This is a genomic window from Salegentibacter tibetensis (assembly GCF_020164485.1).
Classification (GTDB): domain Bacteria; phylum Bacteroidota; class Bacteroidia; order Flavobacteriales; family Flavobacteriaceae; genus Salegentibacter; species Salegentibacter tibetensis.
The window spans coordinates 1-57671 of sequence record NZ_JAIQZA010000001.1 but is presented as its reverse complement, the minus strand read 5'-3'; the positions used below and the strand labels follow the sequence as shown (position 1 = coordinate 57671).

At 38.5% G+C, this 57671-nt stretch carries 45 protein-coding genes, 2 tRNA genes and 3 pseudogenes (1 of these 50 running past the window's edge); 17 read left to right on the top strand and 33 right to left on the bottom strand.

The features are described 5' to 3' along the window. From polA to LB467_RS00240, 3 genes are all read right to left on the bottom strand, one after another. Window positions 1–1641 carry the 5' portion of a DNA polymerase I gene (polA, locus tag LB467_RS00250; protein ID WP_224472028.1) on the bottom strand. The gene continues 1191 nt to the left of window position 1, outside the view, so only the first 1641 of its 2832 coding nucleotides appear in the window; the start codon lies at window positions 1639–1641; the stop codon falls past the left edge of the window. Window positions 1642–1751: 110 nt separating this feature from the next. Beyond that, the gene (locus LB467_RS00245) at window positions 1752–3065 is read right to left on the bottom strand and encodes a sugar MFS transporter (RefSeq protein WP_224472027.1); all 1314 of its coding nucleotides are present in this window, start codon (window positions 3063–3065) and stop codon (window positions 1752–1754) included. A gap of 149 nt (window positions 3066–3214) precedes the next feature. Next, window positions 3215–4186 (bottom strand): N(4)-(beta-N-acetylglucosaminyl)-L-asparaginase, encoded by a 972-nt coding sequence (locus tag LB467_RS00240; protein WP_224472026.1) that lies wholly within the window; start codon window positions 4184–4186, stop codon window positions 3215–3217. A 203-nt stretch (window positions 4187–4389) separates the two neighbouring features. Here LB467_RS00240 and LB467_RS00235 point away from each other — a divergent pair, with 203 nt between their 5' ends. Beyond that, complete coding sequence (locus LB467_RS00235; RefSeq protein ID WP_224472025.1) at window positions 4390–5616, top strand: metallophosphoesterase; 1227 nt, start codon at window positions 4390–4392, stop codon at window positions 5614–5616. Window positions 5617–5744: 128 nt separating this feature from the next. Continuing rightward, window positions 5745–6041: a thioredoxin family protein gene (locus LB467_RS00230; protein WP_224472024.1), complete on the top strand. Its 297-nt coding sequence runs from the start codon at window positions 5745–5747 to the stop codon at window positions 6039–6041. Here LB467_RS00230 and LB467_RS00225 read toward each other — a convergent pair. After that, a complete protein-coding gene (locus LB467_RS00225; protein WP_224472023.1) occupies window positions 6038–6733 on the bottom strand; it encodes a polysaccharide deacetylase family protein in 696 nt (231 codons plus the stop codon). The genes LB467_RS00230 and LB467_RS00225 overlap by 4 nt on opposite strands. 155 nt (window positions 6734–6888) lie before the next feature. Further along, window positions 6889–10191 (bottom strand): DUF2723 domain-containing protein, encoded by a 3303-nt coding sequence (locus LB467_RS00220; protein ID WP_224472022.1) that lies wholly within the window; start codon window positions 10189–10191, stop codon window positions 6889–6891. Window positions 10192–10538: 347 nt separating this feature from the next. On the opposite strand from LB467_RS00220, the gene LB467_RS00215 reads away from it, so the two are divergent. Continuing rightward, window positions 10539–10611, top strand: a tRNA-Gln gene (locus LB467_RS00215). A gap of 207 nt (window positions 10612–10818) precedes the next feature. Here the strand turns inward: LB467_RS00215 and LB467_RS00210 are convergent. Beyond that, entirely contained in the window at window positions 10819–11577 is a 759-nt protein-coding gene (locus tag LB467_RS00210) for a DUF481 domain-containing protein (RefSeq protein WP_224472021.1), read from the bottom strand. 208 nt (window positions 11578–11785) lie between these two features. On the opposite strand from LB467_RS00210, the gene LB467_RS00205 reads away from it, so the two are divergent. The 4 genes from LB467_RS00205 to LB467_RS00190 all read left to right on the top strand — a co-directional run bounded on the left by LB467_RS00205 (window position 11786) and on the right by LB467_RS00190 (window position 15646). Continuing rightward, window positions 11786–13018, top strand: coding sequence for a PAS domain-containing sensor histidine kinase (locus LB467_RS00205; RefSeq protein ID WP_224472020.1), 1233 nt, complete (start codon window positions 11786–11788; stop codon window positions 13016–13018). A gap of 37 nt (window positions 13019–13055) precedes the next feature. Then, on the top strand, window positions 13056–14087 hold the full coding sequence (locus tag LB467_RS00200; RefSeq protein WP_224472019.1) for a response regulator: 1032 nt from the start codon (window positions 13056–13058) through the stop codon (window positions 14085–14087). A gap of 84 nt (window positions 14088–14171) precedes the next feature. Then, complete coding sequence (locus LB467_RS00195; RefSeq protein WP_224472018.1) at window positions 14172–14915, top strand: universal stress protein; 744 nt, start codon at window positions 14172–14174, stop codon at window positions 14913–14915. Window positions 14916–15079: 164 nt separating this feature from the next. Next, window positions 15080–15646 (top strand): carbonic anhydrase, encoded by a 567-nt coding sequence (locus LB467_RS00190; protein WP_224472017.1) that lies wholly within the window; start codon window positions 15080–15082, stop codon window positions 15644–15646. Window positions 15647–15824: 178 nt separating this feature from the next. On the opposite strand, the gene LB467_RS00185 is transcribed toward LB467_RS00190, so the two are convergent. The 7 genes and pseudogenes from LB467_RS00185 to LB467_RS00155 all read right to left on the bottom strand — a co-directional run bounded on the left by LB467_RS00185 (window position 15825) and on the right by LB467_RS00155 (window position 21666). Next, window positions 15825–16217 (bottom strand): group III truncated hemoglobin, encoded by a 393-nt coding sequence (locus LB467_RS00185; RefSeq protein WP_224472016.1) that lies wholly within the window; start codon window positions 16215–16217, stop codon window positions 15825–15827. Between the two features lie 9 nt (window positions 16218–16226). After that, the gene (locus tag LB467_RS00180; protein WP_224472015.1) at window positions 16227–16508 is read right to left on the bottom strand and encodes a hypothetical protein; all 282 of its coding nucleotides are present in this window, start codon (window positions 16506–16508) and stop codon (window positions 16227–16229) included. Between the two features lie 132 nt (window positions 16509–16640). Continuing rightward, window positions 16641–17915, bottom strand: a pseudogene (locus tag LB467_RS00175) (acetyl-CoA hydrolase/transferase family protein). Between the two features lie 4 nt (window positions 17916–17919). Further along, a complete protein-coding gene (locus LB467_RS00170; RefSeq protein WP_224472014.1) occupies window positions 17920–18498 on the bottom strand; it encodes a YceI family protein in 579 nt (192 codons plus the stop codon). A gap of 130 nt (window positions 18499–18628) precedes the next feature. Continuing rightward, on the bottom strand, window positions 18629–19912 hold the full coding sequence (locus LB467_RS00165) for a hypothetical protein (RefSeq protein WP_224472013.1): 1284 nt from the start codon (window positions 19910–19912) through the stop codon (window positions 18629–18631). Between the two features lie 24 nt (window positions 19913–19936). Beyond that, entirely contained in the window at window positions 19937–20524 is a 588-nt protein-coding gene (locus tag LB467_RS00160) for a YceI family protein (RefSeq protein WP_224472012.1), read from the bottom strand. A 263-nt stretch (window positions 20525–20787) separates the two neighbouring features. Then, complete coding sequence (locus LB467_RS00155) at window positions 20788–21666, bottom strand: cell division protein FtsX (RefSeq protein WP_224472011.1); 879 nt, start codon at window positions 21664–21666, stop codon at window positions 20788–20790. A 255-nt stretch (window positions 21667–21921) separates the two neighbouring features. On the opposite strand from LB467_RS00155, the gene LB467_RS00150 reads away from it, so the two are divergent. Further along, a complete protein-coding gene (locus LB467_RS00150) occupies window positions 21922–22848 on the top strand; it encodes a ketopantoate reductase family protein (RefSeq protein ID WP_224472010.1) in 927 nt (308 codons plus the stop codon). Here LB467_RS00150 and LB467_RS00145 read toward each other — a convergent pair. From LB467_RS00145 to LB467_RS00125, 5 genes are all read right to left on the bottom strand, one after another. Further along, window positions 22845–25259: a glycoside hydrolase family 31 protein gene (locus tag LB467_RS00145; protein ID WP_224472009.1), complete on the bottom strand. Its 2415-nt coding sequence runs from the start codon at window positions 25257–25259 to the stop codon at window positions 22845–22847. The two genes, LB467_RS00150 and LB467_RS00145, sit on opposite strands and share 4 nt — an antisense overlap. A gap of 111 nt (window positions 25260–25370) precedes the next feature. Then, window positions 25371–27281, bottom strand: a complete 1911-nt coding sequence (gene glgB, locus LB467_RS00140; protein WP_224472008.1) for a 1,4-alpha-glucan branching protein GlgB — start codon at window positions 27279–27281, stop codon at window positions 25371–25373. Between the two features lies 1 nt (window position 27282). Then, window positions 27283–28551 carry a glucose-1-phosphate adenylyltransferase gene (locus tag LB467_RS00135; RefSeq protein ID WP_224472007.1) on the bottom strand — a complete coding sequence of 423 codons (1269 nt, stop codon included), beginning with the start codon at window positions 28549–28551 and terminating at the stop codon, window positions 27283–27285. Between the two features lie 2 nt (window positions 28552–28553). Continuing rightward, window positions 28554–29963, bottom strand: coding sequence for a glycogen synthase (locus LB467_RS00130; RefSeq protein WP_224472006.1), 1410 nt, complete (start codon window positions 29961–29963; stop codon window positions 28554–28556). 516 nt (window positions 29964–30479) lie between these two features. Continuing rightward, window positions 30480–30701, bottom strand: coding sequence for a hypothetical protein (locus tag LB467_RS00125; protein ID WP_224472005.1), 222 nt, complete (start codon window positions 30699–30701; stop codon window positions 30480–30482). Between the two features lie 193 nt (window positions 30702–30894). Here LB467_RS00125 and leuS point away from each other — a divergent pair, with 193 nt between their 5' ends. The 3 genes from leuS (at window position 30895) to LB467_RS00110 (ending at window position 34463) form a co-directional block, all read left to right on the top strand. After that, window positions 30895–33753, top strand: coding sequence for a leucine--tRNA ligase (gene leuS / locus LB467_RS00120; protein ID WP_224472004.1), 2859 nt, complete (start codon window positions 30895–30897; stop codon window positions 33751–33753). A 168-nt stretch (window positions 33754–33921) separates the two neighbouring features. Further along, the gene (locus LB467_RS00115) at window positions 33922–34146 is read left to right on the top strand and encodes a DUF2281 domain-containing protein (protein WP_224472003.1); all 225 of its coding nucleotides are present in this window, start codon (window positions 33922–33924) and stop codon (window positions 34144–34146) included. Further along, a complete protein-coding gene (locus LB467_RS00110; RefSeq protein ID WP_224472002.1) occupies window positions 34143–34463 on the top strand; it encodes a type II toxin-antitoxin system PemK/MazF family toxin in 321 nt (106 codons plus the stop codon). The genes LB467_RS00115 and LB467_RS00110 overlap by 4 nt, the downstream gene beginning before the upstream one ends. 54 nt (window positions 34464–34517) lie before the next feature. Here the strand turns inward: LB467_RS00110 and rimM are convergent, their stop codons facing one another. Then, window positions 34518–35045, bottom strand: a complete 528-nt coding sequence (rimM, locus tag LB467_RS00105; RefSeq protein ID WP_224467451.1) for a ribosome maturation factor RimM — start codon at window positions 35043–35045, stop codon at window positions 34518–34520. 13 nt (window positions 35046–35058) lie between these two features. Next, window positions 35059–35637 carry a 30S ribosomal protein S16 gene (locus LB467_RS00100; RefSeq protein ID WP_224472001.1) on the bottom strand — a complete coding sequence of 193 codons (579 nt, stop codon included), beginning with the start codon at window positions 35635–35637 and terminating at the stop codon, window positions 35059–35061. A 389-nt stretch (window positions 35638–36026) separates the two neighbouring features. Between LB467_RS00100 and LB467_RS00095 the strand changes: the two genes are divergently transcribed. From LB467_RS00095 to LB467_RS00075, 5 genes are all read left to right on the top strand, one after another. Beyond that, window positions 36027–36473 (top strand): ferritin-like domain-containing protein, encoded by a 447-nt coding sequence (locus LB467_RS00095; RefSeq protein WP_224472000.1) that lies wholly within the window; start codon window positions 36027–36029, stop codon window positions 36471–36473. A gap of 286 nt (window positions 36474–36759) precedes the next feature. Further along, window positions 36760–41151 carry a DNA polymerase III subunit alpha gene (gene dnaE, locus LB467_RS00090; RefSeq protein ID WP_224471999.1) on the top strand — a complete coding sequence of 1464 codons (4392 nt, stop codon included), beginning with the start codon at window positions 36760–36762 and terminating at the stop codon, window positions 41149–41151. Between the two features lie 441 nt (window positions 41152–41592). Then, window positions 41593–41910, top strand: a complete 318-nt coding sequence (gene trxA, locus LB467_RS00085; RefSeq protein ID WP_075325050.1) for a thioredoxin — start codon at window positions 41593–41595, stop codon at window positions 41908–41910. A gap of 104 nt (window positions 41911–42014) precedes the next feature. After that, complete coding sequence (locus LB467_RS00080; protein ID WP_224471998.1) at window positions 42015–42947, top strand: DUF58 domain-containing protein; 933 nt, start codon at window positions 42015–42017, stop codon at window positions 42945–42947. A gap of 109 nt (window positions 42948–43056) precedes the next feature. After that, window positions 43057–43130, top strand: a tRNA-Asp gene (locus tag LB467_RS00075). A 261-nt stretch (window positions 43131–43391) separates the two neighbouring features. Here the strand turns inward: LB467_RS00075 and LB467_RS00070 are convergent. The 13 genes and pseudogenes from LB467_RS00070 to cphA all read right to left on the bottom strand — a co-directional run bounded on the left by LB467_RS00070 (window position 43392) and on the right by cphA (window position 56799). After that, window positions 43392–44243 carry a hypothetical protein gene (locus LB467_RS00070; RefSeq protein WP_224471997.1) on the bottom strand — a complete coding sequence of 284 codons (852 nt, stop codon included), beginning with the start codon at window positions 44241–44243 and terminating at the stop codon, window positions 43392–43394. Between the two features lie 70 nt (window positions 44244–44313). Beyond that, window positions 44314–45423, bottom strand: coding sequence for a hypothetical protein (locus LB467_RS00065; protein ID WP_224471996.1), 1110 nt, complete (start codon window positions 45421–45423; stop codon window positions 44314–44316). A gap of 92 nt (window positions 45424–45515) precedes the next feature. After that, on the bottom strand, window positions 45516–46199 hold the full coding sequence (locus LB467_RS00060) for a hypothetical protein (RefSeq protein ID WP_224471995.1): 684 nt from the start codon (window positions 46197–46199) through the stop codon (window positions 45516–45518). Beyond that, complete coding sequence (locus LB467_RS00055; RefSeq protein WP_224471994.1) at window positions 46186–46746, bottom strand: RNA polymerase sigma factor; 561 nt, start codon at window positions 46744–46746, stop codon at window positions 46186–46188. Before LB467_RS00055 ends, LB467_RS00060 begins: the two co-directional genes overlap by 14 nt. Window positions 46747–47637: 891 nt before the next feature. Then, window positions 47638–47742 (bottom strand): annotated as a pseudogene (locus LB467_RS19395) (ISAon1 family transposase); the annotation flags it as partial. Window positions 47743–47847: 105 nt separating this feature from the next. Next, complete coding sequence (locus tag LB467_RS00045) at window positions 47848–48279, bottom strand: hypothetical protein (RefSeq protein ID WP_224471993.1); 432 nt, start codon at window positions 48277–48279, stop codon at window positions 47848–47850. 250 nt (window positions 48280–48529) lie between these two features. Continuing rightward, a pseudogene (locus tag LB467_RS19290) lies at window positions 48530–49047 on the bottom strand (DUF72 domain-containing protein). A gap of 57 nt (window positions 49048–49104) precedes the next feature. Next, window positions 49105–49560 carry a hypothetical protein gene (locus tag LB467_RS00035; RefSeq protein WP_224471992.1) on the bottom strand — a complete coding sequence of 152 codons (456 nt, stop codon included), beginning with the start codon at window positions 49558–49560 and terminating at the stop codon, window positions 49105–49107. A gap of 282 nt (window positions 49561–49842) precedes the next feature. Continuing rightward, the gene (locus tag LB467_RS00030) at window positions 49843–50379 is read right to left on the bottom strand and encodes a hypothetical protein (RefSeq protein ID WP_224471991.1); all 537 of its coding nucleotides are present in this window, start codon (window positions 50377–50379) and stop codon (window positions 49843–49845) included. A gap of 34 nt (window positions 50380–50413) precedes the next feature. After that, window positions 50414–51571: a zinc-dependent alcohol dehydrogenase gene (locus LB467_RS00025; protein ID WP_224471990.1), complete on the bottom strand. Its 1158-nt coding sequence runs from the start codon at window positions 51569–51571 to the stop codon at window positions 50414–50416. 468 nt (window positions 51572–52039) lie between these two features. Then, entirely contained in the window at window positions 52040–52954 is a 915-nt protein-coding gene (locus LB467_RS00020) for an isoaspartyl peptidase/L-asparaginase family protein (protein WP_224471989.1), read from the bottom strand. 330 nt (window positions 52955–53284) lie between these two features. Beyond that, on the bottom strand, window positions 53285–54148 hold the full coding sequence (locus LB467_RS00015) for a cyanophycinase (protein WP_224471988.1): 864 nt from the start codon (window positions 54146–54148) through the stop codon (window positions 53285–53287). Further along, window positions 54145–56799 carry a cyanophycin synthetase gene (gene cphA, locus LB467_RS00010; RefSeq protein WP_224471987.1) on the bottom strand — a complete coding sequence of 885 codons (2655 nt, stop codon included), beginning with the start codon at window positions 56797–56799 and terminating at the stop codon, window positions 54145–54147. Before cphA ends, LB467_RS00015 begins: the two co-directional genes overlap by 4 nt. Window positions 56800–57367: 568 nt before the next feature. On the opposite strand from cphA, the gene LB467_RS00005 reads away from it, so the two are divergent. Continuing rightward, on the top strand, window positions 57368–57671 hold a 304-nt coding region (locus tag LB467_RS00005; RefSeq protein ID WP_224471986.1), incomplete at its 3' end, for a DUF4372 domain-containing protein.

Genomic DNA, 57671 nt, shown 5'->3' with positions numbered 1-57671 from the left:
AACCAGCGGAATTTCAATTTCATCAAAAAGCTTTCGGGTTTCGGCTTCTTTTAATTCCTGCTCAAAGAATTTTTTAAGCTGAAGGGTAACATCGGCATCTTCAACCCCATATTCGGTTTGCTCTTCCAGGGGAACATCCCGCATTGATTTTTGATTCTTTCCTTTTTTGCCAATTAATTCTGAAATAGGCTGCGGACTGTAATTTAAATAGGTTTCCGCAAGGATATCCATATTATGTCGCATATCTGGATTTATCAGATAATGTGCGATCATCGTGTCAAAAAGTTTTCCTTTTATTTCAATATTATATTTTGCTAAAACCTTAATGTCATATTTAAGGTTTTGCCCAATTTTTTCAATCTTTTCATCTTCAAAAAATGGTCTTAATTCTTCAATAAGTTCCTGTGCCTTGTCGCGTTCTTCGGGAAAAGGCAGGTAAAAACCTTTGCCGGTTTCCCAGGAAAAAGCGATCCCAACAAGTTTTGCTTCCAGGGCATTTAAGCTGGTCGTTTCAGTATCTATACAAACGCTGCTTTGTTTCATTAAATTCTGAAGAAATAACTGCCTGGCCATTTTTGTATTCAGGCTTTGGTATACGTGAGCGGTATCTTGTAAGGATTTCCTCCCGCCTGTGCTAGCTTCAATTTTTTCTGAATTATCGCTACCAAATAAAGAAAATTGTCCTTCCCCGGCTGTGTTGGAAACTTTTTTGGCTGAAGGAGAATTTGTAACCTGGGTTTGTTGCTGGTCTTCTTCACCCCTAAATAATTTTATAAACTGATCCCTTAGTCTCCTAAATTCGAGTTCATCAAAGATCTCCTGAACCTTATCGGCATCTGGTTGGGAAAGTTCATAATCTTCAGCGTGAAACTTCACATCACAATCGGTAAGAATAGCCGCAAGTTTTTTAGAAAGTATTCCCTGCTCAGCGTGGCTTTCTACCTTTTCTTTCATTTTTCCTTTTAACTGGTCTGTATTAGCCAGTAATTCCTCCATACTTCCAAATTGCTTCAGGAATTTTTTAGCGGTTTTTTCACCTACACCTGGAAGCCCCGGGATATTATCTACGGCATCGCCCATCATCCCAAGAAAATCTATCACCTGCTCTGGTCGCTCCACTCCAAATTTTTTCTGAACTTCTGGAATTCCCCAAATTTCAATACCGTTGCCCATTCTTGCCGGGCGGTACATAAAAATGTTTTCGGTTACCAATTGGGCGAAATCCTTATCTGGAGTTACCATAAAAACCTGGTAATTTTCTTTTTCGGCCTGCTGGGCAAGAGTTCCGATAATATCATCGGCTTCACATCCGGGCAGTACAACCACGGGAATGTGCATTGCGTTTAAAATATCCTGGATAATTGGGATGGCATCTTTTATAGGTTCTGGTGTGGCATCGCGATTTGCTTTGTATTCAGCAAACATCTCTGTTCTTACCTGGCTGCCTTCTTTATCGAAACAAACCGCAAGATGATCTGGTTTTTCGCGTCTTATTACATCAAAAAGGGAATTCATAAAACCCATTATTGCCGAAGTATCAAAGCCTTTAGAATTGATCCTGGGGTTTTTAATGAAAGCGTAGTAACCACGAAATATAAGTGCGTAAGCGTCCAGTAAAAATAAGCGTTTTTGAGCTGCCATGTATTTTGGAATATTATTTTTTTGAATATTCCAAAACTACAAAGATATTATCATACGGGCTTTAGGCGTTCCTAAAAACTTGTTCATTAAAATCTCAGCAATTGAGATGATTAGGTTACTGCTATTTTTCTTCTTTTATTGGTGTAAGCATAATAGAAAATGTAAGCATAGCAGGCCATTACCAGGATTAAGGCAACGTTGAAATTATAAGAATCGGTTAAAAAACCATAAGCCGGCGGAATTATAGCGCCACCAACGATCATAGTACATAGTACTCCAGATCCCTGCGCTTTATCATCACCTAATCCGTCTAAAGCAAGGCTGAAAATTGTAGGGAACATAATGGAGTTGAATAATCCAACTGCGATTATAGTCCACATAGCGGCCAGGCCAACTGAGAAATTTGAGATTAAGATCATCCCGATAGCCCCAATTGCGAAAATACTTAGGATTTTTGCAGGATTAAATATTGAAGTGAGGTAAGAGCCAATAAACCTACCAACCATTGCACCGGTCCAGTAGAAAGTGACAAAGACCCCTACAACGGCCATATCGCTGGAAGCTGAAACACCTGAAGTTAAGATCCATTCTGCGATGGTTCTCATAAAAGAAGTTTCTCTAACCGTGGCGGCAAGATCAAGACTTAAAAAATAGTTTACCATATAACTTCCAAGAGAAACTTCGGCGCCTACATAACAAAACAAGCCAATAGCGCCGAGAATAAGGTTTCTGTTCTTTAGAATTTTTCGATAGTCATTAGAGGCTTCTTTGTCGCCAACTTTCGGAAGTTTTACAAAAAAGAAAACCAGGGCAATTATTCCAATAAAAGCTGCAATTCCTAAAAACGGGGTTTGCACTGCTGCAGCTTCAGCCACTAAATAACTTTCCTGAGCGGGAGTATCCAGGGCTTCAATTTCTACGCTTGTTTTTACTTTATCCTGAAGAATAAAAAGTGCTCCCAAAGCCGGGGCGATAGCGGTTCCGAGGGAATTAAAAGCCTGTGAAAGGTTTAATCTGCTGGAAGCGGTTTTTTCGGGGCCAAGAATGGTTACATAAGGATTGGCCGCCACCTGAAGAATCGTGATTCCCGCAGCGAGCGTAAAATAACCTAACATAAAGATTCCGAAGACGCGATAGGAAGCTGCCGGATAGAATAGGAGGCAGCCCAGTGCCATTGTACCTAAACCAAGAATGATTCCCCGTTTATATCCTATTTTAGATAAAATATATCCTGCGGGAATGGAAAGTAAAAAATAGGCACCAAAAAAGGCAAATTGTACCATTCCTGCCTGAAAATATGAAAGCGTAAAAACCTCCCGAAGTCTCGGGATAAGAGAGTCAACGAGCACGGTGATAAAACCCCACAGGAAGAAAAGTATGGTTACAAATATAAATGCGGTGCGATAGGATTTTTTCTGTTCCATACATAAATAATTGTATATCTCGCTAAGAGACCCAAAAGGCAAAATTGAAATAAAGTGTCACGTCGAGCGCAGTCGAGACGTTTATGTTTGACCCTTCGACTGCGCTCAGGGTGACAAAAACTGTTTTTAGGTTTCTAAACGGATAAGCATTATAAATAATATTGGCTGGGTATATTTGTATTTTTGTTGTCCTTATACTTCACATAGGAATAGCCTTTATGAAGGCAATAGGAACCTATTTCCCCATTTTTGTCCAAAGCTAAGAAAGCCACCTGGAAATCTTTATAATTGGGGTTTTGTTTAACGATTCGATTTACAGTTATTTCACAGGCTTCCTGCGGGCTTTTGCCCTGTCGCATTAATTCAACAATAAGAAAACTTCCTACACTTTTCATAATTGCTTCGCCCATTCCTGTGCCAACGGCGCCGCCTATTTCATTATCCAGAAATAAGCCTGCACCAATAATAGGAGAATCGCCTACGCGTCCGTTCATTTTATAAGATAGGCCTGAAGTTGTACAAGCACCGGCAATATCGCCTTTTTCATCCAGGCAAAGCATTCCTATGGTATCGTGATTTTCGATATTGATAAGAGGTTTGTATTCCTTATTTTTCAGCCATTCTTTATAGGCTTTTGCAGATTCGGGGGTCAGGAGGTTTTCCTGTTCAAAACCATGTTGCCTGGCGAACTGGTCGGCGCCTTCTCCTGCGAGCATCACATGCGGGGTTTCTTCCATAACCTTCCTAGCAACTGAAACTGCGTGGGTGTTATTTTTTAAGTACACTACTGCTCCTGCGTCTCCGTTGGGTGCCATAATACAGGCGTCCAGGGTGACATTTCCTTCTCTGTCTGGTGCGCCTCCCTTTCCCACGGTGGTATTTTTAAGGTTGGCCTCCTCAACCATGACTCCTTGTTCAACTGCATCCAGCGCAGTCGCGCCCTGCTCAAGCATTTCACCGGCCCTGATGCTGGCATTGGGAAAGTTCCAGGTGGCTATACAAATAGGCGTAGTTTTTCCTTCTTTTCTAAAAGTAGCAGCATTTAAATTTAGGGTTCCTGGGAGAAGCCCGGCACCTGCTCCTGCTATTCCGGTAGCTTTAATAAAATTTCTTCGTTTCATTTTAAATTTAATATCTGTTCAAAAATCTTTAAAAATACTTCTTATTACCGGTATAGTCAAATTTTATAGCTCAACAACATCTCTGGCACTATTTAGGAGCGAAAAGTCATAAGTTTTAAGTCTAACACAGGCGTTAAATTAAACCTAAACGAAATTTATAAAGTTATGATTAAAAGTATATTCGCAAAAAATTTAGCTTGCTCATGCGTTGGATTATATTCATAGTTTTTTTTCTTTTCATAGAAATTTATGCCTACCAGGCTTTAAAAACACTAACCCGAAACTATTGGGTGGTGATTGTATATTTTTTAGTCACCGCAGCGGTCCTGGGAAATTTTTTGTATCAGTGGTTAACACCGGTTGAAGGTAGTGTACTTACCGGGGCACGGGGCTATGCTTTTGGGTTTTTGCTCTCGGTAATGCTTTTTAAACTATTTCTAACTTTAATGATGTTCGGGGAAGACATGTTTAGATTAGGAGTAGGAGGCTTTGAAAAATTGTTTTCTTCAGAAGATAGTTTTTCCCTGCCATCGCGTAGAAAATTTTTAAGTCAGTTAGCAATGGGTATTGCAGCTATTCCTCTGGCTTCGGTTTTATACGGAATGTACCAGGGAAAGTACAATTTTAGAGTGCTCAATTATACGCTTTATTTTGAAGATCTGCCCGATGCTTTTGATGGTTACCGTCTCAGCCAGATAAGTGACGTTCACAGTGGGAGTTTCGATAATAAAAACAAGATAAAATATGGTATAGACCTGCTTAATGAGCAGGAAAGCGATATGGTTGTTTTTACGGGGGATCTTGTAAATAATGAAGCTTCAGAAATGGAACCCTGGAAAGAAATGTTTGGGGAAATTAAGGCAAAAGACGGAGTTTACTCCATATTGGGAAATCACGATTACGGAGATTATAAAGATTGGAGTACTTCTGAAGAAAAAAAACAAAACCTGGATACTTTAAAGGAAACCCATGCCAAAATGGGCTGGAAACTTTTGCTTAATGAGCATAAAATTATTGAGCGAAATGGGGAAAGGATCGCTTTAGTAGGTGTTGAGAATTGGGGTGCCGGCGGATTTAAAAAAGAAGGTGATCTCGATAAAGCCGGGAATGGGCTAAGTGAAAAGGATTTTAAAGTATTGCTAAGTCACGATCCTTCATACTGGCAGGAAAAGATAAAGAAAGATAAAAAGAACTATCATTTAACGCTTAGTGGGCATACTCACGGGATGCAGTTTGGCATTGAAATTCCCGGGTGGTTTAAATGGAGCCCCGTACAATACCGTTACGAAAACTGGGCAGGAATATATGAGGAATTTGGACGTTATATTAATGTAAACCGCGGATTTGGCTATTTGGCTTTTCCCGGAAGAGTGGGGATTTGGCCCGAGATAAGTGTGATTGAACTCAAAAAAGGCTCAAAACCGGCATAATCTGCAGAATTTACTATATTTGAGTTAGTGATTTCTCCGGAGAAAATTATGAAGTGAACTTATGTATATCAAGTCTCACTTTAGTAAGTCAGGTTGAGGTATAAAATTGAATTTTAAAGAAAAACTACATGTCAAAATTTGGTGAATTAATAGATCTCAATATTCCGGTGTTGTTGGATTTTTATACCGAATGGAACGAGGATTCAAAGGCTATGAATCCGGTTTTACGCGAAGTTGCCGCTTCTATGGGTAATAAGGCGAAAGTGATTAAAATTGATGTAGATAAAAATTCCCAACTCGCCGAGGCTCTTAGGGTAAAAGCCTTGCCAACCCTTATGATCTATAAATCCGGTGAAATGAAATGGCGTCAAAGTGGCGAACAGGATGCTTCAACGCTGGTAGGTATTCTTAAAGAATATGTTTAAAGTGCCTTAAAGCTGAATCCCTTTTCAGCATAATATTCCAGAACTTTTGGTAATGTATAGTTTAAATTTTTAAAGGCTTTCTGACTATCGTGAAAAACAATGGTGCTTCCTGCTGAAGCATTTTTTATCACGTTTTTAAAACAGTTTTCTTCAGAAATCCGGGAATCAAAATCCCCGCTTAATACATCCCACATTACAATTTTATAATCCAGTTCTATAAGTTCTGAGGCCTGTGAATTTTTGATTTTCCCGTAAGGGGGGCGGAAGAGTTTCAGGTTTGCTTTTGTAATATCTTGATTCTTGATTCTTGATTCTTGCATTTTATCTCTATTCCTCCTGCACTCTTTTCTTATTTCTAAAATTATTTCTTCTGCCTTAAGTACATTCTCAACATACACATCGGTTTTGTTTTTCCAGCCGTTTAAATGATTAAAGGTATGATTCCCTATGCTATGGCTTTCCTTTATTAGTTGCTGAAATGTTTCAGGGTTTTTCCTGATATTATCACCTATACAAAAGAAAGTGGCCTTTGCATCATATTTCTTTAGTTCAGCTAAAACCCAGGGCGTGATTTGGGGAACAGGGCCATCATCAAAAGTTAGGTAAATACTTTTTTCTTCCTCGAGCCGTGTAATTCGGTTTGGGTAGAGTTTTCTTAAGATTGAAGGGTATTTTATAAAAAACCGGTTCATAGGAAATGAGCTATTTCAGCAGAGAGTGGAGTCCAGGTGTTTTTTAAAAGTAGCAGATTCTAGTATTTCTGGAAGATTTTTTGCGACTCCGTTTTGAATAAGAAGTAAACCCGCAAGATTTTAAACCTTGCAGGCATCTTTCTTAGTAAGTTCAATTAGTTTTCTTCTGAAGAATCTATTCTAAGCGAATTGCTGCCCTGATTTAGTTCCGGGTTCACTCCTTCTTCAAGTAGTGTTTCTTGAGGATCTGTCGGAGTTATTTCTTCTTCCTCACCATAAAAATGGCGGAACATTTCCAGGTGTTCATTAAACTCATCGGCTTTTTCCTTGAGGATTTCTTCGTCCTGATGCACTACTAATAAATCTACCAGTGCACGGTAGCGTTCAATATTTGATACAATTTCATTGAAATTGCGATACTGCCGGTCTATATCCCAACTGCTGTAATATTCTAAATATTCCTGGTAATTAGTCGCGATTTTCTCCCAGAGTTCCCTGGCTTTTTCGGGTTCTCCGACTTCATAATAACCGCTAACATAAGGTTCTAACAGTGCGTAATATTTGTAATGCTCTACAGGCATATTTTCCATAGCCAGATCAAGAACTTCTTTAGCACGGGTGGTGTCCTGTTCGTTTAACAGGCTTTCTACAAGTCTGGCCAGGTTGCTCCTGTAGGTAATTGAATTTCTACGCGTTTCGGTATCGTGATAAATATCGTCTGATCCCATATTACCCCAATCCCAGTTCATTACAATATCGTACATCTTGTCGGTATTGATACGACCCATATCGTAAGGGTTTCTGGGATCTACTGGAGTTTTTATAGGCACCAGTTTGTAGGCCACACCTTCAAGCTGAAGATATTCCTTCATCCAAAGGAAATCTTCATCGTTAAAGCTTCCGCCAGAAAAATAAATTGGTCTTTCCCAGTTATTATTACCCAGAAGATCCAGCATCAGTAGTGTATTCTTATAAATAACCTGAGAATCTATGTTGATCACAATTTCATCTACAATTTGATCGGCAAAACGTTCATCTACGATCCCATTTGCTATAACCGTCTCCTTATCTACCGGAATACTGATGTTTTTGGAAGGAAAAGTGCTTATCATCTGGCCGCTTTGCAGCTCAGCTTTGGTTCTTGGATCATTGTTTTGAATATAATTCAACCAGGTTTTTATAGGGAGCGTATCTTTGGTGACTTCTCTCGCAAAAACCGCATCGTTGACGCCGTTGTAATCTTCGTTCTCAAATTGAGACGGAATTGGGTCGCTATCAAAAGCTTTTCGCTTCATCTGGTCTATATACCAGTCGGTTGCAAAAAGGCTTGTATTTACTACCCTTACATCGGTTCGGTAGCGTTCAATTTGCTGCACATACCATAGCGCGAAAGTGTCATTGTCACCAATGGTGAATATAATACCGTTTTTGTCTACAGAATCCAGGTACATTTTTGCCATAGTAAGGGTAGAATCCCTTCCGCTCCGGTCGTGGTCGTCCCAGTTTTCTGAAGCTAAAAGTACCGGAACCGCTAAAATTGAAGCAGCAATTACTATTGGTGCTGCGAGTTTTGGTTTTAGGAATTTTTTGGCCCAGTCAAAGAGGGCGTAAGCTCCGAAGCCAATCCAGATCGCAAATACATAGAAAGATCCAACTAATGCATAATCCCGTTCCCGGGGCTCGAAAGGCCTTTCGTTCAGGTATATTTTCAGGGCGATTCCCGTAAAGAGGAAAAACACGATTAAGACCCAGAAATTATTCTTATCGCGTTTAAAATGAAAAACGAGTCCGATTAAGCCTAGAATTAAAGGCAGAAAATAATAGGTGTTTCGGGCTTTATTATTTTTAACATCGCTTGGGAGATTGTCTTGCGGACCAATATGCATCTCGTCTATAAACTTGATACCGCTAAGCCAGTTTCCGTGCGTATCGGTATATTTTCCCTGATTATCGTCCTGGCGTCCTACAAAATTCCACATAAAATAGCGCCAATACATATATCCAATCTGGTACTCCAATAAATAAGAAATATTAGAAGCGAAAGATGGTTTTTCTATATTTAGATAATCTCCAAATTGCCTTAAAAAGCTGTGATAATCGGTATTATCCAGTTCTCCCTGAGCATACCTGTTTTGAAATTCGTTTACCGCACTTACTAATCTTTCTTCACCCTGGTATTCCTGTTTTATAGTGAAATCCAACGGGCCGGTGAAATCCATATAATTGGCTGCGTGCTGGGAACTCCAAAGCCTAGGTAAGAATCCCTTATGGGAATCGTCCAGGTTTTGTTTTGCATTTTTATAGTCGTTTACAATAATATATTTCCCGGCTTCCTCGTCTTTTTCATATTTAGGTTTAGCATCGGTATAGGGATTGTCTTCATCTAAACCTGCATACACTTCAGAAAACTGAGGGCCGTAAAATAAATGTGTTTCCCCGTATTGTTCCCGGTTATAATAAGCTAATAATTCACGGGCATTATCGGGACTGTTCTCATTTATTACCGTGGGTGCGTTAGATCTTATAGGGAGCATTACCCAGCTTGAAAACCCGATGAGGATAAAAAGAATGCACAGGAATAAAGTATTTAGCTGAAAATAATCTTTCTTTCGGGTGTAGTTTATTCCGAAGTAGAAAGCCGCCACGATCACTAAAAGTGCGATTATTGTACCGGTATTGAATGGTAGCCCCAGCGAATTGGTAAAGAACAATTCAGAAGCAGCAAAGAAAGTAAGCGTGTAGGGCAGAAGTAACTTGAAAATAAACATCAAAACAGCCACCACAACAATATTGGCAACAATAAAATTCTTGACCGTAACCTTTTTATAATTTTTAAAGAAGTATAAAAACCCGATAGCAGGAATGGTAAGCAACCCCATGAAATGAACTCCAAAAGAAAGGCCTACAACCAGCGAAATAAGTATCAGCCAACGATTACCTCTTGGCTTAAACATATCGCGTTCCCAAAGTAAACCTAAATAGAACATAAGCGCCATAAGACAGGCGGCCATTGCGTAAACTTCGGCTTCAACGGCACTAAACCAGAAACTATCGGTGAAAGTAAATGCTAAAGACCCAACCAGGGCGCTACCCAAAACGGCTATTTTATTAGCGGGTTTTAGTTTTTCAACAGGCCCGGCAACCTTTAAAACCAGTATACTTATAGACCAGAACATAAATAAAACTGCAAAAGCACTGGCGGCTCCAGACATGAAGTTAACCATAAGTGCAACTTGCGATTTATCTGGCGCAAAAGTTGAAAAGAATGCTCCAAGCATTTGATACATTGGCGCTCCCGGTGGGTGTCCTACTTCAAGATTTGCGGAAGTTGAAATGTATTCTCCTGCATCCCAAAAACTTGCTGTGGGTTCTAAGGTGAGGGTATAAGTAGTGAGTGCAATTAAAAATACCAGCCATCCTAATATTTTATTCCACTTCCTAAAGCTAAAATCTGTCATTTGCGCGTGATGTTGAGTCTTATGTGGCGAATTTAATAATAAAATTATGAATGCTCGATAATCGAGATTTAAATGCTTCGAGGCTTGCCCGAATCATTCAAGCGGGCTTGCCTTGAAGTCAAGATATTTTTTCATTAATGCCTCTAGGGGCTTAGCCCGAGGTAGTTCAGTAACGGACTTTAAAACAGAATATTTTCTGATAAGACTGAAAATAAAGCTGTTTCAGGACTCTAATTTTAATAGATATTTCGGCGAAAATAGGCTTCAGGAAAAATTGGTTTTATTTTTTACAGAAAAAGTTTGCGCAATAGAAAGTTTGTTTTAAATTTGCATCCGCATTACAGCAATGGCCTATGGTGTAACTGGCAACACGTCTGGTTTTGGTCCAGAAGAGTCTAGGTTCGAGCCCTAGTAGGCCAACTAAAATGTGAAACCGAATTCTGAAAAGAATTCGGTTTTTTTATTATACGGAAGTTTTTACGGCGAGAAGCCTGGAGGCGCTGTCGAGGGAGCCCTAGTAGGCCAATAGAATTAACCGGATTGTGAAAACAGTTCGGTTTTTTGTTTTTAGGATGGTTTTTCAGGCAGGAAGTTATATAAATAAATACTTGTCACTCGTGGCAATCTTTAAAAACTAAATCCTATCCCAACCTGTAACTGCGATGTATATTCCCTGGTGTTTAAAGGAGTCTTACTGTCAAAATAATAATCGTAAATCATAAAGACTTTAAACCATGCCGCGAGGGGAATGTCCAGGCGAAATTGTTCCAGGATCCTGTAATCTTTCAGGTTTTTATAAAGAGGCTGATAATAAACGGTATTGGTTATAGAAAACTTTTTCGATTTTGAAAGATAGGATACAGAAAAATAAGTGCTATTGCGGTGATTGTAATCAGTAGTACCGGCTCTATCACTATATTCTACTTCATACATATAGCTGTTTCCCAGGTAACCCGTGAAATTTTCCCGGTCTACCCAATTCATTCGTAACCCAGCACCTACAAGGTTTCTTTGCTCCACCACCAAAAGTTGGTTGTATTGACCCTGCAAAAAGGCTTCAAAGCTTAACTGTGTGTTGAATTTATAATTAAAGCGTGTATGGAGGAACCAGGAATTTTGCAAATTTCCCTCATCTGCATCGATTAATCGGTAATTTCCTAAAAAGAGATAGGTCTTTTTGAAATCCTTAGATTTTAATTGGGTGGTTAGGGTCCCGTTTAACTGATTTACCGTTAGTCCGTCGTTGTTTGAGTGGTTAAAAGCAAAATCGGCATCTAATACAAATCGGGTAGAATCGGTTTGAAGGCGTTTAGTTTCAATATTCACCAATTGTGCCTGTCCAAGAACAGGAAAGAATAAGAATAAAAAAAGAAATTTTTGAAACATTTCAGCTATTTGCAAGACAAAGATAATAACTAAGGGATATTAGCGAAAAAAGCTGAAAGTTTTAAATCGCTAAGCCTTAGATTTTAACTGGATAATAAAAATCACATTGACTTTCCTCTTATTTAGAAAAGAAAATTAAAATCTTCTTTTCTTATTAATTCGTTCAACACTTCGTAATTTAGTTTCCATAAAACCTAACCAATAAATTGTGGCTTTAGAATTTTTTAGAGAGAACGAACAAATATTTGATACCTTATTCGAGGCGGCTTCAGAAGGCGTTATCGTAGTAGATAGTGAGCAAATAATCGTCACTGGGAATAAGGCTGCATTAGCTATGTTTGGCTATGAAAAAGAAGAGCTTTTGGGGGCGCATTTAAATATTCTTATCCCAATGCGGTACAAAGCCAATCACCATGAACATTTTGATAGGTTTATGGAGCATAGTGAAAAAAGACAAATGGGCCACGGCAGGGATTTGTTTGGTGTAAAAAAGAATGGAACGCAATTTCCGGTAGAGGCAGGTTTAAACCCGTTTAAGGTAGATGGGGAGCGTTTTGTAATGTCTTTGATAGTAGATATTACCGTTAGAAAAGAAAATCAGCGGCGTATTCGAGAGCTCAATGCTGAGCTGGAAGATAAGATCAAAATACGAACCCGGGAACTTAGAAAAACTGTTAATGACTTAGAAAAAGAAATCACAAAGAGAAAGGAAGCTGAAAAGCGCATTAAACTCGCACTAAAACAGGAAAAGGAACTCAATGAGTTAAAAACAAAATTTCTCTCCCTTGTTTCCCACGAATTTAAAACTCCGCTAAGCGGAATCCTTACTTCGGCTATTTTAGCTGAAAAATATACCAAAACCGAACAGCAGGAAAAAAGAACAAAACATCTTACAACCATAAAAAATAAGGTGCATTATTTGAATAATATCCTTAACGATTTCCTTTCGTTGGAAAGATTGGAATCTGGAAATGTAAATTACAAATACACTGCTTTTAGTCTCAATAAGCTGGTTAACGAAGTGATCTACAACGCAAATGTGACTTTAAAATATGGGCAGGAGATTGAATATGACAATGAGATGGAAGATGTAACCCTGTATCAGGATGAAAAGATATTGGAGCTCATTCTTTCAAATTTAATTGGAAACTCCATTAAATACTCACCAGAAGATTCCACGATATTTTTTCGAATATTTCCGAAGGATAAGCAGGTTGTTTTTGAAGTGGAAGATGAAGGAATGGGAATTCCGCAGAAAGATCAAAAACATATTTTTGAACGTTATTTTAGGGCCGAAAATGCCTTGCTAAATCAGGGAACCGGCATCGGGCTTAATATAGTTAAAGTGCATGTGGAAAATATGGGAGGCACTATATTTTTTGAAAGCGTAGAAAATAAAGGCACTAAATTTACCGTAACATTACCTAACCAAAATAGATGACCACCAGGTCTACTTTTGGGGAAATTGAAAATACCTTATGAAAAAAATACTTTTAATTGAAGACGATGTGACCGTTAGAGAGAATACTGCAGAATTGTTGGAACTCTCAAATTATGAAGTAGTAACCGCACCCGACGGAAAAAAGGGAGTAGATAAAGCCAAAGAAGAACTACCCGATATAATTGTTTGCGATATTATGATGCCTGAGCTTGATGGCTATGATGTGCTTAGCAGACTATCGGAAGATCCAGAAACTAAAGGAATTCCTTTTATTTTTCTTTCGGCAAAAACCGAGCACAAAGATGTGAGAAGGGGAATGGATCTTGGCGCCGACGATTATTTAACCAAGCCTTTTGAAGAAGAAGATCTTTTAAGCGCTATTGAAAGCAGGTTGGCAAAAGTAGAAATTTTACAGGCACAGAATAATAATAATGGGGCGGAGGCTGTTCAGAATCTAACGGCTTTTCGCGAAATGATGAGAAGCCGGGAGCAAATGAGTTTTAAAGCCGGGGAAAATATTTATGAAGAAGGAAAATCTTCACTGCATTTTTATATGGTAGAACGCGGGGTGGTAAAAGCTCATAAATTTGATAGTCGCGGCAAAGAAATGATTACTGAATTATACAAAGAAGGTGATTTCTTCGGAAATCTTAGCTTTAATAAAAACACAGCATACGGGGAGTATGCCACGGCATTAGAAGATAGTGTACTTTACGTGGTTTCTAAAGACGATTTACGCGAAATCCTGAAAAATAATAGCAATATTAGTATGGAATTGCTGCAGGAAATGGGCGATCATTTAATGGGAGTGAAAGAGCAGCTTATTGAAATCGCTTATGCGTCGGTAAGAAGAAAAACCGCTCGTACCATTCTACTTTTTGCGCATAAAATAAAGAAAAATCCTCTACATAGCATTAGGATTTCCCGCGCCGATCTTGCCGGAGTTGCCGGTATAGCTTCAGAAACGCTAATAAGAACTCTTTCCGATTTTAAGAAAGAAGGGCTTATAGAGATTGAAGGCAGAAATGTAAAGCTTTTAGACGCCGAAAAACTGGAGCGTATCAGTTAATTTTTAAAGACCTGACGGGAATCATATTTGTGATTGATCTTTCACGCTATTTTTGGCCAAAATTAGTGCTGAAATTTCAAGCCCATGAATGTTTTAATACTTACAGATTTTTCTGCTCAGGCTTATAATGCCGCGAGGTATGCCCTGAATTTAACTTCGGGGTCTTCTAAATTTTATGTTCTTCATGCTTCAACGGCTGAAATGGCACTAATGAAGGAAGCGCTTTTAAAACTGGTAGCTAGACTTCAGAAAGAACTTGCTGCGAAAAATCATACTTTTTCAGCTCTTCCTTTTACCGATAATCTAATAAATGCCACCCGAAAAACTGTTGTTGAAAAAAAGATAGACCTTATTGTAATGGGGGCTTCAGGAAAAAACACTTCCAACTTCCAGGGTTTAGGTGGCAATACCTGTAATGTGGCAAAAAAAGTAAAATGTCCCGTTTTGGTAGTGCCAAATTGCGATTTTAAACAATGGAGAAAATTATACCTTCCTTTAGATTTGCGATTTCCGGTTCATACAGAAGCTTTACAATTGTTACAGAAGTTGCCGGTTACAGAAGATGTAACTTTGGATGTTTGGGAATTTGATTTAAATAATTCGGGTACAAAAATTGAAGATTTCAGGTTGCCTAATTATAAACTCTGCCGGCAAACCCTCAAAAAAGAATCAGATTTTTTAGAAAAATTCTGGCCAGATGCAAATGCTAACGCCAATCTTATTGTGTTTTTTGCCCGTCAACTTCATATTACCGAAAAACTTCTCAACAGGCTCTCGGCTGCCAAAACCAAACAGCAAAGACTCCCGGTGCTTATTCTGCATGGGTAAACTCGTAAAATTTGGTTAAAGTTTTTGCTAACCTATTAAAATCACAGCTTTAAACGATCACATTTTTGCTAAATATGGTAGAAATCCCTATGTTTATAGTTCGATGTAAAAGTCCTTTCCGACTTTTTTTTCAGAAGAAAAATAATAAATTTAAATAGGGAATTATGACTAAAGACGAAGTATTAAATAGACTTAAAGAAGGTAATGGGCGTTTCACTGCCGATAATAAAGAAGGTAAATTACAGGATAAATCTCGTAGAGAAGAATTAACCAAAGGGCAATCGCCTTACGCGATTGTTTTAAGCTGTGCCGATAGCCGCGTAGTACCGGAACTTGCTTTTGATGCAGGACTGGGCGAATTATTTACCGTGCGTGTAGCCGGAAATATCGCAAATAGCTCTTCTATTGCCAGTATGGAATACGCGGTAGCACATTTGGGTACTGAAATTATTGTAGTAATGGGTCACGAAAGCTGTGGTGCTGTTACTGCCGCCATGAGCGGAGGAGATAATGGTTACAATCTTAATCACCTGGTTTCTCATATTGCACCGGCCATCGCTGCTTCAGGCAAGGATGCTCCCGTAAATGATGTAGTAAAGAAAAATGCACAACTAACTGCTGAAGAGCTTAAGACACGCTCTACTATTATTAAAGAAGCTGCCGATAGCGGAAAAGTGAAAATTGTATCTGCTTATTACAATTTAGATTCCGGAAAAGTAGATTTTCTATAACTAGAATTTAATATTTGAGAAAGCCCTAAAAGCTAAGGCCTTTAGGGCTTTTTTTATGTTCAGTTTTTTAAGATTGAATTCAGAAAAGTAGTATTATCGTCATCCTGAACTTGTTTCAGGATATAATTCGATGATAGTTAAATCGAGTATTGTTAAAGAAGACTTTTTCGATGTTTTTTTATTGGTGGTTTTCGCGGGCCTGGAAGATCTTCAAATATAGATGCGAAGACATTTTACGAGCGTTATTTTTAGCCCGATTTGCCATCTCGCCTTCATATAAATCGTCTATGGTTTCAAACCATAAATTCAGCCAGATCCCAAAGTGATATGAGGAAACCTCCTGGTTATTTTCCTGATCTACTTTTACGTGAACCTTTTGAGGATTACCCTTATAGGTTGCTTTAAAAAAGAGGTTGCTCTCCCAGAAATCGGTTAATTTCTCAAAATGAGCATCCCAGTCTTTTATAACCCCATTAAAAAAATGACCAATTTCAGGGTTTTGCCTTACTTTTTTATAAAATCCGGAAACCAGTAAAAAAACATCTTCCCGGGTTTTAATATCATTTTTCATAAAAAGGCTTTAGAAAATATTTATAAGAATAAAGATAGAGGAAATGGCAAGGCTTAACAAGAGTGCATTAAATACAATTTTTGGTTTAAACTGAGCCAAAATTACCGTATTAAACCCCATACAGACCACAACTACAATAAACAGTTGAAACATTTCAACAAAGGTATGCCCGTTCATTAAAATTAGCATCGCGGCTACAGATCCCAAACAACTGGAAGCGATAATCCCAATTGCTGAGTATCCCAAACTCATCTCTTCAAAATCTGCCAGTAAAGTCTTGTAAAGTTTCATGATTTTAGTTTTTAATTCTGAAGTAAAATTAGCGTTCAGGTTACGGTATTTTTATGAGCAAAATCATAAATGCAAAAAAAAAGCCTGAAGAAAAATAAGTTTCTTCAGGCTTTAAAAACAAAGTAAATATCTTTATCTGAAATGACTAAATGAATCTATTTCCAATTGTTCCCGGTGATCGGGATGTGATATAGAAATAAGTTCTTTTGCTCTTTGTTTAAGGTTTTTTCCATACAGGTTCACTACTCCGTATTCTGTAGCGATATAGTGTACGTGGGCCCTGGTAGTGGTTACACCGGCGCCTTCTTTTAAAAAAGGTACAATTTTGGAAATTCCGTTTTTAGTGATAGAAGGCATTGCAATAATTGGTTTGCCGCCTTCAGAAAGGGCTGCACCTCTTATAAAATCCATTTGCCCACCAACTCCCGAAAATTGAAATTTTCCAATAGTATCGGCGCAAACCTGGCCGGTAAGATCAATTTCTATTGCTGAATTTATAGCCGTTACTTTAGGGTTTTTCCTAATTATGGCAGTATCATTGGTATAAGCGGCTTCTTTAAAATGAACGCTGGGATTATCGTCTATAAAATCGTACAATTCAGGTGAGCCTATAGCAAAACAGGTAACCAGTTTACCGGTTTTTATCTCTTTATTTGCTCCGGTTATCACTCCAGATTTAACCAGTGGCAAAATTCCGTCAGAAAACATTTCAGTATGGATACCCAGGTTTTTGTGGTTTTTCAAGTTGTGTAAAACCACGTTGGGAATACCGCCGATACCCATTTGCAAAGTAGCGCCATCTTCAATTAATTCGGCTACGTGTTTTCCAATTTACTGTTCAATCTCGGTAGGTGTTGTAATTGTGGAAGCAAAAATGGGCTCATCTACCTCTATGGCCGCATCAATCTGGCTGCTATGAATTATCCCGTCACCGTGTGTTCTCGGCACCTGGGGATTTATCTGGGCAATTACTTTATTTGCTTTTTGAATAGCCGGTAAGGTAATGTCTATTGAAACTCCAAGGGAGCAATACCCATGTTTGTCGGGTGGGGAAACCTGTATAAAAACTACATCTAAAGGCAAAATATCCCTGCGGAAAAGGTTATGTATTTCACTTAAAAATATTGGAATATAGGTACCCTTATTTGAGTTAACTGCATTTCTAACATTACCGGCTACAAAACATGTGTTTATACTAAAGGCGCTTGCGTACGGCTCTTCGGTGTATTTTGCTTTTCCTTCGGTATGAATTTGAATAATTTCTACCTCAGATAATTCATTATAACGATCACATAAGGCATCAATTAGTGTCACCGGGGTCATTGCAGCACCCTGAATAAAAACACGGTCACCAGATTTTACTTTGGCAACCGCATCTTCTACTGATAGTATTTTTAGTTTTTTCACACTTTTAAGTTTGAATATTTAGATTAAAATTGATCTCAATTTCTTCATCCAATACAATCAAACCGAAAATTTTGCTGGGTGCTTCCAGGTTAAAATCTTTAATATTTAGCTGAAGTTTTCCATCAAAACAAAGTTGTTTATCCCTGGTAATTTCTACCGGAAACTTGTAATCCTTATCAACACCCGCAATATTAAAACTTATGGTAACCATTGGGTTTCCTTCCCGGCTCAGATCTATTTTTTTAAGTTTCAACAGGATTTTTGGATGCTTTTTAGTTTTAAGGAGTTCTTGAAAATCTTTGTTTATTTTTCGGTTTCCACAGTCAAATTTCGAATTTTCCAGTGGTAGCACACTATTTTTAAAATCTAGAATACCTTTTTTTTCTATATAATGCGCTTTAAAGCTTTCGTTTTTAAAATAAAGTGTATTAAAATCACATTCAAAATCGTTGATGTTGGTAGTGCCAGAAATACTCAGGTTACTATCTGGAAGGATAGTAATTTCTTTGGTTTCCAAACCCGCTTGAGCCATGCCTGCATTAGCAAAACAAAAAGCGAAGAGAAATAGAAAGTAAGTTTTCATCCTGATTGAATTATGGAGCATTATTATAAGTGTAAGCAATCGTAATTTGAACTAAAAAATTGCTGAAAACAGGAAATAAAAAGCCCCGGCGAATCTCTAAGAGATAGCATCCGGGGGCATAAAATTCAACTTAAAAACTAATTACTGCCTCAATGTTGAATCCGTTGAAATTTGCGTCGTCGCGGTAGGTTCCCGTAGGGTAGTCGTTATACTGCTGGTTTATATACTCAATTTTTGCAAGAACGTTTTTGGTCATAAACCATCCGCCACCTACGTTAAAACGGTTGACAGAAACATCATCATTGTTTGCAGTGTTATAACGTGTACCTAGGTAGAAATCTTCTGTTGCACCAAAGCGGTAGATAAGCTCACCTGAATAGTGGTTCCAGGTCTCGTCATCAGAACCTGATGCATTTTCATAGATTCCAAAGAACTCAAGTCCGCCTACTTTGATGAAAGGGTTGATCATGAAAGCAGTCAGCTCTTCTCCAAAGTTAGGGTTAAGTCTACCTGCTCTAAAGTCGGTGTCATAACGAACTCCTTCTACATTTCCCTGCATTACGTTGTAGTATCTTGTTCCTGCGCGGTCACCGCTGTAAAGGTACTGAGTACTTCCGCGTGAAGAGTTAGGTCTGAATCCAGAGTGGAAAACAGATCCTGTTAATCTAAATCTGAAATCTTCATTAATTTGCTTGTCAAAACCAATTTTTGCAAGGTATGAAGGATCTCTGTCAGTTGCTAAGGAACTTTGGTTGATAGTACTGTTTGTAAAACCTGCCATGGCTAACCAGGGTCCGTTGAAGTAGTAAACCTCTGCACCAACTTCAGTTGTAAAGCTGTCCATCAAATAGTTACCTACGAATGGGTTGTAAATTGCCTGGGCATTGTCAGATCTTCTGAAGTGGGCATCACCATAGTTGTTTTCCATGTGTCCAATTTTCACCCTCCAGTTATCCATAACACCGGATAAATCTTTGCTGATCCAGTCAAGACCGTCGATTTGAATATAACCGCCTTTTACATATGCTTCAGTGTGGTGTAAAGAAGACAAATAGGTGGTAAGGTGCATCCTCATTCCATCAGCCAAAAGCACATCTAATACAAGGTTGGCGGTAGCAAGGTTGAAATTAGTTCCTAGGTCGTGAAGTGCAGGTGCACCCGAAGCGTTTTCCTGGCTTAATCCTTGTAATTGTATGGTGGAAGCTCCACCCAATCTTACCTGTACACCGTCAAAATTAGTATAAGTATCTTTCGTTGGTTCGAAATCATTGATACCACGCTGGTCTGGTGCTCTAAAGTTAGGAAGGTCTCTATCCCATATAGATTGTTTCTCTATATCTACGTCTTGTGCTTGTGTCTGAAAGCCCATGGCCATCATAAGAGCAATACCGAAATATTTGATTGAATTTTTCATTGTGATAATTTTTAAATTGAATAGTTATTTAGAAAATGTTGATTTGAATTTAATAGTTACGTCTTCTCCTGTGGTAATTGTTCCAAACATAGCAGTAGGAGGATCTACCTTGTAGTGGGTCATGTTGAGGCTTTCTTCGCCATTAATTTCCAATTTGTTTCCATTAAGTTTTGCGGTAAATTCCACTGGGACCTGTTTAGAAACTCCTGAAATCTGTAGTGTAGCAAGGCCAGTTACTTTATAAGAATTGCTATCCCTGGCCTCGATTTTCTTAACCTCATCCAATTTAAACTCTATGTTTTTATGTTGTTTGGTGTTAAGCGCCTTGTAAGTGTTTTTGTCCATTGCACCTTTTCCGCTTTCCAAACTCTCAGCAGGCACTGTAACTTGTAAGCTGGAAATTCCGGTAAGTTTTCCATCTTCGGTGGTAATTGTAGCTCCTCCTTGTTTGGAAGTTGCTTTCATTTCCCAATCGTGGATATTAGAAGTTCCTTCCACAATAATTTCTGAAGAATCATCCATTCTAAAGTTTTGTCCGAACATGCTGCCTGCGGTTAGCAACATAAAAAATACTCCTGTTAGTATTACTTGATATGATTTTAAAACTCTCATGATATTTGGTTTTAAGTTTGGTACAAAGTTGGGGCGGAAATACAGCAGAATCTATGACGGGAGTCAGGTTTGAGAGTATTTGGTAGAAAGAATTTTGAGAGACACGACAAAGGGTTTATAGTGTTTTCAAGGGTTTTCGAAAACTAAAACGTTTGCGTTTTTCAAAAAATAAAAAGGGGTTTTTGCAGAATAAAACTGCAAAATTCAGGAAAGATTATTCTAAAAGATTTTTCTTAAAAAGAAAAAGGAATTCCCCGTTTTTATTAGTAATAAAGCTCGTCAGTTTTAAGGTTTAGGAACCTTGAAGTAGCGAAAAAGGTGCTTAGCCAGGTGATAAGGATCCCCATAACAAAAACGCCTATAAATAACGCAGTGAGTAGTTTTACGTCAGAGGTAAGTGAGAGTTCAGGGAAACTACTGTTGAGGTAATACAGCGCCCCGGCCATACCAATAAGCGCGATTGTGGCACCTATTATACCCAATTTTACGCTTTGCCAGATAAATGGCCTGCGAATAAAACCTTTGGTAGCGCCTACCATTTGCATGGTCTTTATAATAAATCGTTTGGAATATACTGAAAGTCTAATAGAACTGTTTATAAGCAACACCGCGATAAAAGTAAAGACCCCGCTGGCAATAAGCACCCAAAGGCTTATCTTCTTTACGTTTTCGTTTAAAAGTGCGATAAGCGGTTTATCATAAACCACTTCATCAACAAAGTTTTTGGAAGTAAGATCGGAGGCGATTTCATCTACCTGTTCACCAGAGACGAAGTCGGCATTCATATAAACATCTATGGAATTCTGTAAAGGATTATAACCTAAAAACTCCATAAAATCCTCGCCTATTTCTTTGCTGTGCGCTTCGGCTGCTTCTTCTTTTGAAACGTAGGTAGAAGATTTTGTATAATCGGCCATCGCCAGGCTTTTCTTGAGTTGTTCAATTTCAACTTCTTTGGCGGTATCTTTTAAATATACGGTGAGGGCGATTTGCTCTTTAAAATGATCGGCTACTTTTTTGGTATTCAAGACCAGCAATCCCAGCATTCCCAATAAAAAAAGTACTAAAGCAATACTAATCACTACCGAAAAATAAGACGATATCAAACGGCGTCTCTGGTACTTTTCAAAAGATGTGCTCATAGGGCGATCTCAGATTTTTTGTAAAAATAAAAAAGATAAGCTTGCAATATCTTTAAAACGTTTAAAGTTTAAAAAAATTAGCAAAGACAAAATTTTTTTAGCCAGGAATAGAAGGAATAACTATAAATTATCTCTAAAAATCTAATTTCGTCAAGCTGAACTTGTTTCAGCTTCTAACATGTTCACTAACTTAGATGTGATAATAAATTTAGAATTTAGACATATTTTATTTTTGTAATGAAAAACACAAATAATATGAACATTCTAATCTTCGGAATTGGTGGTGTAGGCGGTTATTTTGGCGGCAAACTAGCCCAGGCAGGTTTTGACGTTAGCATGATTGCCCGCGGAAAACACCTGGAAGCGATTAACAAAAACGGACTCGAAGTTGAAAGCATCAACGGGAATTTCAAAGTAAAGCCCAATTTAGCGACCGATAATTTAGCTGAAGTTCCTACCCCAGACCTGGTGATTTTAGGTGTAAAATCCTGGCAAATTCAGGATGTAGCAAAGCAATTGAAGCCTATTATTACAGCTGAAACGATGATTTTACCTTTACAAAACGGTGCTAATAATGTTGAAAAACTACTGGAAATCCTTCCGAAGAAAAATATACTGGCGGGGCTTTGCCATATTGTAAGTTTTGTAGAAAAACCAGGGAATATAAAACACGTTTCCTTTGAACCGCGTATCACATTTGGAGAAGTTGATAATTCAAAATCAGAAAGAATTCAACAATTAAAATCGGTTTTTGAGAAAGCGGGAATTACCAATTTTAATCCCGAAAATATTCAGCTGGAAATCTGGAAGAAGTTTTTGTATATCGCAACTGTTAGCGCCCTTGGCGGATTAACACGGGTTTCTATAGATAAAATAAGGGAAAGCGAATATCTATATGATTTATTGCAAAAAACCGCGCGAGAAATTAAGTTGGTAGCAAATGCAAAGGGAATTTCTTTGGAAGAGGAACATCTGGAAAAGACTTTTGAAATTATCCAAAATCAACCACCGGACACTACTGCATCTACACAACGCGATATTATGGCGGGGCGGCCTTCAGAATTAGAAAATTTCAACGGGTTTATTGTAAAAGAAGCTAAAAAATTAAACATTTCAACACCCGTAAATAAAATGATCTACGAGTGTTTGATGCCTATGGAAAGAGAAGCAAGGAATAGTTAGCTATTCCCGTTTTCTCCATTGAAATCCAATTCTGTAAAGTTTTCATCGATAATCATCGTGAGGCATCCGTTAACTTGTAAATGATCCAAAGATTTCGTTTCATTATCCAATTGGATAGTCTTAACTTCAAATGGTAATCCGTGAATTTTCAATTTGAAATTTTTACAGTCCGAGTCAAAAGAGCCTTCTTTATGCTGTTGAATAATTAGTTGATTTTTCCTTCCTGTAAGCTTAAAACTCCTTAGACAAAAACGGCCTTTCGTATAGTCGTAGCCATCGTGGGCATCTTCAAAAAATTGAGAATTTTCCTTACCTTTTTTGTAATAAATCTCTAAGGTGATTTCTTCTATCTTCTTTTCACCTACATGCTGTTGTATTGGATATTTCGGGATAATGGCGCCTTCTTTAATAAAGACCGGCATACTATCTATATCTGCATTTACCCACATTTCTTTACCTCCTTTCACCAGCTCGTCGGTCCAGTAGTTATACCATTGGCCTTGTGGCACATACATACGTCTTCCTTTGGCGTTCGGCTCTATAACCGGGCAGGCAAGAATGCTGTCGCCAAAAATAAATTCATCTATTCTATAGTGCGTGTTTACGTCTTCCTGGTCAAACATCACCAGCGATTTTATTAAAGGCACGCCTCTTTCGGTATAATCCCAGAATGCGGTATATAGATAAGGCAACAACTGATAGCGCAGTTCAATAAATTTACGTACGATATCGGTAATATCTTCATCAAAAGTCCAGGGTTCCTGGTCGCCGTGATCTCCGGAAGAATGCACCCTAAAAAACGGATGAAAAGTTGCTAACTGAATCCACCTGGTAAAAAGTTCACCGTGGGGTTGTTCGGCAAAACCGCCAATATCACTCCCGGCAAAAGAAAAGCCAGACATTGCGAGACGCTGTACTTGTATATTGGCAATCCATAAATGTTCCCAACTGGCGATATTGTCTCCGGTCCAGGTTGAGGTATATCGTTGAGTTCCCGAATAGGCCGCTCTTGTAATCACAAATGGTCTTTTTGGATGTGAAAATTTCTTTACACCCTGGTAGGTTGCCCTTGCCATTTGCATCCCATAAATATTATGGGCTTTTCTATGGCTGCAGGTGTTACCGTCGTAGTCGTGTCTTACATCGTGGGGGAAAGTTTTATTCGGAACTTCCATCACCGCAGGCTCGTTCATATCGTTCCAAATCCCTTTAACTCCTATATCTTCAATTAGTTCTTTGAATAATCCAGACCACCATTCCCTAACTTTCGGATTGGTATAATCGGGGAAATAACATTCTCCGGGCCAAACTTTTCCTTTTACATAAGGCCCATCTGCTCGTTTACAGAAATAATCGTTTTCAAGCCCTTCTTTATAAACCCAGTAATTTTTATCAATTTTAATTCCCGGATCGATTATCGCCACCGTTTTAAAACCATCCTCTTCAAGTTCCTTTACCATTCGTTTTGGGTCGGGAAAATATTCTTTGTTCCAGGTAAAACACCTGAAACCTTCCATATAATCAATATCCAGGTAAATAGCATCACAAGGAATTTGCAGCTCCCTGAATTTAGAAGTGACTTCTTTTACCTTGCTTTCAGGATAATAGCTCCATTTACATTGATGAAAGCCCAAAGCCCAAAGTGGAGGCAGATCCGGTTTTCCGGTTAGATCGGTGTAATATTCCACAACATCAGTCATTTTCGGGCCGTAGATAAAGTAATAATTCATTTCACCACCTTGTGCCCAAAAACTGGTTACAAAACGCCGTTCCTGCGCAAAATCGAAATAAGATCTAAAGGTATTGTCAAAGAATATTCCGTAGGCCTTCTTATTATGAAGCCCGGTGTAAAATGGAATAGTTTTATAAATAGGATCGGTGTCTTTTCCGTAAGCATAAGAATCGGTTACCCAGTTTTCAATGCGTTTTCCTTTAAGGTTTAAATGTCCCGGTTTGTCACCAAGGCCAAAATAACTTTCGCCATCGTGAGAAACTTTACTCATTTTCACGATATCGCCACCAAATTCGTAGCTATCTTCCCAATGAAAACCCAGTTCGTCTTCGTTGATCAATGTTCCGTCTGCACGATCATAAATCTTTATTAATAATCCTTTTTTGGAGACTTCGCATATAATTTTGGTAGTGGTGATACTGTAACAATCTTCCTTCTCCTCAATATCTAAGTGATTATATCCAGCGCTGGCATATTTGGAGATGGCATAAGAAAAATCTTTGGCGAACCTGCCGGTAGTAGAATATCTAAAACGCAGCAAACCATCCCTAAGGATCGTGATTTGCAAAGCCACATCGTTTTCTGTGGTAAAGTAAAGCGTATCAACATCTTTACTAAAGGAAATTACGTTAGAAGGGAATGCATTTCCCTTTTGTTCTAACTCGGTATTTGTGATCATATTATATAATGGATTACTATGCGATAAAAGAACAGAATAGTTTTCATATTCAAGTTAGAATTCACATAATATTATAAGCGTTTATTAACTATAACGTTGTTGTTCATTTAACTAACCGGAATATTTGAAGGCAAGCATTGCCAAAGGCGGAATATCTATCACTGTTGAATATTCCCTTGAATGCCAGGCTTCTTTGGTAATTTTCTTGCTGGAATTTTCGTAATCTCCTGTTCCGTAGAATTTCTTTTTATTACTATTAAAAACCTCTTTAAGTTTTCCGGCTTTAGATAAGCCAATTCGGTAGTTTTCCCGCGGAATTGGAGTTAGATTACAAACAATTATCAGATTGTCTTTAGGTTGATCTCCTTTTCTGATAAAGCTTATTACCGAATTCTCGGCATCACTGTAATCAATCCATTCAAAACCTTCGGGTACGAATTGTTTTTCATACAAAGCGGGCTCCGATTTATAGAATTCATTTAAAGCTTTTATCAATTCCTTCATTCCTTTGTGAGAGTCGTATTCCAGTAAATGCCAGTCTAAACTCTTTTGAAAATCCCATTCTTCACTTTGCCCAAATTCACATCCCTGAAACAACAATTTTGTTCCGGGATGAGTGAACATATAAGCATAAAGCAAGCGTAAATTAGCAAAGCGCTGCCATTCGTCTCCCGGCATTCTTCCTAAAATAGAATGTTTGCCGTAAACCACTTCATCGTGGGATAACGGAAGCATAAAATTTTCAGTAAAAGCGTAGGTAAGGGAAAAAGTGATATTATTTTGGTGATGTTTTCGGTAAATAGGTTCTTTAGTAAAATACTGAAGCGTATCGTGCATCCAACCCATCATCCATTTCATCCCAAAACCGAGTCCGCCCAAGAAAACAGGTTTTGAAACCCCGCTGTGGGCAGTAGATTCTTCGGCAATGGTTTGTACATCGGGAAATGAAGCATAAACTTCTTTATTAAGTTCTTGCAAAAAGGATATCGCCTCCAAATTTTGATTTCCGCCAAACTGATTTGGCTCCCATTCACCTTCTTCCCGGGAATAATCGAGGTAAAGGATAGAAGCTACGGCATCTACCCGTATCCCATCAATATGGAACTGCTCTAGCCAATATAAAGCATTACTGATTAAAAATGCTCTTACTTCATTTCGGTTATAATTAAAGATCAAACTTTTCCAGTCGGGATGATAGCCTCTTTTTGGATCGGGATGTTCATAAAGATGTGTTCCGTCAAAATAACCGAGTCCGTGGTTGTCCTCCGGAAAGTGTGAAGGTACCCAATCCAGGATTACTCCAATATCATTTTCGTGAAGTTTATCTACCAAATATTTGAATTCATCCGGATAACCAAATCGCGAGGTGGGCGCGAAATACCCTGTAATTTGATACCCCCAACTCGGGTCATACGGATATTCCATGACCGGCATTAATTCTACGTGCGTAAACCCCATTTCTTTTACATAGGAAACCAGATCTGTAGCGAGTTCCCAGTAAGAAAGTGACCGGTTTTCTTCAGTTTTCTTCTTCCAGGAAGATAAATGCACTTCATAAACCGAAAAAGGAGCATTTAAGGAATTATGTTTTTTCCGCTTTTTCAGCCAGGATTTATCTTTCCATTTGTAATCATCTTCCCAAACAACAGAAGCTGTATTGGGCGGATGCTCACAACGTCTTGCATAAGGATCGGCTTTTTCGGTAATGATTTCGTCATGATTACTATGAATTTTATACTTATATAAATTTCCTTTTCCAACATTCGGAATAAAACCTTCCCAGATCCCGCTGCCGTCCCAACGTACATTTAGTTGATGTTCGCCATCCTGCCAGTGATTAAAGTCTCCAATAACCGAAACCTGTTTGGCGCCTGGTGCCCAAACCGAAAAATAAGTTCCTTTAACCTTATCGAGAGTGATTGGGTGGGAACCAAATTTCTCGTACAAACGAAAATGTTTTCCCGACTTAAACAGGTTAATATCAAATTCTGAAAATAAACTGTGCGTTATAACTTTTGTCATATTATCCTATAGTTGTTCCTGGGGGAAGTACTGCATCTTTTTTAAGCACTACAATACCCTCTTTTATTACATAAGCATCGGTTTCGTCATCTTCTAAATGGGGTCCGCCGTTGATAGTGGTGTTGTCTCCAATTCTACAATTTTTATCGATTATGGCGTTGTTAATATTACAATTTTCACCTATTCCGGCAAGATTTCGAATTTTATTTCCTTCAATTTCTTCTAAAGATTCATAAAAATCGCATCCCATCATATAACAGTTTTTTATAACTGAACCTTTTCCGATTCTAGACCTAACACCGATTACCGAAGACTCAATTTCCTTAGCGTGTATAATACAACCTTCAGCAATAACCGCTTTTTTCAGATTAGTTCCTGAAATTTTTGAAGTTGGGAGAATCCTCGCGCGGGTATAAACCCGGTTTTCCATATCATATAGATTGAACTTAGGAATGTCTTCAGTTAAACCAATATTCGCTTCAAAAAAGGATTCTATATTTCCAATGTCGGTCCAGTAACCTTCAAATTGATATCCACAAACTTTTTTCTTTCCTATGGCCTGCGGAATTATTTCTTTACCAAAATCTACCGTATTAGGATCGTCCATCAATTCAACCAGCAATTTGCGGTTAAAGACGTAAATTCCCATAGAACCTAAATATGATCGGCCTTCAGCTTCCATTTCAGGGCTCGTTGGCGAAGTCCAATCTGGTAAAAGTTCAGATTTCGGTTTTTCAATAAAAGAAGTGATGTTATTATCCTTATCGGTTTTCATAATACCGAAACTCGGGGCATCTTTCGCATTAACAGGAACAGTGCCAATAGTAATATCGGCGCAGCTATCTATATGCTGCTGGACCATTTTATTGTAATCCATATGATACAATTGATCTCCCGAAAGGATTAGGAAATAATCGAATTTGTGTTTCTTGAAATGATGCATTCCCTGTCTAACCGCATCTGCGGTGCCCTGATACCAGGTTTTGTTATTTGGGGTTTGTTCTGCCGCCAAAACATCTACAAAAGCCGGACTAAAAAAACTGAAATGATAAGTATTTTTAATATGCTTATTCAACGAAGCCGAATTAAACTGCGTTAACACGTACATCCTTTTAAGGTTTGCATTAATACAGTTGGAGATTGGAATATCTACCAGGCGATATTTACCTGCGATTGGAACTGCAGGCTTAGATCTGCTTTCTGTTAATGGGTGGAGCCTGGTGCCCTGACCGCCTCCAAGAATAATAGATAATACTTTGTCGTTTAACATATTTAGCCGGTTTTAAGTGAGTTATACAAATCGATATATTGTTGAGCCGAAACATTCCAGGAATGGTCAATGCCCATAATATGCTTTCTGGTTTTTTTAAATGAAGGTGGATCCTTATAAAATGCAATAGCTCTGTTTAAAGTTTTAAGAATATCATTTTCTGAAGCTTCCGGGTGAGAAAATCCGAAACCACCATCTTCAATATCTATTACGGTATCTTTTAAACCGCCAATACTTCTCACCACGGGGATTGTGCCATAGCGAAGGGAATACAACTGATTTAGCCCGCAGGGTTCCACCCGGGATGGCATTAACAGGAAATCGGCGCCGGCATAGATGAGGTGCGAGAGTTTTTCATCATAACCAATAAAAGTATTGTAAACGCCTTTATGTTTTTTCTTCAGGCTTTCTAATTCGCTTTCCACTTCTGGATTGCCCGATCCTAAAATAAGGATGCTGCAATCTTTTTTAACCAGGACTTTATCTAAAACTGCCGGTAAAAGATCGGCTCCTTTTTCGTAGACCAATCTACCAATAAAAGCGAATAAAGGTTTTGAAGCTGAAAAACCAAACTCTTTGCAAAGCCATTTTTTGTTGGCTGTTTTCCCGGTTTGAATATTTTTAGCTGAATAATTTTTTGCGATAAACTCATCGGTTTCCGGGTTCCAGACTTTTGAGTCTATTCCATTTAGAATGCCAACGCATTTTTCATTTTCATGGCTCAGTAAACCTTCCAAACCGTTTGCAGCTTCTTGCAATTCCTCCATGTAACTTGGCGAAACCGTGGTTACCTGCCAGGCGCATTTTATTCCCGCCGCTAAGGGATTTATCATTCCATCCCAATCGAGTAAACCGTTATGGGAAATATCAAATGCTGGGAGATAGTGTACTTTATCATGCGAAAACCATCCCTGATATTGCGCGTTATGAATAGTAAGGATTACCGGAATTCGGTTGAGCTTTTTATATTTCATACATTCCTGCGCCATAAAAGGGATTAATCCTGTGTGATGGTCGTGACAATGAATTATGGAAGGTTTTTCTTTTAAGGTGAGAAACCAATCCATTACTGCGATCTGAAAAGCTACAAAGCGCTCGGTATCATCTTCTGAATAAACGAAATCCTTAAATAATAGCTCTGGCATATCCACAAAAATGACTTCAATATCTAGAACGTCTTCTTTTAATTTCAGGATTTTATAAGGATGCGTATCTTCTCCCAAAACCAATTTTGATTCGTAAATACTTTCAAATTTGTGAGCAGCAGTGAATTTATTGTCATAAAGTGGCATCACCACTTTGGCGCTAACTCCGGCCTCATGCTGGTATTTTGGTAAAGAACCTACAACATCCCCCAAACCTCCAACTTTTGCGATTGGGTAACATTCAGCGCTTACGTGTATCACGTTCATATAGAAATTTTAGAAAAAAAATTGAGTTAATCAGGTTGTCTATTAGCGATTTTCAAGGTTTAAATTTTGTAAAGCATCTAAATTTAGACCCCGTTTATCGCCAATTCTCTATAAATTTAGTAAAATAAAGGGATTCCCCATATTAATGAATACGGAAAATAATTTCATATTTGCTTTGGTGAAGAATTAGGGTATAAAAAAATCAGATTACCGGGTTATAAATCTTTGTGTAATTTATTTGGGTGTTGCCGTGTATCGAATACTGTGACTATCTTAATTTCAGTGGAATTAAATCGGTAGAAAACTGTGGTTTGTTTTGTGATTACAGCGCGATGTAATCCGGGTTTTGCGGAGGATTCAGGAAAAATTTCGGGATAAGTTTTAATAATTTCAAGGTCGTGGTCTAATTTTTCAATGAATTCTTTCTTTACTTTTCAGACCAGTTTACACTCAAATAATCAAATAACTTATTAAGTTTCCTCTCAGCAGTTTTGGTGATAATGACCGTTCGAATCACTATCTGTGTTTTTTAATGAATTTTTCATAAGAAGTTGTTTCTTCCCGCGCTATTTCCTTATCAGCCGCTTGAATTTCAGCTTTTTCGTCGCGAGAAAGTTCATCCCAAAAATCCATAGGTTTATTCTTGCTTAAAATTTCCCGAATAGACCTAATTAATTCAGGATCATTAGTCTCCATTAATAATTGGGCAAGCGATATTTTTTCTTCCTGAATATTCATTTATAGCATTTTTAGAAGAATACTAAGATAAGAAATTAGCTTTAAACCAGTATTTTAAAAGAATTTTTTCAGATTTCAAATAAGCTTCTAATCCCTTCTGTCTAAATTCCCATAAGTGGTTTAAAATTGTAAATTTGCAGCCAATAATGTGGAGTCGCTTTGCGCTTAACCTGCAGCTAAGAAAAACAAAACAATGAGTTACAACTTTAACGAAATTGAAGCCAAATGGCAAAAATACTGGGCCGAAAATCAAACTTTTCGCGCCAGCAATTCATCAGATAAGCCTAAATATTACGTACTGGATATGTTCCCATATCCCTCGGGCGCCGGACTTCACGTAGGGCACCCGCTGGGTTATATTGCCAGTGATATTTATGCGCGTTACAAACGTCACTCAGGTTTTAATGTTTTGCACCCACAAGGTTACGATAGTTTTGGGTTGCCGGCAGAGCAATACGCGATTCAAACGGGTCAACATCCGGCGCTTACCACAGCAAAGAATATTAAAAGATATAGGGAGCAACTGGATAAAATCGGTTTTTCTTTCGATTGGAGTAGGGAAGTGCGTACCAGCGATCCCGAATATTATAAATGGACGCAGTGGATCTTTATCCAACTTTTTGAATCCTGGTATGATCTGGAAGCTGAGAAATCTAGAGCTATTTCTGAATTAGAGGAAATTTTTGCTTCGGAAGGGAATTCCCGGGTAAATGCTGCTTGTGATGATGATGTAGAAGAATTTTCAGCAGAAACCTGGAATAATTTTTCTTCGGAAGGAAAACAAAGAATATTACTTAAATACCGACTTACTTATTTAGCCGAAACCGAAGTGAACTGGGTCCCGCAGCTGGGAACAGTTTTAGCCAACGATGAGATTGTAAACGGAGTTTCTGAACGTGGCGGTTATCCTGTGGTTCGTAAAAAAATGACGCAATGGAGTATGCGGATTTCTGCATTTTCAGAGCGTTTGTTGCAAGGCTTGAATCAACTGGATTGGAGCGAAAGCTTAAAGGAAAGTCAGCGTAACTGGATCGGAAAATCTGTTGGCGCGATGGTCCATTTCAATTTATATGGTGAGACCCTGAAAAAAGTTAAGGAGGACGGCAGTCTTTCCGAACATCAGGCAAGAATATCTGCTTTTACTACACGGCCTGATACTATTTTCGGAGTTAGTTTTATGACTTTAGCGCCGGAACATGATTTGGTTAAAAAGATCACCACACCACAGCAAAAAGAAGAAGTTGAAGCTTATATCGCGACTAGTGCAAAGCGCAGTGAGCGTGAGCGTATGGCCGATGTGAAAAGTATTACCGGTGTGTTTACCGGGGCTTATGCTGAACATCCCTTCACTCAAGAACCTATCCCAATTTGGATTGGTGATTACGTACTTGCCGGCTACGGAACCGGGGCAGTAATGGCTGTTCCCTGCGGTGATCAGCGGGATTATGATTTTGCGAAGCATTTTGAAATTCCGATCCCTAATATTTTTGAAAACGTTGATATTTCCCAGGAAGCTTTTGCAGGAAAAGAAGGAACCGTGATAGCGAATTCCGATTTCCTCAGCGGATTAGAATATAAAGAAGCACTTCAAAAAGTGATTTTGGAACTGGAAAAAACCGGTCACGGCTACGGTAAAACTAATTACCGTTTACGGGATGCAGTTTTTAGCAGGCAACGATACTGGGGTGAACCATTCCCGGTGTATTACGTAAACGGAATGCCACAAATGATAGATGCCCGGCATTTGCCTTTGCGACTTCCCGAAGTTGAAAAATACTTACCTACCGAAACCGGAGAACCGCCATTGGGTAACGCAACTACCTGGGCCTGGAACACCAAATCGAACGAGGTAGTAAGCAATGAGGAAATTGACGATAAAACAGTTTTCCCGTTAGAATTGAACACCATGCCTGGTTGGGCCGGGAGTTCCTGGTACCTGTTTAGATATATGGATGCCGGAAACGATGAAGAGTTTGTTTCCAAAGAAGCGCAAAAATACTGGGAAAATGTCGATTTATATATAGGCGGAAGCGAGCACGCTACCGGCCACTTATTATATTCCCGATTCTGGACGAAGTTTTTACACGATCGCGGACAGCTTTCTGTAGAAGAGCCTTTTAAAAAGCTTATTAACCAGGGGATGATCCTGGGGCAGAGTGCTTTTGTTTATAGACTGGAAGGAGAAAATGTTTTTGTCTCTAAAAATTTGATAGGGAAAAATAATGTGCAGCCAATTCACGCTGATGTTTCTTTGGTAAATCATTCTGATGAACTAGATGTCGAAGGCTTTAAAAAATGGCGACCTGAGTTTAAGGATGCCAAATTTTTAACCGAGAAAGATGGAGCGTATATCGTTGGACGCGAAGTCGAAAAAATGTCGAAATCCAAATACAATGTGGTAAACCCCGATGATATTTGTGAGGATTACGGCGCCGATACTTTAAGAATGTACGAGATGTTTCTTGGACCTTTAGAACAGGCGAAACCCTGGAATACCGCAGGAATCACAGGCGTGCATAATTTCCTTAAAAAGCTTTGGAAGCTGTATCACAACGGAGAACAATTTGAGGTTTCCGAAGAAAAGCCTTCAGCCGACTCTTTGAAAACTTTTCATAAGACCATTAAAAAAGTGACTGAAGATATTGAGGAATTTAGTTTTAATACCTCGGTTTCTACTTTTATGATTTGTGTAAATGAGCTATCGGCACAAAAATGTAATAGTCGGAAGATATTAGAGCCCCTGGCGATACTTATCGCTCCATACGCACCGCATATTGCCGAGGAACTGTGGAGTAAGTTGGGATATTCTGAATCTGTAGTTACCGCTGAATATCCGGTTTATGAAGAAAAATATCTGGTGGAAAGTACTAAGAATTATCCTATTTCCTTTAACGGGAAAATGCGATTTACCATGGAGCTTCCTTTGGATATGCCGAAAGAGGAAATCGAAAAAACGGTAATGGAAGATGAACGAACTCAAAAACAATTAAACGGACGAGCACCTAAAAAAGTGATTGTAGTTCCCGGTAAGATTGTGAATATTGTAGGCTAAAAGCGATTTGAAGATTTTTTAATTTGAAGATTTGAAAGAATCCGTTTCCTGGTTTGGGAGCGGATTTTTTGTATTTGAATATTTTGTCACATTGAATTTATTTCAGGGTCTAAGTTGTAAAATATAATTACCGTAAAAATCCTTATATTTATTTGAAATTGTCTCATTATGGAAAAGCAAACGATTTTAAAAAAGACAATGCAGGATATTTCCAGACTTCCAGAATGGAGGATTCAAGAAGTATCAGATTTTGTTGAATTCTTGCTACAAAAAAGTGAAGAAAAGGAGTTGGTTAATGACCTTCAAAACAACGCGGCAAAATCTAAGTCTTTACATTTTTTGGAGGAAGAGGAAGACTTGTATAGTGATGAAGATCTAACTGAAAAATTTTGATCAATAAAGGAGACATTGTACTGGTTTCCTTTCCTTTTACCAATTTGAAAGGTAGCAAACGAAGGCCGGCGGTAATTCTTTATATTGGAGAAATGGATGTTGTTGCAGCTTTTATAACTTCCCGAATCGCTATAATCTCTTCTTTCGAGTTATTAATAAATCCTTCTGAAACTAATAGATTAAAAAAACCTTCCCTAATTAAAACTACAAAAATCTGTACGTTAGATAAGAATTTGATTGTTGGTAAGTTAGGTGAATTAACTGAAATGGAAAAAGAGCACTTAAATACAAAGCTAAAAGAGGCCTTTGCTTTGTAATTTGAGTATTGAAATCTGCCTACTGCCAACTAAAAACCTGCCAACTAGAGTCTGCTACCCAAGATACAACTCCACCAATCCCTCAGGTGTAGTTAAATAAATAGTATTGTTTTCCTTGTCTATTTTTTCTATAAACTCATCGTTCATAGGGATAAGGATTTGCTTTTCGCCTTTCTGAATTTCAAAAAGAGCCTGGGCGGTACTGTCATTTATGGAGGTGATTTTGCCAATATTGCCGTGGGTGGCATCTATTACATCAAAACCTATAATTTCGTGAAAGTAGAACTGGTCGTCGTCCAGATCGGGGAGCATGGTGAGGGGAAGATAAGTATGTGCCCCTATAAGGTCTTCAGCATCCTGCTCGGTTTCAATATCTTCAAATTTAACGCGAAGCAAAGTGCTTTTTTGCAAATTACTTCTTTCAATAAAAAATGGAACCAGGTTCTCATTATATTCAATGAGCACTGATTCCATTTCTGTGTAAGCTTCAGGTTCATCAGTGTCCAGTTTGATGAGCACCTCCCCTTTAAAACTAAATTTAGCAACGATTTTTCCTAAATAGAAACATTCATCTTTAGTCATCGCCGCCTAAGAATTAGTCTTTTTTCTCTTCTGTTTTTGCTTCTTCGGCAGTCTCTTGATCAACTTCCTTTTCCACATTTGCCTCTGGTTCACCTTCTTCGGTTACTGCAGCACCTTCAGCTTCAGCAGCAGCTGCCGCGTCGGCTTCTTTTGCTTCAGCTTCACGCTTAGCGTTCACCTCTTTTTCAGCATCAAGAGCTTTCTTTCTTACTTCTTGTTCTTCTTTAGAAAGGTTATCTTTCTTAGCAGCGATTTTAGCTTCTTTTTCTTCCAACCAGGCTTCGAATTTCTTCTCAGCTTCTTCTTCAGTTAAAGCGCCTTTTTTAACGCCACCAGCAAGGTGTTTTTTAAGCAAAGCTCCTTTGTAAGAAAGAATAGCACGTGCCGTATCTGTTGGCTGTGCTCCATTTTCTAACCATTTTACCGCTCCGTCTACATCTAGCTCGATAGTAGCTGGGTTGGTGTTTGGATTGTAGATTCCTAGTTTGTCTAAGAATTTACCATCTCTTTTTGAGCGCGCATCTGCGGCTACGATCCAGAAAAAAGGTTTTCCTTTTTTACCGTGTCTTTGTAATCTTAATTTTACTGGCATAAAAATTAAATTGTGGGGTTCCCGACCCCGGTTATTAATAAGGCTGCAAAGATACTATATTTTTCTATTTCACAAGGAGTTGGCTGGAAATATATTTAATGCTTTGAACTACGCAAAATCAAGAACCTCGGGGCAAGCCCACGAGGTATGAATTGGAAAACTATTTTATAATTTCGAGCCAAGCCCGCCTGAATGATTCGGGCAGGCCTCGGGGGATTAAACCCTCAATGAGGGATAAAGAAAATTAGGAAGTTTTTTGGTTAAAATCGCAGTCGGCTGTTAAAAGCAGTTAATTAGTGCTAAACCCTGTTAAACAGATTGTTGCTGTGGTTTTTCGGTTTTATATTTACCGGTAGGAAATAAAATTTTTTACTTAAAATATATCAACTATGAAATATTCGGAAAAATTAGGAAAATCGCTTAACGAACTGCTTGAAAAGAATTATGATGCTGAAAAGGGTTATAAAGATGCTGCTGAAAACGTTAAGAATCCTCAATTGAAGGCTTTTTTTTCTGAAAGGGCTCAGGAGCGTTACGATTTTGGCCACGAGCTTAAAACTGAAATCCGCAATTTCGGGGAAAGTCCCGATAAAGGCTCCAGTTTGGCCGGTGATGCTCATCGTACCTGGTTAAATCTTAAGGCAAGCCTTTCTTCTGATAAAGACGAATCAGTATTAGAAGAAGCAATTAGAGGTGAAAAAGCAGCAGTGGAAGAATATGAAGAGGTTATAAAAGACCCGGATGTTCCGCCGTCTACTGCAAACATATTATTAAAGCAAAAAAACAAAATTGCTGCCGCACTTAATAAACTAAAAAGTATGGAGCTGCAGAGTTGATTATAAGACTGGAAAATTAATAGTGTACGAACAGATGTTTGATTGAAGTAGTAGTTTTTAGTGTTCGTATAGGCCTCACAGGTTCCCGGAAACGGTATTTGTGAGGCTTTTTTTATTGCTGAAAAACATAATCGGTTCGTGAAACGCGGAATATGAATCGTTAATAATTCCTGAAAAATTAACTTGAGGCTGCGCTAAATTATATGTAATTTTAGCCTCGAAGCAGGTGTTTTTTCTTCTGAAATAATCGCCTGAAATTCAGCTTAATTCCTAATTTTCGCCGTACATGTACCTAATTTTTGATACTGAAACTACCGGTCTTCCCAAACGCTGGGATGCTCCCTTAACCGATTCTGACAACTGGCCAAGATGTATACAAATTGCCTGGCAGTTACACGACGGGATGGGGAATTTAATCGAAAGTCAGGATTACCTGGTAAAGCCTGAAGGTTTCAATATTCCTTATGATGCCGAGAAAGTCCACGGAATTTCTACCGAGCTAGCTGCAGAAGAAGGTGTTCCTCTTTCTGAAATGCTGGAGAAATTTCAGGAAGCCTTAAATAAAACCAAATTTGTGGTCGGGCAAAACGTAGGTTTTGACCTGAATATTATGGGTGCGGAATTCCATAGGGAAGCGATGGAAAATACGCTGCAGCAGTTGCCGGTTTTAGATACCTGTACTGAAGTTACTGCCAGGATGTGTGAAATTCCCGGTGGACGAGGCGGAAAATTTAAATTACCCACTTTAACTGAACTGCACGAATTTTTATTTGATGAGCCTTTTGGGGAAGCCCACAATGCTACAGCCGATGTGGAAGCAACTACCCGTTGTTTTTTGGAACTTTTAAGACAGCGCGTTTTCACCAAAGAACAGCTGGATGTACCTGCAGATTATTTTGAGAATTTTTCAGAAGCGAATCCACAGCGCATAGAACTGATTGGATTAAAGCATATCAATCTTAAAAAAGCTTCCGAAGAAATAAGAAAAAGGCTTCAGAAGCAACAACCTTCCTCAGAAATCACCACCGAGGAGATCGAGGAAAACCTTGAAAAACTTGATGAGGTTCCTTTTACACATTTGCACAATCACTCGCAATTTTCGGTACTACAATCTACCATCAGCATAAAGGATTTGGTAAATGTTGCTGCAGAAAATGATATGCCTGCGGTAGCGCTTACTGATCATGCGAATATGATGGGCGCTTTTCATTTTGTGAAAGAAATTGGGGATTATAATAAGTCGGTTAAAGAAAAGAACGAAGCGGCGCTTGCCAATAACGAGCCTGCCGAGGCCAGGGAATTAAAAGCTATTGTAGGCTGTGAGTTTTTTGTATGTGAAAATCACGCCGATAAATCCCGAAAAGACAACGGCTACCAGGTGGTGATGTTGGCCAAGAATAAAAAAGGTTATCATAACCTGGCAAAGATGTCTTCTAAAGCCTATACCGATGGGTTTTATTATGTTCCGCGAATTGATAAGGAAATTGTAAAGCAGTACAAAGAAGATATTATTGTGCTTACCGGTAACCTTTATGGAGAAGTGCCAAGCAAAGTTTTAAATGTTGGGGAAAACCAGGCCGAAGAAGCTTTGCTGTGGTGGAAAGAAGAATTTGGTGACGATCTTTATATCGAGATCATGCGCCACGATCAGGAAGACGAAGACCGGGTAAATACTGTTTTAGTGGATTTTGCGAAAAAACATAAGATAAACCTGGTGGCTACCAACAATACTTATTACTGCGCCAAAGAAGATGCCAATGCCCACGATATTTTATTGTGTATAAAGGATGGGGAAAAGCAGGCTACGCCAATTGGTCGCGGCCGGGGTTATCGCTATGGTTTGCCTAACCAGGAATATTATTTTAAGAGTGGGGAAGAGATGAAAAATCTCTTTAAAGACCTGCCTCAGGCCATAAGCAACGTGCAGGAAGTGGTAGATAAAATCGAGCCGTTTGAACTTGCTCGGGATGTTTTACTTCCGGCATTTACCATTCCTGACGAATTTTTAGTTGAAGAAGACAAACATGACGGCGGGAAACGTGGTGAAAATGCTTACCTGAAGCATATCACTTTTGTTGGGGCTAAAAAGCGGTATGGTGAACTTACACCGGATATTGAAGAACGACTTAATTTTGAGCTTTCGGTAATTGAAAATACCGGGTATCCCGGGTATTTCCTTATTGTGGAAGATTTTATTCGCGAAGCCAGGAACCTCGATGTTTCGGTGGGGCCGGGAAGGGGTTCTGCGGCAGGAAGTGCCGTGGCCTATTGTTTGGGAATTACCAATATAGACCCCATTAAGTACGATCTGCTTTTTGAGCGTTTCTTAAATCCCGATCGTGTGAGTATGCCCGATATTGATATCGATTTTGATGATGAAGGTCGAAGCCGGGTTATGGATTACGTGATTAAAAAATACGGTGCCAACCAGGTTGCGCAAATTATTACCTACGGAACCATGGCGGCGAAATCTTCCATTCGGGATACGGCCAGGGTTTTGGATCTTCCGTTAGGTGATGCCGATAGGATTTCAAAATTGATCCCTACCATGTCCAAGCTCGGGAAGATCTTTGGAATGGATGAAAAGGAACTTAAAAAGAAATTCAGGAGTGAAGATCTAGAAAAAGTAAATGAGCTTTTAAATATCGCTGAGGGAGACGACCTGGAAGCACAAACCGTAAATCAGGCACGGGTTTTGGAAGGTTCGGTTAGGAATACCGGGATTCATGCCTGTGGTGTAATTATTACTCCCGGTGATATTACTAATTACGTGCCGGTTTCGGTAGCTAAGGATTCCGATCTTTATGTTACGCAGTTTGACAACTCGGTTGTAGAAAGCGCCGGACTGCTAAAAATGGACTTCCTGGGGTTAAAAACGCTAACCCTAATTAAAGATACGGTTCAGATTGTAAAAGGCAGGCATAATATAGATTTGGTGCCTGATGAATTTCCGTTGGATGATGAAGAAACCTACAAACTTTTCCAGCGTGGGGAAACGGTAGGAATTTTTCAGTATGAATCGCCGGGAATGCAGAAGCATATGAAAGACCTGAAACCTACGGTTTTTGATGATCTTATTGCGATGAACGCCCTATATCGCCCTGGACCTATGGAATATATTCCGAGTTTTATTGCCCGTAAACACGGGAGCGAGGAAATAGCCTATGATTTACCCGAAATGGAGGAATACCTCCAGGAGACTTATGGGATTACGGTTTACCAGGAGCAGGTGATGTTACTTTCGCAAAAGCTGGCCGGCTTTAGTAAAGGTGAAGCCGATGTTTTGCGTAAAGCGATGGGTAAAAAAATCTTTGCTTTACTGGAGCAACTCAAGCCTAAATTTTTAGATGGGGGAGAGGCTAAAGGGCATCCGCGTGATGTTTTGGAGAAGATTTGGAAAGACTGGGAAGCTTTTGCGGCCTATGCTTTTAACAAATCCCACTCTACCTGTTACGCCTGGATCGCATACCAGACCGCTTATCTAAAAGCGCATTATCCTGCGGAATATATGGCGGCGGTACTTTCCAATAATATGAACGACATTAAGCAGGTTACTTTCTTTATGGAAGAATGTAAACGAATGAAGCTTGATGTACTTGGCCCGGATGTAAACGAATCTTTTTATAAATTTTCGGTAAATAAAGATTACGCGGTACGCTTTGGAATGGGTGCTATAAAAGGAGTAGGATCTGGTGCGGTAGCAACTATTGTGGAAAATAGAAAAACCGAAGCCGGACATTATAAATCGATTTTTGATATGGCGAAACGTATTGATTTACGATCGGCCAATAAGAAAGCTTTTGAAAACCTGGCTCTTGCCGGCGGTTTCGATGGATTTGGAGATACCCACCGCGCACAGTATTTTCATGATGATGGCGATGGAATTACCTTTTTAGAGAAAGTGATAAAATATGCTGCGAAGTTCCAGGAAAATGAAAATTCTTCCCAGGTGAGTTTGTTCGGGGAAGCCAGTGAAGTACAAATTCCGGAACCGGTGGTGCCGCCTTGTGAAGAGTGGGGAACTATGGAAAAACTTAGGCGGGAACGCGAAGTGGTAGGAATTTATATTTCGGGCCACCCGCTGGATGATTTCAGGTATGAGATGGATTATTTTTGCAATTCGAAATTAGGCGAGTTTAATGATCTGGAAAAATGCGTAAATCGCGACCTTACTTTTGGTGGTGTGATAAGCGATGTGCAGCATAGGGTTTCAAAAATGGGGAAAGGCTGGGCGATGTTTAGCGTAGAAGACTATACTGACACCTATGAATTTAGAATGTTTGGAGAGGAATATTTGAAATTCAGGCATTTTTTGGTGCCGAATTCTTTTGTGCATATCAAGATTTTCGTGAAAGAAGGCTGGACCAATAAAGAAACCGGTAAAAAAGGCGATCCTAGAATTCAGTTTAATAATATTTATTTATTGCACGATGTAATGGACCAGTTCGCGAAAAAACTCACTATACAACTTGATATTGCCGATCTTCAGGAAGAGAAAATCACCTGGTTTAAAGATATTTTTAGAACCCACCGCGGGGAGCATAAGTTGAATTTTGTGGTTTATGAAATGAAAGAGCAGGTCAAACTGCATATGCCGAGTAAAAAGCAAAAAGTAAAGATTTCACAGGAATTATTACAAACCCTGGAAGATGAACAGGTGATGTATAAGCTGAATTGATTTCAGTTAGCAGTTTTGCAGTGGCAGTAGATAGTAATAAATTTTTTGAAGCCACGAATGCACGAATAGGCCGGTTTTTTAACCGGGTGCGGCAATCTTTTGTTATCTGTTATTTTGTTCTCCATGGGTAATTTGCAGTTATCTATATAAGCCACGAATACACGAATATTTTTACCTGCCGACTGGAAACTGAGAACTGAAAACTGCCCACTGCCCACTACCTACTGAAGCCTGCCAACTGAATTTTTCGGGTTAGGGATTGAAGCAAGCTACCGTGTAGCGCTGAAAGCCCGACCCCGCGCTACGAGCGCGGTGGAACCGCCAAATAAACGACCTGAATAAGCGTATAACCAAATACAATATCACTTGTGTAAGGAAAGCAAAAATATTTGACTAATTTTACACTTTAATGATAATAACAGAAATTAAAAATACATAATTATGGCTATTGAAATAACTGATGCGAATTTTGAAGAACAGGTGCTAAAAAGCGACAAGCCTGTAATGGTAGATTTTTGGGCTGCATGGTGCGGACCTTGTAGAATGGTAGGACCAATTATTGAGGAAATCAGTACTGAATATGATGGGAAAGCCGTTGTAGGAAAACTGGATGTTGATGCTAACCAGGAGTTTGCTGCGAAGTATGGAGTGAGAAATATCCCGACTGTACTTATTTTTCAAAATGGAGAAGTAGTAGGCCGCCAGGTAGGAGTAGCGCCAAAAAATACTTACGCTGAAGCTTTAGACGAATTACTATAAGTTTTTAGCATTTTATATAATTTGAAAAACCCGGTCTTGTGCCGGGTTTTTTATTGGATGCTTTTTAGTTTAAATACAGCGGCTTTTATTTATCTTAGTGGAGTATGAATTTAAAGGAGGAAATATATAGTTCGGCTGCGGGTTTTATACAACTGGAACTTTTGGCGAAGCAGGTGGTGGAAGGTTATATTTCGGGGATTCACAAGAGTCCGTTTCACGGTTTTTCTGCGGAATTTGCCGAGCATAAAATTTACAATAACGGCGAAAGCACCAAACATATAGACTGGAAGCTTTTTGCTAAAACCGATAAGCTCTATACAAAACGTTACGAAGAGGAAACCAATTTGCGTTGCCATTTTATAATGGACAATTCGGCTTCGATGCATTATCCTGAAGTGAAAAAATTTTCGGCAGATTCGCTTAATAAGATTGGATTTTCGGTATTATCTATCGCCAGTATTATGCAGGTTTTAAAACGCCAACGTGACGCGGTGGGGCTTAGCATATATAGCGATGAATTTGAGTTCTACGCACCTGAAAAAGGCAGTGACCGGCATCAGCATATGTTACTGGACGCTCTCAATAAAAGCCTGGAAAAGAAAACAGATCATAAAGAGACCAAAACCTATACTTTTCTACATCAAATTGCTGAAAAACTAAAAAGGCGTTCGCTGGTTTTTTTGTTTACCGATATGTTCCAGGCCGATACCGAAGAAGCAGCGCTTTTTGAAGCTTTACGGCATTTAAAATACAACCGGCATGAAGTGGTACTGTTCCACGTGATGGATAAAAAGCGGGAATTCGACTTTGACTTTGAAAACATTCCTAAACGCTTTACCGATGTGGAAACCGGGGCTGAAATAGACCTTTATTCGGAAAACATTCGGGAAAGTTACCAGGAGGCAGTGCAAAAGTATGTGGAAGATCTGAAATTAGAGTGTGCTAAATATAAGATCAGCTATGTTGAAGCTGATATTAATAAAAACTTTGATAAAATTTTGACAACCTATTTTATTGAAAGACAAAAGTTTGCCTGAAAACTTAAAATAATGCTGAAAAAACTTCAAAAAAAGGTTTGTGTAATAATAAAACAGATGTATATTTGCACTCGCCTAACAGAAAATGATAGGCAAGCAATAAAGCAACGGTCTGGTAGTTCAGTTGGTTAGAATACCTGCCTGTCACGCAGGGGGTCGCGAGTTCGAGTCTCGTCCAGACCGCAAAGTTGCAAAAGCCTTTCAGAAATGAGAGGCTTTTTTTTATGCCTAAAATTCTGGTAAAATCTCAAACTTCCTCAGTTTACTGCAATTGCTGCATCTCCATCTTCTTTAGAGATTAAGTATCTCTGGCATTCTTAATGAGATTACTCACCTCTATAATTTTTAAAGGCTGGAGATATCTTAGAACAAAAGTTAGAGCCTTGTTCATAGCGCATAAAAAGGAACTTCACTCAACAAGGCTCAAGAAATTGCTGCCTACTGCTACTGAAATACAGGAGAAGAAAACATTTGTTCTACAAGGTAATTCAAAGACGATTTCCAGCCATCATCAGCAGGAACCGACTGTTGGTTATCCTGAGATTTCCTTATAAATACCTGTTCTGAAAAATCCATTCCATAAGCCTTTTCCTTGCTGTCGGGATTATATACATTCAAATCAATAGCTCTTTGTATTTGCCCAATATTTCCGGAAACCGAGTCCTCAGCCATATAATTTGACTTGTCAATCTTAGTACTGTCTTTATTTGTTTCATTGATTGAAACATACAAAATATATTCCGTACCCATTATCTCTCTTAACCGGGCCGGAGAGGATTGTCTTAAATCGTCATAATTTATCCCGGCTTCCAATAATTTTTCAATGGCCTTATCATTAGGCAATACCTCAATCCCATGATTTTTAGCTTGTCCTGATGTCAAATCCATTATATAATCTGTTGCCTTGCTGGCCAGATTCTTTTCATCAGATCCGTTCAGTTCGAACACTAATGGTATGATAGCTAAAGTATTTTCTACGAATCCGGGAGTTTTAGGTACCTGTGGTACCAATGACTCGCTCATTCCAGAACCATTGATTATGGCTGCGTTAGCGCTATTGAAATTTTGCGTCCTCCCGCTGGCAAAAACTATTTTATTTATTCCATCGGGTTTTAATTCATAAACAACACTTTCACCTGGATAGCTGAAAGTTAACAGGTCAGCGCCTACCTTTATGACCTTCACTTGCAGAAATTGGCCATCAGTGGTCACAATAATATCATTTTTTAAATCATTTTGCTGAGCAAAGAGGTTTGCGCAAAAGAAGAAACTTAAAACAAATAGTAATTTTTTCATTTTAGATAAATTTAAATTATTACATAACGAATTTTTAAATAATATGGCCTTATAAGTGGACATTTCACTTCTAGAGATCTAAACGGATACCCAGGGAGACAAACTGCTGTTCATTCGCAGCATTCTGAAAAATGGTATTGAGATCATATTTTCCATAGATAGAAAAAGCCCCAATTCCAACATATGCGCTAAGGCCGTAAATTTCCTTATTTATATTATAGCCCTTAAATTCCTCTCTTCCAATCCAGTAAAAACCACGGTAATAATAGGGACGCTCCACCCATTGTTTTGCACTCAGGTTAATACCCATATATCCACCAATGCCAAATTTCAACTGATTACTGGAAGAGTAGTAAGTGTAATCTCTATTTTGCTTTTTCCTGGTAGGTCCAAATTCCAAATGCAGGGGCAATACCAGGTTATTAACATGGAAACCCGAGGCAGTAAGGCGGTGGTCTGCCCGCAGCTGTGTCTGGCCGTCTACTTCTGCAAAAAAACGGTTATAATTAGGTCTTAACCTATTGGATTGATATGAAAGTCCATACTTCAGTCGTAGACCATTTTTTTTGGTAAGAGGGGTTTTTAAAACTAGTCCTATTTCCATAAACTTGGAGTTGTATAATGCATAATCCCTATCCTCCTCGAGATCCTGCCACCTACCTTCTCCTATCGCATTGTTAAAGCCAAAAGCGACCACCAGGTCCAGAGTGGTAGGACTTTTTACTTCCCCCTCTTTCAAAGGTATAACAGGCTGGGGCTTAACCCGTGCAGGTACGACAGATAAGGTGTCTCTTTTAGGTAAAGGTTGTTGTTGGGGTTCTACATCACCACTAAAATAGGAATCAATGTCAAGGAAAATATTCGGATCCCTGACAGGTTGTTCCTGTTCTGATTGTTTCTTTTCCAGAATAGCGATGGTTTCAAGAATCACTGCCTGCCGTTCTTGTATTTTCCATGCTCTTGCCTCTGCAGCCTTAATTTTGAGCCTCTTAGCCTCTTCAGCATTAATGACCCTGTTTTCAAACATGCTGTTAATATCCTCAATTTGCTTTTTTAGTTCATTTTTTTCTTCTGTTTCAATAACGTCCAACTGGTTACGCAATACAGCAATGGTTTGTTCCTGTGCATCAATCTGTAAAGTGAACAATAAGGTAAGCGTCAGAAATACAATTTTTTTCATATCCATTTTTTTACCGTTCTACATGTATAATAAAGATTATTGTTGCCTCTGGCACTGGACCTTATGGGAGCGCATATATCAATCTATAACCTTCAGTTTGCAAATGCAGATTTGATCTTCAAAAAGTCCCTTAAAAGGCTATTGAAAGCCACCTCCGTGTTATTTCTCTTAGGTTCTCTTTCTTCTTCGATATCTATTGCATCTACCAGAAACTCCCGTGCCAGTAATATTTCCTGTTGTTCTAATAAGATTCTTTTTATATCTATATTTTTACGAGCTTCTCGCATTAAAGATTCAATTTCGGCATCAGTAACCTCTATCCCGGGGCTTAAGTTGAGATCCTCAGGAGCTCTCTTGTTAGCTGTCAAAACTTCATCTAATCCTGCACTCCTTACCTCATTTGAAAGTACATCGCGCTGAGGTATTTTTTCCTGCACAATTACCTGTTCATTCTTGTAGGTTGGCGCATTATTGCTGGTTACCAAGGAAACTATTTTGCCTTTTTCAACTTCAGTATCAGCTGTAGGTATAATAGTTCCGCTGTTCTCTACCAGGGAAATATCCAAATGCTGAATGCTTTTATTTCTTACAGTACCAAATCCAGCCAGAAAAACAGTTATAAGGAGGACAGCCTTCCTAAAAAAGATCTTTTGATCCCTCTTCTGCTCCTGTTCCTGAAGTTTATCCAAAAGTTGCAGCCAGGCATTTCTTTTTGGTGTTAAAGTATACTCTCTCAGAGTGGACTTGACGAATAATTCAATATCATAGCGCTTCATTTTTTTTTCTAATGAGTTCAACTTTTTCCTGAAGAATCTTACGTGCTTTAGAAAGTTTTGATCTTGATGTATTTTCCGGGATGTTCAGCACCCTGGATATTTCTTTATGGGTATAACCTTCAATAGCATGGAGCATAAACACCAACCTAAATCCATTGGGAAGCTGGTCTATCAACTTAAGCAGAAAATCTACGTCGCTTTTTGAAGCTATATTGGAACTGCTTAAATCCTCATGCTCCATAACGTTGCTATCGTATAACAACCAGTGTTTTTTTTTAAGAAAGTTTATGGATTCATGTATCATAATCCGTCTAACCCAAGCTTCAAAACTCCCTTGTCCAAGAAAACTTCCTATGCGCGTAAAAGCCTTTAAAAAACCTTTTTGCATAACATCTTCCGCAAATTGCAGATCTTTCACATAGCTCCTGCATACTGCCAACATTTTAGGAGCGTATTTTTCATATAATTTATATTGTGCATTCCTGTCCCTCCTCGCTGCCTTTCGTATCAGCAATCGTTCATTATAATAAATAGATATTATCTTCACTTTTAAGACAGATTTTTTAAAGATTGTATGCACCGTATATTTATATAGACAACTCAGGAAGCCTAAACGTTCCAAAAAAATATTACTTTAACATTTGAAATTTTCTTCGCAGATGTTTAAAGAGAATTAGGGGTGATTTTTCTCGTTTTACCTTATCATCATGTAGGGCCTTTCCTGAGATAAGGATAAGCGATGTTTCCGGTATAAACCTGATAGGTTTGACCTCATCAAATCTATTCCATCTCTTAAAGTTTAGTGTCGGCGGTAAAAAGTTTCCTAATTCCTAACCCTAAAAAAATCGATAATTTTAGTTCAGGCTATTCTTCCAGTAGACTTAGGACATTTTTATAAAGTGCTCTTATTGAAACAATTTAATCGGGCAGGTAATCTTCCCAACAAAGTTCCTATAAAAGATTTTGGGGATAAATTCTATCTTAAATTTACGCTATTTTTCTGAAAAAAATCGTAGAAAAAAGAATAAATCTTTGTCAATAGTAATAAGTATTTGGTATAAAGCATTCATTACCAGATTACAATTCGCTGGAGTTTCTTTTTCATTTGTGCCAGACGGAAGTACTGTAGCCAGCCTTGCAAAATAATCTTTGCGCCATTAAGACTTTATAAATTTAAAGAAATGAGTGACCTTAGGAGTTGATTAACCAAAACTAAAAGTCAAACATTAAAATATATTAAAGGTGCCGAATTCGGTGAGTGCGAAAAAAGACCCTCCGGGAAGGCCTTTAAAATAAGGATTTTACAAATAGTTCGAGTCTCCCAGACCGCAAAGTTGCAAAAGCCTTTCAGAAATGAGAGGCTTTTTTATGGGGTAATTTCTCATGAAATTATGGGAACGCCGGATCAAGGATCAAGGATTAAGCCCAATTGTTGTGTTTATGCAAAAATTGTAGTTAATCTGTACAAAAAGAATTCTACATTTTTAACTCCTCTAAACTGAGCCCTAAACGCTTTTATCTTTGCATTGAAAGATTCTGCAGAAGAGTTTGTATGGCCAAATTATGGAAGTAGAGGAGGAGATGACAAAATAAAAATAAAGGCACAATGTTCTGTGCCCTTATCTTTTTTGTTAAAAATTATTACAGTCTATGATTTAGTTCTTGCAAGGTGACTTTTAGATTTCTTGACATAAGATTCCCACTCTTCCATAATTTCTTTTACTTTTTCCTTACTGCCAGCATGTTTTTCTAGAGCTTTCATCCATTCAATTTCGTGTGGACTTGTTTTCCATTCAAAAACTTCAAGTCCTTCCTTCATGGGAAAGATTACCATATGGTCCCATTCATTATAAAGTAGCTCAAAATCCATTACATCTTCACCAAGATCCTGATCCGTGGGTTTAAAATATTCATTGACTAATTTCATTGCCTCATCTATCTTACCATCGTGGAAATCAAAATAAGTAATGGTGTACCATTTAAGATTTTCATGTTTCTCAGCTGTCATCTCCTGAGCTGAAAGAATATTGAAGCAAAAAAACAAAGCAATCAGCGGGAATACAATTTTAAAATTTTTCATAATTAAAGATTTAAGTGGTTAATTAATTTTTCATCAGCTAAATTCTAGAAGTATAGCTTTTGTCTACTTAAATTACTGAAAATAAAGCAAATAAGAAAAAAATATTCTCAGTTTGAAAATGATGGCCTGGAAAATCCTTAATAAGTAATTAGGTAAGCTTTCTAACGTTAAGGTACTTCCAAGTAAAACCAATTCTTATTTAAAGGAAATAGCGGACGTTTGTAACATTAAAAAGAATCTTACTACCCATTTAGCCCGTCACACCTTTGCGGCCATCGTAAAAATATCTAAAGGTGTTGCCGACTCTGGTATGCTTGTGTAACCATTGCGCTTTGTAAAAATTCAACAGGTCATAAACATCGTCACAATAATATAATGTATTCCGAAACTTAACAGCAACTTTCCAGTCTTGTGTAGTATCTGCTTCTTTGATATTGCTTAAAAGTTTTTCTAATTGAATGGTGTATTCCTTACCTATACTGGGAGGGAACTGAATGAGCATGCATCCTTTCTTTTCATTGACAGCATTGATAGAATTAAAAAAGGTAACAACATCCTCAATATTAAAATTTAAACCTTTATTGTGTGTAATTCCTTTCCATAATTAAAATGGTCTGGCATTGATTTAGCCCATTTAGAAACTGTTGCCGATCGTGGAATTTTGTAAAACGAACTATTGAATTCTATGCTACTAAATAAAGTTGCTTGATAGTTCCACCTACTCGTATTTTCATACGGAGGCGGAAATAAGTATTTCGGAATAGGCACTGTAAGCCGCTAAGACCTGAATAAAATGATGCTGGAAACCAGGAACAGTATTCACAATCAAGCCCTTTTATTCCCATCTGTTATTTTATAAGTGATGGCGCAGAAAATCCCAAATACAATATGGGCAAGGATGAGATGACCAAAATATGGTTTGAGATTTTTTGCCGGTGGATTGGGATGAGCTTCAAACATAAGCTTCCATCCCCCAATACCTATAAGTCCGCTTCCAGCGCCCAGCAGCGTACCGGAAGTCAGAGATGGTTTTACCTTTGTTTGCTGCCATAATTCACTATAACAAACCACAAATAAAGTTCCAATAGCGTAATGCAATCCCCATCCTGCTATTTGGGCGGACTTCTTTGAGCCACTTTTTGGTAAACGTTTTATAAGTTGACCCAGTACTTGGGGCTCACGGAAGTTTCTATTTTTTTTGTTGGATATCAAATAACTGAACAGCGTCATAGCAGAAGTTCCGACAATTGCAGAAATAAGTATTTTACCAAGATGCATCATATTTTATTTAGTTCAGCTTAGAATTGAAACAATTTTTTTTAAGGCAGTCAGTTTTTTTGCTGTGCCCCGTGTTTAATTTTGTTAGATGACGTCTGTAGGTTCATTCCTGCGGATTTTATTGGACAGCATTTCATTAATAAAACCACCCATTTCAATGCCCAAAATATTGATTTGGTAGTTAGTGGAACCGGATAAAGTATTTACACATTTAGATTGGCCTCAAGTTTATTTAAAACCTGGGGGTTTAAGGTAATTATAAATAATTGTCTAGTAAGTATGAAATTATTTGCTATACGACTTCTCCCGGTTTGAAGAAATTAATATGGCTACAGACCCCGCAACTACCAAGGCTCCTACTGCAGTTTTAATTAAAAAATTCTTTCGGTTATATTTCCATTCCGCACCCCATCCTCTTTCGGCAAAGGTATTAGGCATAATTCCCTTCTTTAAATCGTCAATAATACCTTCATAAACTCCAATTCTATCTGCAAGAATTAAGGGAAGCCAACGACCGTAACTACCTTCGCCTTTTTCAAATGCCTTCCTGCGTATTGCACCACTTAAGCCCGATGGAGGTACAGAAGTGCCAAATACAGCAGTTATATTAGGCCTCTCAATAGATTTTAAAATTTCTACATCAACCTTTTGTTGTGTGGGCCTTTCCCATTCATAGCCTTCATGCTCTTCATCTGTTCTTTTCTTGATTGGGTAGGTGGGATCATTTTTTGAATCTGCATCTATTCCCCAGCCTTTAATATGGCTATGGTCACCTCCCCTGATGTTTTTAAAATCTTTAGATTTATTTTCGTCCGATTCCATAATGTATTATTTATAAGGTTATGTAAGCAATTTATTAAGAGTTAGCCGTGGGTGGTATTAATACCGGCTTAATACAATTATCAAGTTTGGTAGAGAAAATATGGTAGCCTTCTGCCACCTCCTCAAGAGGAATACGGTGCGTTATAAGTTGTTTCGGATCAATTACACCGTTCTTAACGTGCTCAATCAACCTGGGTAATAATCTTTTTACTGCTGCCTGGTTTGCACGAATTGTAATTCCCTTATTGACTACATTTCCCATAGGTACAAGACATGCTGTGGGGCCATAAATGCCTACAATTGAAACTATGCCTCCCTTTTTTACTGAATTTATAGCCCAATGAAGAGCAGTGGTAGATCCCCCCTGGAGCAATAATTTTCTGCCCAGCAGGGTGTTCATGGCATCTCCTGCCGCTTCAGCACCTACAGCATCAATACAAACATCTGCCCCAAGAGAATCGGTAGTTTTCTTAATGAACACCACGGGATCCTCAAGCGATTTAAAATTGTAGACTTCACATTGGGCGTATTTTTTCACAAATTCAAGTCGATATTCCAATTCATCTATAACTATTACTCTTCCTGCTCCAAATAGCCAGGCGCATTTCGCAGCCATTATACCAATTGGTCCGGCACCAAACACAACAACGGTATCTCCTTTCTGGATTCCCCCCATTTCAGCAGCCTGGTAACCTGTAGGAACAATGTCTGTTAATAATACGGCGTCATCCAAATCCATCCACTCTGGGATCACTGTGGGCCCCACATCGGCATAGGGAACTCTCACATATTCTGCCTGGCCTCCATTATAACCACCCGCGGTATGAGAATACCCAAATATTCCACCCACAGCTGTAGCCTGCGGATTTGCTTCGTGACAGTTTCCATACAGTTCCTGCTTGCAAAAAACACATTTACCACAGGAAATATTAAAGGGAACGATTACCTTATCCCCTGTTTTTACATTCTTTACATCGGATCCTATATCCACAATTTCTCCCACGAATTCGTGGCCAAAAGTCATTCCTACCCGGGTATCGGGCACCAAACCGTGATACAGGTGCAGGTCAGACCCACATATACACGATCTCAAAACTCTAACTATTGCATCGCCCGGATGTTCAATCTCAGGGTATGGCATATCGTAATCTGCACGTACCTTAAAAGCTCCGCGAAAGTTCATTGCTAACATAATGGTCCTCCTTTCTGTTTTAGTTATAAATTAAATTAGTAATTACCAGTAGGTTATTGTTTATTATCTAATAAACTTTGCAGTCAATTTAAGGCTTCTTGAAATTACGAAAATCTAACAGTGAGTAAAATTATTTAACTATAATTTATTGTATTACAGTATCTTAAATAAATTTCTGGAATGATTTCTATAACCAAATTCATCAAATTTCCTTTAAACCATATTTTTACTTGCTCTTGTTTGATTGGAATCGAACTATATCATTTTCATATTGTTGCATTCTTTTTATTTACAATCAGGTAACCTATAATGAGCATTACTACGGAAACTCCTAAAAAGTAAAGTTTCCTATGTCGTCTTACTGAAGCCTAACAATTGTCTTTTTCAATGTGTGGAGCTTGTTTTTATTTAGTTTTTTAGAGATCCCAATGAGAACAGAGAAAAGATGCTTTCGATGATCAAAAACTATTATTTATAAATTTTCACTGTAATTTTTTCCTCATTATTTTTCCAGGCCCTGTGCATGCGTTCGCTGTTAAAACATACCCCAAGGTTTCCCCTGGTATCTACAGCAATTACCCCTATATCACCTTCAACATCCATATTTCGCTGATGAATCACATAATCACAGGCATCCTGTAAACTGCAATTTTTTAATTCCATATAAAAGGCAATGCTGTAGGCTATAACATTAATGATAAGTAATTCCCCATCCCCGGTTCCGGATACGGCGCAGGAAGAATTATTAGCATAACATCCCGCTCCAATCACACAGCTATCACCAATACGACCGTCCAAACAATTGGGAGTGCCGCCTGTTGATGTCGCAGCTGCTAGATTCCCTGCTTTATCCAAAGCAACTGCACCCACTGTTCCGTGAATGCGTTTTTTCAGAATAGCATTGTAATCATCCTGCTTCCTGTCTTTAATGAATTCCTCTACCTGATGTTCCGTGATAAAATAAGAATCCCCTTCAAGGGCCAAATCTTCTTCTTTTGCAATTTCAAGAGCACCCGCCCCGGATAAAAAAACGTGCGAAGTATTTTCCATAATAAACCGAGCTAGTGTAACGGGGTTTTTGACATTTCGAACCATAGAAACTGCACCAGCATTATTTTTTTTGCCATCCATAATGGAAGCATCCATTTCAACTTCCCCTTTGTTATTAAGCGCTGAACCACGGCCTGAATTAAAAAGTGGATTATCTTCTAAGGATCGAACTGCATTTTCAACAGCATCCAGTGCACTGCCTCCTCCTTTTAAGATTTTATATCCTGTATTAACAGCGTCTTCCAAGCCTTTTTTATAACCCGACTGATGCGATTTGATAAATTCAGAATCCTCTCCGGCTCCTCCTTGGACAGCTATTGAAATATTATTCATATCCAGATTTTTATTGTTTTTTAATCCCTCATTGAGGGTTTAATTCCCCGAGGCCTGCCCGAATCATTCAGGCGGGCTTGCCTCGAGATTATAAAATAGTTTTCCAATTCATACCTCGTGGGCTTGCCCCGAGGTTCTTGATTGGTCAGATGTAATTCGAATACCCCTGTCTGTCTGCCTGCTTGCCTGCAGGTTCATTGGAGTTTGTAAAGGGATCCCGTTATGCTCATTTCATACTTGATCACTTTTTATCAATCCTCAACTGAAGAACAGGAAATAATAATTGCAACTTTTGAAACACCAGCGCGCAAATAATCGCTTGTGATTAGATCAGCCATCATTCTTTTTTCTTTGGCTTATGGCAGGATTGGCAAGAGTTCGGGTTTTTAAATCGAAGCGGCAACCTTTTACCAACAAATGCACTTTTAAGTTTTCAACAAAAACACCATATTCAGCTTCCACCTCAGCAATGTTTGTTTGTTCAATTCCTGAACCATCTATTATCACTACCATTCCTGAACCTAAACATTCAGCATCCTTTCCATTTTTTACTATGAGTGCAGTGTCTTCTCCAAGTCCAACGCCAAGTTGTTCTGGATTAATTATTACAGCATGTGCAAGCCGTCCAAACCTCCCGCGTTTTATAAAATGAGTGTCTATGATACAATGTTCAAGTAATCCAAAGCCTGAAGAAGTATTTATATCATTCTTAAGTAATGCTTCATTAGTTCCGCCTCCGCTGATCATAATTTTTGACATTACCATTGCTCCAGCGCTTGTGCCTGCGATCACAAAGTCTTCCTCTTCAAAGTAGCGTTTCAATATTATATCAGTGACTGGCGTTCCTCCCAAAATGGTTGCTAAGCGGAATTGGTCTCCCCCACTAAAAAAAATGGTATTTGCTTTTTCTATTCGATTAATGTACTTACTAAGCCGTGCTTCATTCTTGTCTTCAATGGGTAGAAAGCCAGTATCATTAAATCCTATTTTATCGAATGTTTGCTTATATTCTTTTTTTACTTCCTGCTTTATCTCAGAACCCGTTGTGATTACCTCAACTTTTTTTTTCTCTTTTAATAGTAATTTCAAAATTTCAAATTGTTTAAACTCAAGGTTTTTTGTTTCCATATCAAGATTATTATCTCCTTTATGTTCCGCTCCTCCAATAATGAGTAAAGTTCCTTTTGGTATCATAACTGCCGCTTATTTAAGGTCTCTGGTATAAAATCAATAGATATTTTTTCTGTTTGCATTTGTTGTTGCACATAGGCAAGCGTATTTTGAACATCATCGACAGACACAAAAATTAATTCCCCCTTTCCAGCATTATCGATGGCATATTGAATAGATTCTATTTCATCTGAAATTATAACTACCGGGGTATAGTCATTAATTTCCCGAATACCCTTGGTAAGAAAACCGCTTATCTCTTCCTTGGCCTTTCCTCTTTGGTCCCTGTCATGCTTTATTATTATTTTATCAAACATTTGAGCTGCATAACGCCCTATATTTTTTATATCTTCTAGACGCCGGTCACCAGGGACTGTAATAATTCCTGTAATTTGGGTTGCATTAACTTGTTCCAGATATTTTTTTATCTGAATATATCCGTCAGTATTATGAGCATAATCGACCAGTACCTGAAAATCCTTAAACCGGAACAGATTCATTCTACCAGGGGTGAGAGTAGGGGAAGGGATGAAGGATTTAAGCGCAGCATTAATTATTTCCAGGGGAAAATTACTTATTGAAGCGGCTAACAAAGCAGGTAAAATATTTTTCACCATAAAATCGCATTTGCCCGAAAATGTAAGCGGCACTTTGGAGACTTCTGCTATTCTTGTTTTCCATTGCCCTTTGCTTATTACAAAATAATCATTTTCAATAAAAGCAGCTAAGCCTCCGTTACCGCAATGTTTTTTTATGCGGGGATTATTTGCTTCCATACTGAACAATGCAATATTGCAATCCAGATTATTTTTCATTTCAAAAACCAGATCATCATCAGCATTGAGAATTGCATAACCTTTATCAAAGGTACTCTGCGGAACCACTGCTTTCACATTTGCCATTTGTTCAATGGTATCTATATCGTTCAATCCCAGGTGATCATTAGTAACATTGGTTACCACGCTAATATTACACTTATCAAAGCCTAAGCCGGCCCTAAGGATGCCACCCCGTGCGGTTTCCAGGACTGCAAACTCCACAAGGGGGTCACGTAGCACAGCAGCTGCACTTGTTGGACCACTGCAATCCCCTTTACAAATTTTGGTTCCATCTATATAAATACCGTCCGTTGTAGTATAGCCTGTATGGTGGCCGGCTACCTGTGCCATATGGGCAATCAATCTTGTAACAGTGGTTTTTCCATTTGTACCCGTAACGGCTACAACTGGAATACGTGCACTTGCATTGTCAGGATAGAGCATGTTTACTAATGGCTCTGCAACATTTCTTGCTAAACCTTTTGCAGGAGAAAGATGCATTCTAAAACCCGGACCGGCATTAACTTCCAGTACAGCTCCATTTTTTTCGGTGATCGGGAGATGAATATGCTCTGCCATCACATCAATACCACATATATCTAAATTCATCAATCTAGCAGCCCGCTCAGCCATAAAGATGTTTTGCGGATGCACCATATTAGTTACATCTGTTGCTGTTCCTCCTGAACTTAAGTTGGCGGTGTCTTTTAAAAATAAAATTTCTCCACTAGGTAAGATAGAATCTTGGGTAAGTGCTTTCTCTATTAAAATCGATTGTGTTAATGCATCCATTTTTATTTTGGTCAGGACATTTTCATGATCTTCCCCTCTTCGGGGATCCTTGTTTGTTTCGTTAATTAATTCTATAATAGATGAAGCGCCATCGCCCATTATCATGGCCGGAGTGCGTCTGGCTACGGCTGCCAGTTTGTAATTGATAACCAAAAACCGATAATCCATTCCGTTTATATAGCGTTCAACTATAACATCTTCCGAAATTTTTTTCGCTTCAATGAAACCATTTATTGCCTGATCTATAGTGGTTATACGCGTAGTGATGCCCCTGCCATGATTACCGTTTACTGGTTTGGTGACAAGTGGAAATCCAATTTCTTTTACAGCTTCTTCGAGTTCAGCTAAATCGTTGATCAGTGTACCTATTGGTACCGGAATATGTGACTGGGATAATAAGTTGCGGGTAGCATTTTTGTTGGAGGCTAAGTCAACTGCCATGCTGCTCGTAGTACTTGCAACGGATGCACAAATTATTTTTTGATTGCATCCCTGTCCCAACATTAACAAAGAATCATTATTAAGTCTGGTGTAAGGAATGTTCCTACGCTCAGCTTCTCTAACTATAGAGAGTGTGGTTGGTCCTAATTTTTCTCTATTATACAGTCGTTGCAACTCCTGTATATCATTATCCACCTTGTAATCTAATTCGCTAAGGAGGCATTCCACCAAATTTACAGCCGCCCTGGCAGCGTATATTCCAGCCTTTTCAATAATATAGGAAAATATTACGTGGTAAATTCCCTTTACATTGGTAGAACGTGTCCGTCCAAAACCACAATCCATTCCAGCAAGGGTCTGCAATTCAAGAGCAATGTGTTCTACCACGTGCCCGAGCCAGGTACCTTCTTTTACACGCATTAGGAAACCACCTTCAACTCCCACTGAACACGTATGACTTTTTAAAGAGGGTAACAGCCGTTCCATGGATTCACCAAAACCAGCAATTTTGTTAGTAGGCCGTTGTTCCCAATCTCCAATGTCAAGTTTCATGACAATAAGATTTTTCCTGTATCCTGACCAGTAATTAGGGCCGCGTGTAACTTTAATTTCTAATATTTCCATTGTTATTTATGAATAAATTTTTTATTCAAATTACCAGGGAGAACTCAAATAATTGGAAAAACTATTATGGTTTCCGGTGTGACCTTCCTTAGAAAAAAAATGATTTTGCTTTTAATCCCACGCGTACCCAAGAGGAAAGCGTATCAGATTAATCTATTGAAAATAAATTTTAAACCATTGATTTTCAGTTAATTATTTGGTAATTAGTGTTAAAGCATTTGTAAATTTAAAAGAGTAAGCTGCTAAAGCAGAGTAGATAGGACACTATAATACCGGGCAATTAGGGATGTGCGTCAATTTAAAAATAGAGTGCCGAATGCACCTTCCGTAGAAATGTTTCCAAGAGGATGATTAGTGTTGTACCGAATTGTAAAACTTTGATAAAACTATGTTGGTAATTTACCCGTTATTAAGTATTTACAGGTTGTAGTTAAATATTCATAATTACTAGTGTCCGGTTAAGGAGTATGTGAATCATTGGGAAGTATGACTATATAAAGGATAAACGTTCATTGAAATATTTTTCGATTTGAAATTAAATTAGGGGAAATGATTGGAGCTTTGCCGGATGAACACAGGCAGGACAATTTTATCACAGGTTTTGGATTTTATATCCAAATATGAGTTTGACAAATGTGTAGCGAAGTATAATGGCAATTATAGGGTCAGGAGTTTTACTTGCTGGGAACAATTTATCGTGATGATGTTTGCCCAGTTTACCTATCGTGAAAGCTTACGAGATATAGAGTCGTGTTTGGCTGCAATCTCTGGTAAACTCTATCACAGCGGAGTGAAAAGTAAAGTGAAGCGCTCCACCTTATCAGACGCCAATGAAAAACGGGATTGGCGTATTTATGCTGAATTTGCACAGC

What these genes read in the sequence shown, in the direction of transcription:
- LB467_RS00245 (WP_224472027.1), bottom strand. Translation starts at nt 3,065, where the DNA reads ATGGAACAGAAAAAATCCTATCGCACCGCATTTATATTTGTAACCATA.
- LB467_RS00240 (WP_224472026.1), bottom strand. Translation starts at nt 4,186, where the DNA reads ATGAAACGAAGAAATTTTATTAAAGCTACCGGAATAGCAGGAGCAGGT.
- LB467_RS00235 (WP_224472025.1), top strand. Translation starts at nt 4,390, where the DNA reads ATGCGTTGGATTATATTCATAGTTTTTTTTCTTTTCATAGAAATTTAT.
- LB467_RS00230 (WP_224472024.1), top strand. Translation starts at nt 5,745, where the DNA reads ATGTCAAAATTTGGTGAATTAATAGATCTCAATATTCCGGTGTTGTTG.
- LB467_RS00225 (WP_224472023.1), bottom strand. Translation starts at nt 6,733, where the DNA reads ATGAACCGGTTTTTTATAAAATACCCTTCAATCTTAAGAAAACTCTAC.
- LB467_RS00220 (WP_224472022.1), bottom strand. Translation starts at nt 10,191, where the DNA reads ATGACAGATTTTAGCTTTAGGAAGTGGAATAAAATATTAGGATGGCTG.
- LB467_RS00210 (WP_224472021.1), bottom strand. Translation starts at nt 11,577, where the DNA reads ATGTTTCAAAAATTTCTTTTTTTATTCTTATTCTTTCCTGTTCTTGGA.
- LB467_RS00200 (WP_224472019.1), top strand. Translation starts at nt 13,056, where the DNA reads ATGAAAAAAATACTTTTAATTGAAGACGATGTGACCGTTAGAGAGAAT.
- LB467_RS00195 (WP_224472018.1), top strand. Translation starts at nt 14,172, where the DNA reads ATGAATGTTTTAATACTTACAGATTTTTCTGCTCAGGCTTATAATGCC.
- LB467_RS00190 (WP_224472017.1), top strand. Translation starts at nt 15,080, where the DNA reads ATGACTAAAGACGAAGTATTAAATAGACTTAAAGAAGGTAATGGGCGT.
- LB467_RS00185 (WP_224472016.1), bottom strand. Translation starts at nt 16,217, where the DNA reads ATGAAAAATGATATTAAAACCCGGGAAGATGTTTTTTTACTGGTTTCC.
- LB467_RS00180 (WP_224472015.1), bottom strand. Translation starts at nt 16,508, where the DNA reads ATGAAACTTTACAAGACTTTACTGGCAGATTTTGAAGAGATGAGTTTG.
- LB467_RS00170 (WP_224472014.1), bottom strand. Translation starts at nt 18,498, where the DNA reads ATGAAAACTTACTTTCTATTTCTCTTCGCTTTTTGTTTTGCTAATGCA.
- LB467_RS00165 (WP_224472013.1), bottom strand. Translation starts at nt 19,912, where the DNA reads ATGAAAAATTCAATCAAATATTTCGGTATTGCTCTTATGATGGCCATG.
- LB467_RS00160 (WP_224472012.1), bottom strand. Translation starts at nt 20,524, where the DNA reads ATGAGAGTTTTAAAATCATATCAAGTAATACTAACAGGAGTATTTTTT.
- LB467_RS00155 (WP_224472011.1), bottom strand. Translation starts at nt 21,666, where the DNA reads ATGAGCACATCTTTTGAAAAGTACCAGAGACGCCGTTTGATATCGTCT.
- LB467_RS00150 (WP_224472010.1), top strand. Translation starts at nt 21,922, where the DNA reads ATGAACATTCTAATCTTCGGAATTGGTGGTGTAGGCGGTTATTTTGGC.
- LB467_RS00145 (WP_224472009.1), bottom strand. Translation starts at nt 25,259, where the DNA reads ATGATCACAAATACCGAGTTAGAACAAAAGGGAAATGCATTCCCTTCT.
- glgB (WP_224472008.1), bottom strand. Translation starts at nt 27,281, where the DNA reads ATGACAAAAGTTATAACGCACAGTTTATTTTCAGAATTTGATATTAAC.
- LB467_RS00135 (WP_224472007.1), bottom strand. Translation starts at nt 28,551, where the DNA reads ATGTTAAACGACAAAGTATTATCTATTATTCTTGGAGGCGGTCAGGGC.
- LB467_RS00130 (WP_224472006.1), bottom strand. Translation starts at nt 29,963, where the DNA reads ATGAACGTGATACACGTAAGCGCTGAATGTTACCCAATCGCAAAAGTT.
- LB467_RS00125 (WP_224472005.1), bottom strand. Translation starts at nt 30,701, where the DNA reads ATGAATATTCAGGAAGAAAAAATATCGCTTGCCCAATTATTAATGGAG.
- leuS (WP_224472004.1), top strand. Translation starts at nt 30,895, where the DNA reads ATGAGTTACAACTTTAACGAAATTGAAGCCAAATGGCAAAAATACTGG.
- LB467_RS00115 (WP_224472003.1), top strand. Translation starts at nt 33,922, where the DNA reads ATGGAAAAGCAAACGATTTTAAAAAAGACAATGCAGGATATTTCCAGA.
- rimM (WP_224467451.1), bottom strand. Translation starts at nt 35,045, where the DNA reads ATGACTAAAGATGAATGTTTCTATTTAGGAAAAATCGTTGCTAAATTT.
- LB467_RS00100 (WP_224472001.1), bottom strand. Translation starts at nt 35,637, where the DNA reads ATGCCAGTAAAATTAAGATTACAAAGACACGGTAAAAAAGGAAAACCT.
- LB467_RS00095 (WP_224472000.1), top strand. Translation starts at nt 36,027, where the DNA reads ATGAAATATTCGGAAAAATTAGGAAAATCGCTTAACGAACTGCTTGAA.
- dnaE (WP_224471999.1), top strand. Translation starts at nt 36,760, where the DNA reads ATGTACCTAATTTTTGATACTGAAACTACCGGTCTTCCCAAACGCTGG.
- trxA (WP_075325050.1), top strand. Translation starts at nt 41,593, where the DNA reads ATGGCTATTGAAATAACTGATGCGAATTTTGAAGAACAGGTGCTAAAA.
- LB467_RS00080 (WP_224471998.1), top strand. Translation starts at nt 42,015, where the DNA reads ATGAATTTAAAGGAGGAAATATATAGTTCGGCTGCGGGTTTTATACAA.
- LB467_RS00070 (WP_224471997.1), bottom strand. Translation starts at nt 44,243, where the DNA reads ATGAAAAAATTACTATTTGTTTTAAGTTTCTTCTTTTGCGCAAACCTC.
- LB467_RS00065 (WP_224471996.1), bottom strand. Translation starts at nt 45,423, where the DNA reads ATGAAAAAAATTGTATTTCTGACGCTTACCTTATTGTTCACTTTACAG.
- LB467_RS00060 (WP_224471995.1), bottom strand. Translation starts at nt 46,199, where the DNA reads ATGAAGCGCTATGATATTGAATTATTCGTCAAGTCCACTCTGAGAGAG.
- LB467_RS00045 (WP_224471993.1), bottom strand. Translation starts at nt 48,279, where the DNA reads ATGAAAAATTTTAAAATTGTATTCCCGCTGATTGCTTTGTTTTTTTGC.
- LB467_RS00035 (WP_224471992.1), bottom strand. Translation starts at nt 49,560, where the DNA reads ATGATGCATCTTGGTAAAATACTTATTTCTGCAATTGTCGGAACTTCT.
- LB467_RS00030 (WP_224471991.1), bottom strand. Translation starts at nt 50,379, where the DNA reads ATGGAATCGGACGAAAATAAATCTAAAGATTTTAAAAACATCAGGGGA.
- LB467_RS00025 (WP_224471990.1), bottom strand. Translation starts at nt 51,571, where the DNA reads ATGTTAGCAATGAACTTTCGCGGAGCTTTTAAGGTACGTGCAGATTAC.
- LB467_RS00020 (WP_224471989.1), bottom strand. Translation starts at nt 52,954, where the DNA reads ATGAATAATATTTCAATAGCTGTCCAAGGAGGAGCCGGAGAGGATTCT.
- LB467_RS00015 (WP_224471988.1), bottom strand. Translation starts at nt 54,148, where the DNA reads ATGATACCAAAAGGAACTTTACTCATTATTGGAGGAGCGGAACATAAA.
- cphA (WP_224471987.1), bottom strand. Translation starts at nt 56,799, where the DNA reads ATGGAAATATTAGAAATTAAAGTTACACGCGGCCCTAATTACTGGTCA.